Origin of the sequence: Rhizobium pisi, assembly GCF_003938655.1 — a bacterium.
Lineage (GTDB): Bacteria > Pseudomonadota > Alphaproteobacteria > Rhizobiales > Rhizobiaceae > Rhizobium > Rhizobium pisi.
In genome coordinates this window covers 111,994-168,533 of record NZ_RJJT01000014.1, presented here as the reverse complement: position 1 = coordinate 168,533, position 56,540 = coordinate 111,994, and the positions used below count along the sequence as shown (strand labels likewise).

Sequence of the window (56,540 nt, the reverse complement as noted above, 5' to 3'; positions counted from 1 at the left end):
CGATCGAGGCGACATATCCCCGTGTCGCCCAGCCGCAGCGGATGACGCTGCGCCTGATCGGCTCGGCCTTCGTCGCTTTCGGCGTCTTTCTTTCCGGCTTCGTCATCGACGAACCGGCACCCTATGAACTCTGGATGGCAGGGCTGGTCGGCCTGTGGTTCATCCTCGGCCTCAAGATTTCGCGCGGCGTGGCGCCGCTGCTTGCCCTGCTCCTCACCTTCAATATCGGCGGTATGCTGTCGCTGACGCAAATGAAGGATCTGGCGACCGGACCGATGTATATCGCGGTGTCGACCTTCCTGGCGCTGACGGCGGTCTTTTATGCGGCAATCATCGAGGACAGCCACAAGCGGCTGCCGCTGATCTTCAACGCCTGGACCTTCGCAGCCGTCGTCACGTCGGCGCTCGGCGTACTCGGTTATTTCCACGCCTTTCCGGGCTCCGAAGTCTTCACGCTCTACGACCGCGCCAAGGGCGCCTTCCAGGATCCGAACGTCTTCGGCCCGTTCCTGGTGCCGCCCTCGCTCTATCTTATCCACGGCATTCTGGTCGGCGACCTGAAGAAAGCGCCCCTGAAGGCTGCCGCCCTGCTCGTGCTTGCACTCGGCATCTTCCTCTCCTTTTCGCGCGCCGCCTGGGGGCTCTTCGCCCTTGGCGGAGTGCTATTGATCTTCCTCATGCTGCTGAAAGAGCGCAGCGGCGCCTTTCGCTTGCGGGTCCTGATCCTGTCGCTGGCCGCGATCATCATGCTGGTCGCCTCGCTGCTGGTGGCGCTGCAGATCCCGAAGGTCGCCGGACTGTTTTCGGCGCGCGCCCAGCTGGTACAGCAGTATGACGGCGAGCATCTCGGCCGCTTCGAGCGCCACCGGATCGGCTTCACCATGATGATGGAGCGCCCGCTCGGCATCGGGCCGCTGGTGTTCGGCACGATGTTTCCCGAAGACGAGCACAATATCTGGCTGAAATCGCTCACCACCTATGGCTGGCTCGGCTTCGTCAGCTATGTCGGCATGCTGCTCTGGACGCTCACCATCGGCTTCCGCAACCTGCTGCTGGACCGGCCCTGGCAACGTTTCCTGATGATCGCCTGGATCTCCGTTTTCGGCCATGCGGCGATCGGCAATGTCATCGACATCGACCATTGGCGCCATGTCTACCTGCTGCTCGGCACGGTCTGGGGCTGTGCGGCGCTGGAAGCGCGCCACCAGCGAAGCCCCAAAGGAGCGGCGTGAGGTCTTGCCGCCTAGCCTATCGGCCCGAAAATCGGAATCGATTTTCGGGGCTGACTATTTCGTCGCTCCCGCCGTCAAGCCGGCAATAAACCGCCGCTGGAAAACGAGATACGTCAGGATCAGCGGAGCAATGACAATCACCGCGCCGGCAGTCAGAACCGGCGTATTGACGGTGTAGCGTCCCTGGAAAAACAGCATGCCGAGGGGCAGCGTCCGATAGGCGTCGTCGTTGACCAGAATGAAGGGAATGAGAAACTCGTTCCAGGTCCATATGAACAGGAACAGCGCCAGCGTCGACATTGCCGGCACCATGAGCGGGATGACGATCTTGCGCAGAATATAGAAGCGCCCGGCGCCGTCCAGGACCGCCGCTTCGAGAATTTCTTCGGGCAATTGCTGCATCGCACTGGCGAGGAAGATCGTCGAGAATGGTATCGACATCGCGATCTGCGGCACGATCACAGCCGCATAGGTATTGATCAAGCCGAGATACCGCATCTCATAATAAAGCGGGATGATGAAGGCTTCGGCCGGCACCATCATGCCGATTGTCAGGATGCCAAACAGCGTGCGGCGGAGCGGGAATGACAGATAGGCGAAGGCAAAGCCCGTCAGCAGGCCCAGAAAGACGCTTGCCGCAACGACGGGTATGACAACGATGATCGAATTCCAGAAGTAGATATTGAAATGCCCGGCGTTCCAGGCATCGACGTAATTTTCGAAATGTGGATATGCGGGTAAGGCGAACGCCCCCTTCAGAACGTCGGCCTTGCTCTTTATCGACGTCAGAAGCAGAAGCAGGAACGGTGTGATCGTTACGAAAGCGAGAAGCCAGAGGATAATGCGAAACGATAGCGCTGCGGCGGGGATGTTAGACGAACGGCTCATCAAGCCTATCCTTTATTCTGCGAGCCCACCAACCGGTGAATTGCATAGTTGATTGCGAATGTGAGGAGCGCGCCGACAATGGCGATGGCCGCCGCGGCGCCGAACCGATTGAGTTCGAAGCCGAGCTGATACATGTAGATATTCGGCACGAGCGTCGCATTGGCAGGCCCGCCCCGGGTCATCGTGAATATCAGGTCGAAGCTTTTGATCGACGCGATGACCGTCAAGAGCAGAACCACCCTTATCTCAGGCATCAGAAGCGGCAGGGTTATCCAGAAAAAGGTCTTTCGCGCCGAAGCGCCGTCGACCTTGGCAGCATCGAAAAGCGATGGGTCGATGCGCTGAATTCCGGTCAGGAAAATGACCATGCAAAAACCGAAGAAGTACCAGGTCGCAACGATCCCGACCGCGGGAAGAACGAAGTCGAAATCTCCCAGCCATGGGAGTGCGAACGCGCCCAAGCCTATCGCTCTCAGAAACTGATTGAATGGGCCAAATGCGGGATTGTAGAGCCACGCCCAGATGATGCCCAACACGGCAGTCGGCATGATATAAGGCAGGAACAGGAACGTACGCAGGGCAAGCTGTTCGCGCTGCTTCAGATTCCAGACGCACGCAGCAAGGGCTATGCCGAGCACGAGCGGCAGGACACAATAGAAAATCATCAGCTCGGCATTGTTGCGCAAGGCAATATAAAAACGATCATCGGAAAAGAGATCGACATAATTGCCGAGGCCAACCCACTTGGGCACGGTGAGGCCGTCCCAGCTGGTCAGGCTCAAGCCCAAAGCCGCGACAATCGGCCCGAAGACAAAAGCCGCGTAAAGCAGCAATCCAGGCAATAAATAGATCCAACTGGTATGTTCGGAGCCATCAAGTGGGGAGCGCTTCATCCGGTACTCCATGAAGCCAAAGCTATCGTCGTTGCGCCGCAAGCCTGAGATCGCGGCGCTGATTTTTAACTGAGGTCGACGAGACGCAGGCCACGGGCGCGGACGACCGTGGCCTGCGTCCGCGCCATTTATTTCTGACCCTTCAGGTAGGCCTGATAATCCTTGTCCATCGCGTCGACAAAGGCTTCTGGCGTGATCTTGCCGGACAAGAGAAGCGGCGTGTTATCGTCGATCGTCTTCAGCATCGTCGGGCTCGACCAATCGGGGTAATGGCCGAGAGCGTCGTTGGCGTTGAGCGTCTTCCACATTTCGATGCCGGAGCTGAGCAGCGGCGTGAGCTTTGGCTTTGCGTCCGCAGCCAGCGATGTTGCCGGAAGATAGCCCGCAGCCGCCCAGGTTTCAGCAGCCTTTTCCGAAACCATATAGTCGACGTATTCGCCGGCAAGGTCCTGGGTTGCCTTGCTTTTGGCAAGGCTCGTTATCGCCCAGGCGAGATCGACGCCGCCGACACTCAAGGGCTTGGAAATGCCTTTCGGTGCAGGAATGGCCATGAAGCCGATATCCGGATTGTGTTGCATGTCGCCGAAATACCAGGTCCCTGAGATCAGGAACGCGCCCTGCCCTGAGATGAAGAGCTGCACGGCGTCGTCACCCGAGATGCCCTCGAAACCGGGGAAGAAATAGCCGCCCTTTGCCCATTGCTGAACGAGCTTGGCGGATTCGATATTTCCCTTGGTATTCCAGGAGCCGCCCCTGCCGTAGATCAGATCGTCAAGTTCGGCGCGATTGCCCGCGTCGATATGCGCCTGATCGATCGCGCCGATCATGTGCAGAGCCAGATGCTGCTTTGCCGAGCCCATCATGAAGGGCGCAACGCCTTTTTCCTTCAGCTTATCAAGATCGGCCAAAAGCTCCTCGAAGGTCTTCGGCAGCGCTACCCCAGCGTCGTCGAGGATCTTCTTGTTGTAGTAGAGACCGACGATCTCGCCGAGGCCTGATATGCCGTAGGTCTTGCCGACCCCGAATTTCGCACCCTCCCAGCGATCTCGAGCAAGCACGGAATCCGACTGCCGCTTATCCCATGCGAATTTCTTGATGTACTCGTCAACCGGCAGGAGCAGTCCTTCCTTGACCATCGCGCCCATGTCGCCGGCGCCCTGGTTGACTTTCGTGATCACTGGGCCGTCGCCTGCCGAAACCGCAAGCTTCAGCGTCAGCTTCATGTCATCAAAGGTTCGGGCGGTGCGTTTGATCGTGACGCCAGAATGCGCCGCTTCGAACTCCTTATTCAGCTGCTCAATGACCGCGCTCTGACCTTCATAGGTCTGGTCATCCCAAACGGCCAGATCGTCAGCGCGCGCAGCCGCTGAAAGGCTGAAGCTGACGAGCGCCGCGCCAGCAAGCGCGACAGCTGCTTTCAATTGCCGGGTTGACAGTATGTTGATCGATTTCAAACTTCTGTTCATTTGTTCCACCTCACTTGATTTATTCTCCACTCCCCGTTCAGTCCTTGCGCGAAACAGCGGCTGAACGTTTTCTTTCCTCAGAGCTTTGCCGGGCCGGCGAATCTGAGGTAATCGTCAATGCATGAGCCTCCCTCGCAACCTGAAATGACAAAACGCCACACAGGAGGTGGCAAAGTGATGGATAGCAACTGCTTCATCCGCCCGGCGACTGACGCGGACAGCGAGGCCCTTTTCGAAATCTGCCTCAAAACCGCGAATGGCGGCAAGGATGCCAGCGCGTTTTACAGCGACCCGCACCTGCCCGGTTACATCTGGTCGGTGCCCTATCTCAAATTTGCCCGAGACTTTGCCTTTGTTCTCGTTCAGGACGGCCGCACGGTCGGCTATGTCGTCGGCGCGCCGGATACCAACCAGTTCGACAGAGACCTGGCTGCAAACTGGTGGCCGTTCGTCCGCCAGCAGATCGCCGGCCTGGCGCCCGCCCGTGCGCGCGATGCTGACGTGATCGAGCGGATCCATAGCCCGCGCAGCGGTACGCGGTGGCTTCAAGACGACTACCCCGCGCATCTTCATATCAACATCCTTCCCGGCCTTCAGGCAAGCGGTTGGGGACGCAGGATGATCAACACTGAGCTTCAGGCGCTTCGAAACCACGGCGTCGGAGCCGTGCATCTCGGCGTCGATCCAAACAACGAAGGCGCGAGGGGCTTCTACCGTCACCTCGGCTTTTCGGAACTCGAACGGGATGGCGCCGTGGCCTTTGCAATGCGGATCGATGGGGGATCTGCCTAGAACCGACGGCGCCGTGATGCTCATGACGCCGGCTCCGCATTTGCCGCGTTCAGCCCATATTTTAAGACGACCGCCGCCGGCATTGCGCTCCACCCCTGAAGCAGGGAGCCGCGCCCATAAGGCGGCGAGAAATATTCCACCGCGCCGATCCAGCCGTTTTCGAGGCAGGTTTCCCACCAGCGCGTCAATGCGTAGCGCGCGCCTCCAAGTCCGTGGCGAAGGCGTTCTTCAGCATAGGCGCCATCCCAATAGGGCCAGTCCGAGCCATTATGGTAGCGGAAGGGAAAAGCGGTCTTGGATCGTAAATCGCTTTGCCGCTTGAAGGGCGGATAAGCGCACATGACACCCCAACTGCCATAGGGCTGCTGTTGATTGTTACGTGTTTCCAGTTTGGTTTCACAAGCTCTCAGCAGGCCGATGGCCCTCTGCTTCGAAATCGCGCCGAATCGCGACAAGGTCAGGCTGTCGAGAACCAGATGATCCTCGACAAAGGCGCCAGGCGTTCCGTAGTCGATATATCCTCCCGTTGCCGGCACAAGGAGCTTGGCCTCGATTTCCCGGCGGGCCAGATCTGCGGTCTTGAGCGCGCGTTCGGCAAGAACAGGATCATGATCCTTGCCGAGCTTCGCCACCGCGTTCATGGCGCCGACGAAAAGACCCAGATCATAGGAGACGAGACCGTCACGGTAGACATTGTCGGCCCAATCCCGGTCGTTGCGCGGTTTAACCGGCAGAACGCTGTCGGGGCCAGCGAGGCTGAAATAGCGATCCGTGATCGCCTTCACGACCGGCCAGTGTCGCTCCACCTCCGCAAAGTCTTTGGTTGCGCCGAAATATTCGTCCAAGAAAAGAATGAGGAAAAGCGGGCTGTCAAAGTGGTCGCTCCACCAGTCCTGCGGACGGTTGTGGTACTCCGGAACTGCCCGTTTGTGATTTTTGGGATTGGCCTTGCTGTCTGCGACAAAGTACTGCCAGGCTTGCGACTGCGCCCGCCCCGTCAAGATCACGCCGCTGGGGGCTTCCCCGTCAGGCTGCACTCCCTTGGCGAGAATCCGGATCTCGTCGCGCACCGCCTCCGGTGCGAGCGTCAACAGAGGCTGCATCGTCCAGTAACCGTCGCGGTAATAGGTCCGCGCGGGAGCACTGTAGGCCTGTCCTGCGGCAAGGCCTGCGAAAGCGCCGCTTTCGTCGCGCCTTATGCTGGAAAGGGCGGCATGTATCCCCTGGCTGACCATGCTGCGCATCAACGGATCGGCCTCGGGCGTCATGTCGCAACGCGCCACATATTCAGCGGCTTCCGCGATAATGGCTTCGCTGCTCAGGCTGAGAGCCTTCTCGGCTTCATCTCTTGAGGCGCCGACGGCAATCCGCACATCCGAACCCGACGCCTCCACAATGAGGACGCCCCAGGCCATTTCGAAAGTCCGCAGATGATGGTTCCGAGTGACCTTCGCCCTCGCGCCCTCCCCATCCGGCTCATGCCACCATGCGCAACGGCGGGCGGGATAGATGCCCTGGAGGGCCACTCCGCGGATCAACATGATGGGCAGCGACTGCGCGACGAATACCCCGCCATGCTTTGAGACGACCCGGTTCGGGGCATAGGTGTAAGGGCCGCTGATCGCAGAAAATCTCACACGCCCCAGGCTGCCTGCGCCCCACAGGGCAAGATCGGCGTAGCCATCCGGATGAACGTCGGCCTGAAGGCGTGGCGCCATGACAGGCAGTAAAACGGGCTCTTGGGCTGAAAGCTGTCCATCGGCGGCGGGCTTTATCATGCGTAAATCCCCAGCAGCCAAGTCAAAGAGACGGCAGGACGCGAAAGAGGAAATAACCGGATAAGCCCAGGCCAGTTCCTCTTCGAGCGCTCTTCACGGATGCACAGTCAACCAGACGATATGGATGGCGCATACTTCTCCTCGACCCTCTTCATTTCATCGCGCATTGCATCGCACGTTCATCCCAGCCTACAGGCGACTTCTCATTTGTCAATGACGTAGACAAATTGTTGGCTTCAATGTATTGAATTCTCATTTGTCGCGATAATTGTGGTTGCATATCGCCCCAATTAAGTATGCGATCCGAACTAATTGGAACGAGCTAGCCGGATGGCAATGACATCTCCCGTCGCACAGACTCCCATCGCACGTAAAATTTCAACCAATGCCGTGATCCGAACCGTCTTGGCGAATGGATCGATCTCTCGTGCCGACATTGCCAAGCTAACCGGCTTGTCGAAACAGACGATTTCCGATGTCGTGCGCGACCTTGAGGATGACGGATGGCTGAAGCCTGTCGGGCAGACCGACGGTCGCCCCGGCCGGAATGCAATCACTTATGAAATCAATGCAAGAGCGGGACTGGCTGTCTCCATCGATCTGGGGGGCACCAAGATCGCTGCGGCTATCTGCGATCTGCTAGGGAACGTGATTGCCGAAACCAAAGTATCCACCGACCGCCGCGGCGGGACGCATCTCGTCAATCAGTTCAGCGATACGATCGTCGAACTCGCGTTGGCCGCCGGTACGACCGCTGACAAGCTTCGTCTCGTCGTTCTAGGCACTCCCGGCGTGCTCGATCCGACGACCGGACATATCAATGTCGCGCCGAACATCCCCGGCATCGACGCAATGGATCTGCGGCAAATCTTCAGCGACAGAATGGGCATACCCGTGATCGTTGAAAATGACGTCAACCTGGCCGCGCAAGGGGAGAAATGGCGGGGACACGGTGTCGACACCGACAATTTTGCGTTCATTGCTCTCGGAACCGGTGTCGGCATGGGCATCATCGCCAACGGAGGCTTGTTGCGTGGCGCGCGTGGCGCGGCCGGGGAAATCGCCTATCTTCCGATCGGCGGGGATGCTTTTGACCCTGGCGGATTTACGATTGGAACTTTCGAGTACGCGGTCGGCAGCGTCGCGATGCTGCGCCGGTACACTGGTTTTGGCGGGCAGAACGCATCCACCGTGGCCGATCTCTTTGCCGCGTTCAATGCAGGAGACACAAGTGCGGCGGCGGCGATCGAAGAGACCGCGCGGCTGGTGGCGGTCGCCATTGCTGCCATCGGAGCAACTCTCGATCCTGAAATGGTGATCATCGGCGGCAGCATCGGCGCAAGATCAGAGCTCGTAGACGCCATCCGGCGTTTCCTGCCACGGTGCACGCCTTATCCGCCGCGTATCGAGATCAGCCGTTTTGGAAGCCGGGCCGCTCTCATGGGAGGAGTGGGGATCGCGGTCGAGCGCATGCATGACGATCTCTTCGGCGTGAAATTGCGGGAAGTTTGAAGAAAGCATGCAGCAGCGGTCAGTTCGCCAATCAGCCGCTGAGCCACTTGAGAAGCGCTGAAAATGCGCTAGATTTTCCACCATGATAACGGCAACGCAAATACGCGGCGCGCGCGCCATGATCGGAATGAGTATCGAAGAGCTCGCCGCCGCAAGCGGCCTGCCTGTGGAGACCGTGACGGCGCTGGAAAGCGGGGAGTTTACGGGCGAGCCGCACGCGCTGTTTGATGTGCGGAGCACGCTCGAAGCGCACGGCATCATCTTCCTGTCCAGCGGCAATCAGGACGAAGGCGGTCCCGGCATCCGGCTACGCGCACGCACCTCCAGCGACGACGGCATCCGGCCGGAAAACCTCAACGCCGCCAACGACGACTGACGGAACCAATTCGTCGGTCGGACGTTTTCGCTGTCCCATGACAAATCGGGGGCAGTCTCTTGAGCCGCAGCAATGGTCTCTACGTCATTATCGGCATTCTTGTCGTCGCCGTCATCGGCCTCGGCGCCTACATCTTCCACGAGGAAAGCAAGCCGCAAGGGGTCGAGATGAGCATCGACAAGAACGGTGTCTCGATCAAGCAGAACTGAGGGTCAGAGATAGGTCTTTGCAAGGTCGGCAAGTTTGCCGCCGTCCTTTACGCCTTGCCTGTAGAGCTGGATGATAACAGCGCCGATCCGCTCGGCTTCCGGCGTCGTCTTGCTCAGACCGCGTTCATCGCAGACCTTATCGAGCACCTGCGAAAGCAAGTCGAGATCTTCCGAAAACAGCGGTAAATCATGGGGATGAATTGACGATCGCAACATCACGCCGCAGCTCCCTCCGAGGGCAGACGCATTCACCGCCTGCATCGTCGGACGCCCTCCACAACCGACGATAAAATCATTATGCGCGAGCGCCCTAATTTTAGCAACGGCGCAAATTCCTGTGGAACAATTTTTTGTCCCGTGCGTTGCGGCCGCGTTTCGAAGCAGGAATCAAACGCGTGCGGACGTGAGTGAAAAGCGCTTTCCCTCCCCTGTCCGGGTCCTTCACCAGACCGCAGTCCGATCGTTTCCACCGCCTCGGATGCCGTCGAATATTTGAGGAGATGGAGCTGCTTTCGGACAATATCCCGTTCTAAGCTCGGGCACGATCATCGCCTCGCTCTCCAGCATTGCTAGGCGCGCTCGATGGTCTGGGCGGATCGCTGGAATAGATCGGCTAGCCGTTGCGGCCGCCGCCGGCGGCGATGCGCTGGGGATGAATGAAGCCTTCCGCGATCACCTTGGCGGTGATTTCGATCACCCGTTCCTCGGCGAGCTCAGCGAGCGCCAGGGCGACATCGCCCTCCGACCAGCCGGCTTTAACAGCCTCATCCGACAGAGCCTTGAACGCGCTGGCGAGGCTCTGCCTGCAAGTTACATTCTGCTTGATATCGGCCATGCGCTCGCACTAGGCTATCTGTGACAGGGATATTATTAATTCTACACCTATTCGCGAGAATGCGAAGAGGTTTTGGATTATTTTCAATCCAAACCTGGGATATTCAACCACCAACTGGGTATAACCTTAACAAAAAGCAACAAGTATTGCCTCCTCTCACTAAGGGAGTCCCAAAAAGAACTAAGAGATTTTCTTACGACTACACTCTGGGGGAGTATTTCATCGCATTATTTATTTTAAATGGTCGGGGCGACTGGACTCGAACCAGCGACCCCTTGACCCCCAGTCAAGTGCGCTACCGGGCTGCGCTACGCCCCGACCTGCCGAAACGGCTTGCTTCGTTTAGTTTTTCAGCGCGTGCAATGCAAGCGGAAAAAGCCTGTCTCCCAGAAAAAGGAGAGACTTGTCATTGAGGGTCAAACGCTTGCCAGCGTCAAGCGCCCTTCGGCAGTCTGGCGGGGTTGCCATGCCTGGTAGTTGGCGATCGAAAAATGGGGCGTTTCGAAGGGCGTGGTGTGGGTTTCGGTGATGACGGCGACGTCGGCGCCGGCAGCTTCTCCGGCGAGAATGCCGGCGACGGCATCTTCGAAAACCAGGCATCTTGACGGATCGACGCCGAGGCGGCTTGCGCCGAGCAGGTATCCTTCGGGGCTCGGCTTGCCTGATTTGACCTCCCCGCCGCTGACGATGACCTTCGGCATCGGGATGCCGGCAGCGGCCATGCGGCGCCTGGCGAGCTCGATCGGGGCCGAGGTGACGATCGCCCATCGGCCATCGGCGATGGCGTCGAGGAAGCGGACGGCGCCGGGGATTTCAACGATGCCGGAGACATCCTCCATCTCCTCGGCGAGCAACAGGTCTGCCTCATGGGCCGGATCGACGCCGGGCAGGCCGAGGCCGCGGATGACGTCGGAAGCGCGAATGCCGTGAATCGTCTTCAGGAAAACCTCCGGCTCGAAGCCGTGGCGTCTTGCCCATACGCTCCAGACACGTTCGACGACGGCGATGGAATTCAGCAGCGTTCCGTCCATGTCAAAAAGGAAGGCATCATAAGACCTGTCGAGGATGTCATGGAGAGCGGACACGGGTTTCTCCTTGCGGGCATGAGGCCGGGGCGGCCTCCGCGCTGGCGAGTAGCGGAGAGCAGCGGCGGCGTCAACGTCAGTCGTTGACGTCGGGATGGGTGACGTTACGCAGGTCCGCGAGACCGCGGGCAGCATCGCGGCTGCCGGTCGCGGCAGCGGCTTCGAAGATGCGGCTCGCATCGCCGTACATTTTGAGATTGAGATAGCTGTAGCCACGCAGCACCATCAAGTCGATGCGTTCCTGCTGCAGCTGGGCGCGCTGATCGAGATAGATGAGGGTTTCGCGGTAACGCCCGGCGTCGAAGGCCGAAAGCGCGCGGTCAGCGAGAATCGCCACCTGCAGCTCGGCGGCGCGCTGGCGGTTCTGAGGCGCCTTGGTGGCTGCGACAGCGGCGTTGCTGGAAAGGCCGGCGCGCAGATAGGCGAGGCTCTGACCATAGGCTGCATCCTCACGATCCTTGCGGACCGGACTCTGCAGTGCCGCCTCGAAGGCCGCGATTGCCTCCATCGGCCGATTGATATCCATCAGGCACCAGCCGCGTGACAGCGCATCGGCCGGGCTAAGCTGCCCGGCATCGATCGTCGTCGAGCAGCCGCGCGTCTGGCGCGGGCCACGCTCGACGGTGACCGTCTGCATGACGGGCCTCGGTGGGCGAACGGCTGCTTCCGCCCCCGGCTGCACGTCGGGACGCCGCTCGACCTGAGACGGCTCAGCCGCGGCGGGACGCTGTTGCGGCTGCATCGATGGCTGGGGAGCCGCTTGCTGCGGAGCAAGCGCGCCCTTATCCGGCGGCGTGACGGCATTCAGCATCAGCGACGAGGTGTCTTCGAGATTGGTGATGCGGGCCGACCTGCCAGCCCAGGCCTGCTGGATCTCGCGCACGCCCTTGCGGTCGCCCAACTGCTCTCGGGTGATGACAAGGCCATAGGCGGACGGTTCGTCGTCGGGTTTCCAGGCAAGCGCCGTCTCGAACCAGCGGGTGGCGGTCTGGAACTGGTTGAGGGAGCGAGCATACCAACCGAACTGCTGGGCCGTCGGCACATATTTCCGGGCGATGACTTCGGCAGCGATACGGTGCAGCACGTCTTCGGCCAGATCGGCCGGCGGCTGCAACGCCATCAGGTTGGCGGTGGCGGCAAGATAAGTAGCGGTCGCATCGTCTGAATCGGCCCGCCAGCGGAACATCACGTCCTCGGCTTCCTGAGGCGCCTTGCGGGCAATCAGCGCCAGGGCCAGCCCCTGAGAAGCGGCCGCCGAATCCTCCTTGGCGCGGGCGGCGCGGAACCACTTTTCGGCATCGGCATCATTGTTGCGGCGAAGCTGATACCAGCCGAGCAGCAGCGCATCGGAGGCAAGCCCTTCAGTCCCCGAAAGTTTTTCGACGCGGGCGATATAATCGGGCGCGATAGCGAGATTCGGGTTTTCATTGCCTTCGGCCATGAAGCGCCGCGCAAGGTTGTCGCGGATCGCGTCGAATTCCTTGCTTCCGTCGGCGGCGGGCCTTTCCAACGCGAGCAGCGCCCGCATCGGCTGGTAGCCAAGCAGTGTCGAGGCCTTTTCGACCGTCGCCTGCCGCTCGGCGGGATTGGTGCAGTTCTTCAGGATATAAGTGTAAGCATCCTGGCCGCGCTGCGTCCTCTCCGTCTGGATGAAGGCTTCGGCGACACGCCAGAGAACATCGACCTCGCTGCAGGTGAGCAGGCTCGGCGTAGCGGCTGCGATATCGACCACGGTCGCATATTGCTTGAGGTCCGAAGCGTTGACGAGACGCGCGCGAGCCTCGGCGACGTCAAGCCGGTCGAGCAGATCGGCCGGCGGCTGCCATCCGGCATCCGTTGCCTGGCGGTCGGCGATCGCCTTACGCAGCTCCGCATAACGGCTATCGGAATAAAGCCGCCACATGGCTTCGAGCTGCTTGTCGCCGTTCTGCGGCACGGCGAGCGGATCGGCCGGCGGAACCCAGTTCGGGTAGAGCGCCTGAAGGCGGGAGATTTCGACCTGCAGGCGCACCTTGTCGCCGCGGCTCGCGAAATAACGAAGCGCACTTTCATCGACGGCAGGCTGCGGCTGTGCTGCGGCCTGCTGCGGCGCCGGCGGCTCGGTAACGATGGGCGGGGTGACCGGCGCTGGCTGGGCGACCGTCTGCGGCGCGACCGGTTGCGGGGCCTCGGGCTGCGGCGCGGCGGCCTTCGGTTCCGCGGTAACCTGCCCCGACGGCGGCGATGAGGTGATCGCCTCGATCCTGTCGGCGACAGTCTGCACATTGAACTCGGGATTGGCGGCAGGAGTGTCCGTCGGCTTGATGCGGCCCATCATCATCAGTTCCGGCGCCGGCTTGGCGCCGGACCCAAGACCGAACCGCTCTTGCAAGGCGGCGCGGTCCTTCAGCCCGGTGACGAGGGTCGCCACCACGACTGCCGCTGAAATCGCCACGAGAGAAGACTTCACAGGCACTCCGGATGCTTCTCCCCGATATAGGCCAGCCCCAGCAGCTGAAGCGTGGACGGATAATAGAGCGTGGGCGCAAATTGCAGGGCAGAGACCGGTAGCTTGGTCCCGTCGACTACACAGGCCACAACATCGTTAACAATTCTATAACCAGGATCCGACAGCAAAGTCTTCGGCCGGCCGGTGGTCAGATCGATGGTAGCGAGGACGCCGTCCTGCGACATCCCCTGCAGCAAGCGGTTGAGCATCGCCTTGTCGGCGATGCCGCCGCGGACGAGATAGAGCGGGATGCGGATGGCGTTATAGGCGAATTCGGCGTCGAAGCCCTTCGCCGGCTGCGGCTTGCCGTGCAGGCTCACCCATTCGGCGGGAAGTCTGCGCGGGCCGAACTGCATGGTGCTCAACAGCGCCACGCCGTCTTCCGCCAATGTCTTCCACTCATCCGAGGGCGCGAGTGCGGCCATCACGGGGATAGCCTCGTAAACCCAGTAGGACGGGTTGACGACGGGGCCGTCGTCGCGGTCGGCAGCGGCAAAGCCGTCGGTCCCCGGCATCAGCAGGGTTCGGCCCTCCGAACGGACCACCGTTTTGGCAAGCAGCGCCTGTGCCATGCGGGAGGCGGCGAAAATATAGTCCTCGCGTTTCCACGCCGTACCGGCAAGCGCCAGCGCATAGGCGATCAGCATGTCGCCATCGGAGGCATTGTTGGTGTCGGTGACGTGCGGCTTGACGTTCGGATCCCATTTCCACACGGCCAGACCATCGTCGCGCAGCAGCAGCTCGGTGCGGGTGAAATACCAGATCTGCTCGAAATCGGCAGGGCTCGCTGCGAGATAAGCGAGAAGCAAGCCATAGCCCTGCCCTTCGCTGTGGCTGATATTGCCATTGCCGTTATCGATGATGCGGCCGGTTGCATCGAGAAATTTCGCCTTATAGGCGGACCATGCGCCAGCATTGATCATCGCCTGCTGCGCGATGGCAGGCGTGCCCACGGGGGCAAGCGCGACTGTTGCCGCAAGCAGAAGCGCGCGCCACCTCCTCACTTCGACCGGCCCAGTCTTTTCAGCATGCGCGACGTGGTGAGGCCGATCAGCAGTAGGAAGACGACGAGCAGGAAAGCGTAGGAAAGGATATTCGACGACAGCCAGTTGGCGGCGATCAGGCGGTAATTGCCGATCGACCACGGGACGGAAGGCACGAAATCGAAGCGGGTGACGGGCACTGTCTCGATCTTGTCTGTCTTGCTCGAATAGGTGGTAATGTGGCCCGCGATCTGCTGCCAGTTCAATTGCCCGGTCACGACCTCGAGCCCTTCGCGCAAATCCTTCGCCGACGGCGCCGTCACGAGGGTCCATGAGCCGCCTCCCGCAGGGCTGGAGCCTTGCGCGACCAGAAGCGTGGCCGCATTGGACGGCGTGAAAATCTCTTCAGCGCCGGGGATGAATTGCAAAGAACTGCGGGAAATGTCGAAATTGCGCCAAAGCCATTCCCGGAAGGCGGTGATCCGGCTTCGCAATATGCCGCCGCTGACCTTGGAATTCCAGTGTTCGAAGGCCGTGCCGGTATCGACGACCCCGGTTTGCGTGTCGACGACGGGACGCCACGATGCCTGGCTGGCCGTGGAGATATTGGCCTGCGTCAGCGCGGTTGCCGGCATCTGCGAGATCGAGCCGATGAAGATTGCGTCACGATCGCCGATCGTATTCGGCGAGGCGACGGTCTCGATGGGGATGGGATGGCCGGCCATGATCGCCATCTGACCGAGCAGGGTGGCGGCGGCCGAAAGCGTGTCGGCATCGACGCGGTCGATGAAAAGCGGCGTCGGCTCCGTGTCCCGGCCATAGGGATAGGCTGTGCCGGCCATCGCAGCCAGATTCGGCCGCTGGCCGACGCGGGCAAAATCGGGAATGTGCAGCTCGGAGGTATCGAACAGGGCAAAGCGCGGATTGGCCCCGCCGGTCGCGCCTGGCGCGCAAGCCGCATCGTCCTTGGTCATCAGAATCGCCTCGATCGCCACCGAATTGAGACCGGGCTTGAAGTGCCGCATCGTCACGCGGATCGGCAGATGGCGGAGAATGCCGCCCGTGGTCGTGGTGATCGGCACGGTGGAGGCAATGTTGTCGTTGACGTAGATATCGATGTGGCTGCCGGGCAGCACGTTATCGGTATAGGCGGCGTCGAGCAGCACCTTCGCTTCGCCATAGGCATTGGCATAGAAATCGGCCGGAACGGCGACGTTGAAACCGGTGCGGAACCGCCGACCCGAAAATTCAGTGGTCTTCACGCCGAGCTGCGACAGGGTGATGTTCGTATCGGAAAAGACGAGCGGCGCATTCGGCGCGCTCCAACGCTCGGTGGTCAGCGCGTCGCGGCGGATGTCCGAGGACCTGTCCGTCGGCGAGACGAGGGTATCGATCGCCGAGGAGACCGCCTGCCAGGAGGGACCGCTGATCAGAAGCACCGGCGAACCGCTGCGCGGATCGGTGACGAAAGCGGCCAGAGCCGCGCTTTCGGCGCCGGGCGGCAGGCCGGGGAAAAGCGGCCGCAATTCCGCAGCGGTACCGACGAGCACGCTGAGCTTGCCCGGCCCGGCGGCCGGAAGCGAATCGGTGCCGAAGGCGAAAATCTGGTTCGGCATGCTGCTCAGCACCGACAGGCCCTGCGCAAGCCGCAGCAGCGGCTTGGTGGTTCCGGGCTGTTCCAGCGCCGGAACAACGATGTCAAACTCGGTCTTGCCGGCGCCATCGACACCGATGGCGCGGATGGCATCCGCACTTGACTGCTGGGCGGCATCGATACCGGCGAAACGCAGATAGGTTCCGGCCGGATCGATGTTCGACCACAGTTCGTAGGTGGATTGAATGCTGCAATCGGTGCGGTGGCGCTGATCGGCTTCAAAGGTGACAAGGTTGGCGCCCGGCTGTAGCAGGCCGGAGGGAACTTCGAACGTGATGGCGGATGGGCCATCCGGCGAACCGACGCGCTGCTGGCCGATCGGGCGATTGTTGAGATAGACGGTCAGCGCCGATGCCTCAGGCGCAACGACGATCGAATTCTGGTAAGCGAAGGTAAAGCTCGCCTTGGCCGCCGCCTGCTCCGGCGTCAGATAAACGGACCACGAACGCCGGTCGTATTCGCCGCTGAGACTGAGTTTCGAAAAGGGCAACACATAACGACGGACATCGCCGCTGCTCGGGCGCGCAGCAACATTCGCCGCCGCGGCAGGCTGGGGCGCCGGCACTGCCGTCTGTGGTTGCGCGGCGATCGGCGGAGGCGTGGGAATGGCGGCGGGAGCGGGAGCAGCCGGAGCTGCAGGCGCGGGTGTCACCGAAACGGGAGGCGTGACGGGAGCCGGCGCGGTGGCGGCAGGCGGGGCGGCCGGCGTCAATCTCGGGGTAACGGGCGCGCCGGGCGGCCGCTCGCCGGACATGTCGAAGGGCGCCGTCTGCGCCTGGACGAAGACGGAAGTATTCAGCAGGAGAAGCGAAGCAGCGACGATCGTTCTCATCCGGCGTTGACCTTTGCCGCCTGCTGCTGCGCTTCCCGCTCCGGCCGCATACTACGGAAGAAGTAAACGAGGCCGCGGCTGGTCTGATAGAACGACAGGCCGAGGAACCATATGGTGCCGCGGATGAGCCCGGGATTGCGGCGGCGCGACGTCTGGAACTGGGTCCACTGGTCGGAATTGGCGAACATCAGGTCGGCGATCAGGCGATGGTCGAGCGCGCTTTTCGGCACGTATTGACAGCCGAGATTGGTGATGTCGCCTGATGGCTCGATGTTGCGGACAATGAGCGGCAGGGTTTCCATATCCGCACCGCTATAGGGCTGGAATCGGATCTCGCCTGGTGCGCCGATCATCAGCTCGTCGAGGTTCTTGTTGAAGACGTGAAGCCTTGCGCCGTGGACGGAGACATCCTCGATCGAGGCCGCGTACCACTTGCCGTTGGCACCGAATTCGCAGCGCCGGTTGACGCGGACGCGGCGGGACAAGGCGCGCTCGCCGCGCTCCGACACGACGCCGAGCGCGCAGCCGGCCATGATCAGGTTGATGAGGTTCCATCCGCCGACGACGAGCGTGACGTCGGCCTTATAGGGCTCGGCATAGATCCTGTAGATGGTGATGATGAGCGCGACGATCTGCACCGCGAAGATGACGAAGAACGGACGGCTGATTTCCGACAGGCGGCTGACGGCAATCGATTCGTCCTTGGCCGTGACCTTGAAGGTCGGCTTTCTCGGATTGAGCATGACGGAGACGACGGCCGGCAGCAGATGCACAGTCTGGACATATTCGTAGAGCTCGGAAATCCACGGCCACCGGAACGACCCGTAGAGGTAGTTCTGCATCATCAGGTTCACGAGCATGTAGGCAAGCGTATAGGCAAGGAATTCGCCGCCGGAGGCGGTGAAGATTTCCAGATCGAAGAACAAGTAGAAGAGCGGCGCGAAAAGAAAGATCGTTCGCGGGAACGGGAAGAGCCAGAAAAGCGTGGAGGACATGTAGCAGAAGCGCTGCGGGATCGTCAGCCCGCGCTTCAGAAGCGGGAAGCGGAAGCGCAGAATCTGCATCATACCCTGCGCCCAGCGGCTGCGCTGGCCGATGAAGCTCGCGAAGGTCGCCGGCTGCAAACCAGCGATCAGCGGCTTGTCGACATAGATGCTGTTCCAGCCGCTGCCATGGAGCGCCAGCGCCGTCTCGCAATCCTCGGTGATGCTTATGCCGGAAAAGCCATTCTGGGATTCGAGCGCCCTGCGGCTCAGAACCGCGGCCGAACCGCAGAAAAAAGCGGCGTTCCATTTATCGAGGCCACGCTGGATGATGCCGTAGAACATCTCGTTCTCGCTCGGCATTTTGTCGAAGGTCCGCAGGTTGCGCTCCAGCGGATCGGGATTGATGAAGAAATGCGGGGTCTGGACGAGGAAGAGCTTCGGATCGTCGTCGAAGTAACCGACTGTCTCCAGCAGGAAATCGCGGGCCGGCGCGTGGTCCGCATCGAAGACGGCGATGAGTTCACCGGTCGAATGTTTCATGCCGTTGTTGAGATTACCGGCCTTGGCGTGCTCGTTGCGGTCGCGCGTGAGATAGGTGACGTCGAGATCCTCGCAGAGCTGTTTCAGCTCGATATGGCGGGCGGCAGCGGCCTGGGCCTCGAGCAGCTTGCCGGAATTGCGCTTCTGCAAAGTGCCGCCGTCATCGAGCAGCCAGACATGCAGCTTGTCGGCCGGATAATCCATCGCCTTCGCGGCGGCCAGCGTGTTTCCAAGAAGACCGGCATCCTCGTTGTAGGATGGCACGAAGACGTCGACATGCGGGAAGCGCTCATTCTTGGCCGCCCGCGAGGGCCGCGACGGCAGCGGTGTGGCAACGATGAAGAGGCTGAGTGCCAGCATCGCAACGCTATACATTTCAGCGAGATAAAGCAGCAGGCCCGGGATGAAGTTTTCCGGCTGGTTCAGCGGCGGCAGCGTATTGGTGGTGCGCCAGTAGACATAGCGCAGCACGATCGACGTACCGAAAGCGAGCGCCACCAGGCGCCACGTCCCCTCGCCTTTCATAATCTTGATAAGCGCCATCACCGTCACGACCGTGATGCTGGTGATGAGCTGGGTCTGGAGGTTGACCGGCAAGGTGATCAACACGATCATGCAGAGCGAAACCACGGCCCATATGATGACACTGCGGGCTTTGCGCATCGACGTTCCTTCGAAATTGCTCAACCGGGACACCATCCGGCGCTCCGGGCATGCTCATCATTTCCGGCAGGCGGCCGTCATGGCCGCGTCGCCTATGCAGTCCGGCGACGGCACGGCGGCGCCGATCGCCCTTACCGATTGATCGCCCGGCACGGCTGCCGCATCCGGCTTTGCGTTGGTCTGCGGCGTCTCGCCGGGCAGCGGCACGCGCGGGCCGACGGGTGCCGGCAGCGGCGCGACGCCCTGAGCCGGCTGCACGGCCGAGCTACTGCGAACGGGAGCGGCTCGCGGCCGGCTGACAAGGGCGGGCGCCGGTTCATAGCCGATCGGCATCGGGCTGGCGCGATAACCGTCCTCGTCGGGATAGATCGGCTGACCGGTGCGTCCGAGCGCTGCGTCGGCAGGCGGCGCATGGCCGTACGGATTCCAGATCTCGCCATCGAAAGTGCCGGTGACGGTGTAGCCGTAGACGATGCCGAGCAGCTGGCGCTCGCTTGCCCTGGCGTCGCAGAGACGCAGGCGCAGCTGGATCATGCCGAAATTGCGCGCCTGGGTATTGGCGGCGACGCTCGAACGGATCTGCTGCCAGGCATAGATGCAGGTGTCGCCGGCCTGGCTGCGGCCGGAGGCATAACCGAAGGGGCCGTAGCTGTTCTGCAGGAAGGTTGCGGATGTCGCCATCGGGACGCCCGGGGCCGAACGGGCCACTTCGCGGGCAATACCGCTCTCGTTGATCATGCTGAAGCCTGCATTGCCGACGCCGGGATTGGCCCCGGATGCGCCGAAGAACTGAACCTTCAGGAAATTCTGGCCGGGTACGGAGGATGAGGTAAACAGCGAGATATTCTGCTCGACGCCGTTTCCGCTCTTGCGCTCGACGACGCTGACGATCGACGGGCCTCCTGGCGGCGGCAGGACCAGCGCCTTTTCGGGCGCAACGGTCTCCGGCCCGGAAGGCTGGCGCACACCGCCTGTCGACGTGCAGCCGGCCATCATGCCCGCCACGGCCACCAGCGATATCGTCTTACGCAAGTGCATGTTTCGAGCCGCCGCAATCGTCTTTCCAGATATCCATTCGCAAGCCGAAACGCGAGGGATCTTCGAATCAACGACCAGCAGGCCGTTCATCTGACATAAACCGCCAACATGGTTAACCAAACGTAAAGAGCCGAGCCATGGCATCGCCGGACGAACCCGTACTGGACATTGTTCGCACTACTCAACCGTATGATGCGTATATCGATTCGCCAACAACTTAATCGTTCTCTCCCCGCGTTTGTCCACCCGGCAATGGCCCAAGCGCGCGCGTCTTTCGAGCGAGAATCTCGACCGCCATTCGTCGCCACGCCGATCCACGCTGCGAGAATCCGGCACGGGAACTATGCCGGATTGTCCGCGTTGCCTTCATGTCTGGGGTAAAAAGGAGAACTTCCATGCACAAGATCATGATGGCTGCGGCGGCCGTGCTGACCATCAGCTCCGCCGCCTTCGCGCAGAGCACCGTCATCGTCACCGACCCTGCAGCGACGGGCTCCGTCGTATTGCCTGGCGAGGTGCGCACATATGTGATGGAGCAAAACACGCCGTCCGTCGTCTATGACGGCGATATCGTGGTCGGTACGACGCTCCCGGATACCGTCGAAGTGCATACGGTGCCAAATGTTGACGGTTACGCCTATACCGTCGTCAATAACCGGCGCGTGATCGTCGAGCCGCAGACGCACCGCGTGATCCAGGTCCTGGAATAACGCGATCAGAGATTTCGAGCGTGCGGCCGCGTTGCGGCCTCACGTCCTTTCGTCTTCCGTTCTCACCGGCACATTCAGAAGCTCGCGGATCTTGTGAGCCAACTGCTCGAGGCTGAAGGGCTTGGCGAGCAGGAAGACGCCGTGATCGAGCACGCCGTTATGGACGATGGCATTCCGGGTATAACCCGTCGTGTAGAGAACCCGGATTTTCGGCCATTTTTCCTGAACGATGTCGGCAAGCTGACGTCCGCTCATCTGCGGCATGACGATGTCGGTGAAGATCAGGTCGACGGCGGCATTCTGCTCGAGAAGGACAAGCGCCTCCATCCCGCTCGCGGCCTCCAATACAGTATAACCCAGTTCATGCAGGCTTTCGGCGGTCATACTGCGGACGTGCTCGTCATCCTCAACCACCAGAATCGTGTCCTTGACGCTCCCCTGGGGGATCGGCAGGGCGCCCATAGCGCCGAACCGGGCGCCCGTTGCGCCGACATGGCGGGGAAGATAGATCTTCACCGTCGTCCCCCTGTCGATTTCCGAATAGATCTTGATGTGGCCGCCGCTCTGCTTGATGTAGCCGTAGACTTGGCTGAGGCCGAGACCGGTGCCCTTGCCGGGTCCCTTGGTCGTGTAGAACGGGTCGAAGGCGCGGTCGATCACTTCGGGCGACATGCCGGTGCCCGTGTCGGTGATGCTGATCATAACATACTGACCGGCCTCGACCTCGGAATGCATGCGCGCATATCGCTCGTCGAGTTCGGTATTGGCGGTCTCGATGGTCAGATGACCGCCGCCGGGCATGGCGTCGCGGGCATTGACGGCAAGGTTCAGAATGGCGTTCTCGAGTTGGCTGAGATCGGCAAAGCTCGGCCAGAGGCCGCCGGCAAGAACAGTCTCGATCCGGATCTGCTCGCCGAGCGTGCGCCGCAGCAGCTCCGACATGCCGCCGACCAGCTTGTTGGCATCGATGATCTCCGGGGCAAGCGGCTGCTGGCGCGAGAAGGCGAGAAGACGTGCGGTCAACACGGCCGCCCTCTGCGCGCCGTCCCTGGCATTCTGGATCGAATTCAGCAGGCGGGGATCCTCGTTTCCGGTCATGCGCCGCTGGGCGAGATCGAGACTGCCAATGATGATCGCGAGCATATTGTTGAAATCATGGGCGACGCCGCCGGTCAGTTGGCCGATCGTCTCCATCTTCTGCAACTGGCGGACCTGCGCCTGGGCGGCGGCATTCTCGTCCATCTCATGCTTGAGCGCGGCGGTACGCTCGGCCACCGTCTGTTCCAGGCGCGTATTAAAGCTGTTGAGTTCGCTGCGAAGGCGGCTCTGCCGGTCATGAGCGACGATGATCATCTCCATCAGGCCGACGATGATCGCGGCATTGACGAGATAGGTCGACAGGCCGACCCATTGCCCGGCGCTGACCGGCCAAAAGACATTGTGCGGCTCGACGAAAAACTGCTGGACGATGAAGCCGGCGACCACGGCCGCGACAAGGCCCGGCCCCGCGCCGCCGATGAAACTGGCGAGCAAAATCGCCGGAAGGAAGCTGAGGAAGGGAAAGCCGGAAAGATAATCGCTGGCCGCGATTCTCAGAAGAAACGTCAATCCAACCGCGGCAAGCGCCAGCGGATATGTGTAACCGGGCCTGTGACGCAACCAGTCTGTGGCACTCAGCAAATCCATCCCAGGCCTCTTTCCCTCCGCTTCTGAAACGGTATCCCAGCTTTTGCACATCGAATTTCACCCGGCAATATGCTCTTTCTCACACTGCGGGGCAGCACGTCTTGACGAGCGCCGGAAGCGGTCCACATAACTTTCATGCCCGGCAAGGGGAAATGGGTGAAAGGGATCATGAAAGACATCTTCATCGTCGAGGACGATACGCTGATTGCCATGTTGCTCGAGGACATGCTCGGCGATCTCGGCTACCGGGTCTGTGCAAGCGCGCCCGATCTGGAACGGGCGCTGGCAACTGCCAAGGACACGGAGTTCGACGCCGCTATCCTCGACGTCTCTCTTGCCGGCCGCAGTTCGCTGCCGGTCGCAAAGCTGCTCGACGAACGCGGCAAGCCCTATCTCTATGCAACGGGATATGGCAGCGCCCCGGAAGGCAGCGCCGGCACACTGCCGGTATTGCGGAAACCCTTTCAGCTCAGCGAGCTCGAACAGGCGATGAAGCGCCTTGCCGAAGCCTGACCTGCCTGTCGGCTCAGCGAACCTGGTCGAGCAGGCGCTTGCACTCCAGGAGATCGTAGAGCGCCTCCTGCAGCAACGCCCTGTCTTCCTTGCCGACGCTCGACTTGCCGATCGAGACCTCCGGCTGGTCGTCGTCTCCGGCGACGAAATTGAAGAATCGGCGGGTGATCGGCGGTTTGGCGCGGCCGACGATCTGGTCTTCTTCGGCCATGCCGACGCGCGGTTCGCCCGCGTCCTGTACGCCCGCCGCGAGAGCCTCGACGCTGGCGAGATCGCCGTGGCCGACCGATATGACGAATTTGTTGCCGTTGGTTTTCAGGAGCTTCTGCACGCCCTTGATCGTATAGCCGTGATCATAGAGCAAATGCCGGATGCCCTTGAGGAGATCCACATCCTCCGGCCGATAATAACGACGACCACCGCCTCGCTTCATCGGCTTTATCTGTGGAAAGCGCGTCTCCCAAAAGCGCAGCACATGCTGCGGCAGATCAAGATCGTCTGCGACTTCGCTGATGGTGCGAAAGGCATCGGGGCTCTTGTCCAACGTCATACTGCTACGCGACCTCGCGGCTCGATCCAACGGCGACTCATCATATTTCAACGGTTTGGCGCCGACAATTCAAGTCATGTCTCGACGTTGCGCACAACGATGGACAGTACGAGAGGAAAAAACTGCCGTTCCGAAAGGGAAAGCCGGGATCAAGAAGCCGGATTCTGCGGCTTCAGCTTGATCTTGCGCGAGACGTGCGCCTTGAGGATGCGCGTCTTCAGCACATTCGACGCCTTGAAGGTCATGACCCGGCGGGGAGAAATCGGAACTTCCTCGCCGGTCTTCGGGTTGCGGCCGATTCGCTCGTTCTTGTCGCGCACCTGGAAGGTCGCGAAGGAAGAAAGCTTGACGGTTTCGCCCCGCACGATGGCGTTACAGATTTCATCAATGACGGTTTCGACCAACTCGGCGGATTCGGTCCGGGAAAGCCCGACCTTTCGGAAAACGGATTCCGCCAGGTCTGCTCGCGTCACTGTTTTTCCGGTCATGGTTTCCCCGCCCATTACAAATATTTTGTGAAAGCGGACGAAGAGTATTTGTCTTGCGCCTCACGGTCAAGCTCTTGTTCGCCGCCAGTTTTTTAGGATTCGTGCTTACCAGCGCAGCAGAACGGCGCCCCAGGTGAAGCCACCACCCATCGCCTCGAGCATCACCAGGTCGCCCTTCTTGATGCGGCCGTCGCCGGCAGCGGTCGCAAGTGCGAGCGGGATCGAGGCAGCCGACGTATTGCCGTGTAGGTCGACTGTTATGACGATCTTCTCCGCATCGATGTTCAGCTTCTTCGCCGAACCGTCGATGATGCGCCGGTTGGCCTGGTGCGGCACCAACCAGTCAAGGTCTTCGGCCGTGGTGCCGGTCGAATCAAAAGCAGCCTGGATAACATCGGTGATCATGCCGACGGCATATTTGAAGACCTCGCGGCCTTCCATGCGCAGTTTACCAACAGTGCCGGTCGAAGAGGGCCCGCCATCGACATAAAGCTTGTCCTTGTGGGAACCGTCAGAACGCAGGTGCGCGGTCAGGACGCCGCGATCGGCTGACGTGCCCTCGCCTTCGGCCGCTTCTAGCACGATCGCGCCGGCGCCATCGCCAAAAAGAACGCAGGTGGTGCGGTCGTTCCAGTCGAGGATGCGCGAAAAGGTTTCGGCGCCGATGACGAGAACGCGCTTTGCAAGCCCGCCGCGAATATAGGCATCCGCCGTCGTGACCGCATAGACGAAACCGGTACAGACGGCCTGAACGTCGAAGGCGAAGCCGTGGCTCATGCCGAGGCGGTTCTGGATATTGACCGAGGTCGCCGGAAACGTGTTGTCGGGCGTCGAGGTGGCACAGATGACGAGGTCGATATCGGCGGGCGTCAGGCCGCCATTGGCAAGGGCTGCGCGCGCCGCCGCCTCGCCGAGCGAGGCCGTCGTCTCGTCATCGCCGGCGATGTAACGCTGGCGAATGCCGGTGCGCTGGACGATCCAATCGTCCGACGTATCGACGATGGCCTCCATGTCGCGATTGGTCATCACGCGCTTCGGAAGTGCGGCTCCGAACCCGCGAACCACTGAACGGATCATATTGCTTGAACCCTGTCGCTCATGCAGCTTCCGGACCCATGGGGGGCAGCCGCTTGGCATGATATTTCTTAAGATCGTTTTCTATTTTCTGATTGAGGCCGTTCTTGGCCATGTCATAGCCGACTTCAATGGCCGCAGCGATGCCTTCGGCATTGGCCCCGCCATGGCTCTTGATGACGATGCCGTTCAGGCCGAGAAACACGCCGCCATTGACCTTGCTCGGATCGAGCTTCTCGCGAAGCATGTCGAACGCGCTCTTGGCAAAGAGGTAGCCGATGCGGGCGAGCAGCGTGCGCGACATGGCGGCACGCAGATATTCGGCGATCTGCTTGGCGGTGCCTTCGGCGGTCTTGAGCGCGATATTGCCGGAGAATCCTTCGGTGACAACAACGTCGACGGTGCCCTTGCCAAGGTCGTTGCCCTCGACGAAGCCGGAATATTCGAGCGAATCGATGTTCGCCTCGCGCAGCAGCCGGCCTGCCTCCTTGACCTCCTCCTGGCCCTTCACCTCTTCGACGCCGACGTTCAGAAGACCAATCGTCGGCCGTTCAATCTCGAAAAGCGCGCGCGCCATGGCGCCGCCCATCAGGGCGAAATCCATAAGCTGCTGCGCATCGGCTCCGATCGTCGCGCCGACGTCGAGTACGATGCTCTCACCTTTCAGCGTCGGCCAGATCGCGGCGATCGCCGGACGCTCGATATTGGCCATGGTGCGCAGACAGAACTTCGCCATCGCCATCAGGGCACCGGTATTGCCGGCCGACACCGCGACGTCGGCATCACCTGTCTTCACCGCCTCGATCGAACGCCACATGGTGGAGATATAGCGGCCACGGCGCAGTGCCTGGCTCGGCTTCTCATCCATACTCACGGCGAGCTCGCAATCGTGGAAAACCGACTTTTCCCTCAATTTCGGAAAGCGAGCGAGAACCGGGTCGCATTGCTCTTTGATGCCGTAGAAAACGAAGGAAATATCCGGATGCCGATCCAACGCCTTGGCGGCACCGGGGATGACAACCTGGGGACCAAAGTCGCCACCCATGAGGTCGATAGATATTCTGATCACGCGTCCCTGATCCTTCTTTTCGCCGAGGGCGAAATTTCGGCCAAAATACCGGTTTTGGCGTCGCTTACAACTGAATAGTATCAAATGCCAGCGAAGCTTAATCCTTTTTCCAGTCCTTGAGGGCAGCGAAAGCGGAGGGCTTTTTATCGTTCTCGCCGCTATCCTCGATATGGCCGGCGAATGCGATGCCTTCCTTGCGCGGATAGGGGTCGATCGCAAGGGCGGCGAATTCCGCAACCACCTCTCCGGCGTCGATCGTGTCACCCACGAAGGTCTCGGGCAGATCGGGACCGTCGGGATCAAGCAGCATCTCGCCGGCGTCGTTGCCCGGCTGGCGGGCGAGCTTGGAACCCTCGGGCACGAAAATCTGTTCGAAACTCTCGTCGATCGCGGCTTCGACCGGCTCCAGCGTCACGACGCAGGACTGGACGATCTTCGCCTGCACGCGACCCTTGACGCGAACGCCGTCGCGCTTCCAGCGGCCGATCTGTAGGTCGGCGCGCAGACCGTCGACGGAGACGACGCTCCAGGCCTCGGCAAGCGCCTTCAATTCGCTGTCGTCGGCCTCGATATGGACCTCGACAGGATTGGCCGAGATATGGCCGACCTTGACTTGATAGGAGAAGGGAACATCGTCCCGATCGTGCTTCATTGCATCCTCCTTCAGGCAACAGGCGGGAGCGTTGCCGAACCGGTGGCAATCACCTCTTCCGGAACAGCCGAGAGATGGGATTCCGCAGCCACCATCCAACCGGCGAGGCCGGACATATCGGCCGGCGTCGCGGTTTCGGGGTAAATATTGCGCTCAAGGGCAAGAGCAAGCGCCTCGGCGTCGCCCGCGTCCATCGCCTTCGAATAGGCTTCGAGCCGGCCGTAAAACATGCCGGCGAGCTTTTTCATGCGCTTCGGCACACTGTTGTCGCCGATGCCGAGCTCGCGAATCGAATAGTCAATATCCTGGAAGAAGGCGTCGACGATCTCCTGGGCGATCTCCTGGCCGCTTACGGCGGAGGCGCGTGTGCGGCGAAAAAACAGAATCATGGCGATCGACAGCATCTCGAAACGACCCATGACCGTGTCCGGCACATTCAACCGCTCATAGAGATCAGGCACGCGCGCGGCGGCCGTCAGCGCGGCATATTGCCTGTCGACGATCGCCTGATTGTTGTTTTTCTTGCGAAACAGCCCGAAGATCATGTTTTTTCCGGAAATGCCTCATTCTTCGCGCCGGCTGGCGTCCGGCCTTGTTGCATGATTTCGAAAGCTGGTTTACCGAAGCAGGCGCGAATTGCAATGCTGATCGTGACCAGTTTCGGGACGGCGCTCTCAAGACGCCGGCGAAGCGAATTCGGTACACCCGACTCGGAATGGCCACAATGGTTTTGCAGGAGGAAAGCGTGTAAGGCCCCAAACGGCTGCTATCGACACTCAAGGGAGTAGATGTCGTTGAAGAAACGGTATTTCAAGTCTGACATGAAATTCTTCAGCAGCGCGGCCATTGCCTTCATAATCGCCTCCACATCAGTTCTTTCGGGCTGCCAGACGAGCACGGTGCTCAACGGTGGCTATATCGTCGACCAGCAGTCGCTGAACTTGGTTCCGGAAGGGTCCAGCCGCGAGCAGGTGCTGCTGTCGCTCGGCACGCCGTCGACGACGGCGACTTTCGACGGCGAAGTCTTCTATTATATCTCACAGCGGCGCACACGCGCCGTCGCCTTCCAGAAACTGAAGGTCGTCGACCAGAGCATTCTGGCCGTCTATTTCGACAAGGACGGCGTCGTCAACCGCCGTGCCAACTATACGCTGCAGGACGGCAAGGTGTTCGACACGATCTCGCGCGTCACGCCGACCGGCGGCAAAGAACTCACCTTCTTGCAGCAGATGCTCTCCGGCGGCAGCGCCGCGAGCGCTGCCCGCAGCCTGTTCGGCGGTGGCGCCGGCGGCACGCCGCAGAATCCGAGCAGCCTGCGCTGATCGGAAATGTCTTCAACGAAAAACCCGCCGGATCGCGCCGGCGGGTTTTTTAATGGTCGCGGTACCGCAGCGCCTGGGTGGAACGGATCAACCAGCGAGAACGGCGAGCAACAGCAGCGCCACGATATTGGTGATCTTGATCGCCGGATTGACGGCGGGGCCGGCGGTATCCTTGTAGGGATCGCCGACCGTATCGCCGGTGACGGAGGCCTTGTGCGCATCCGAGCCCTTCATGTGACGCACGCCGTCCTTGTCGACGAAACCGTCCTCGAAGCTCTTCTTGGCATTATCCCAGGCGCCGCCACCCGATGTCATCGAAATGGCGACGAAGAGGCCGTTGATGATGACGCCGAGCAGTGATGCGCCGAGGGCGGCGAAGGCCGAGGCCTTGGAACCGGAGATCAGCAGCACGCCGAAATAGACAACGATCGGCGCCAGTACCGGTAGCAGCGACGGGATGATCATCTCGCGGATGGCGGCCCTGGTCAGAAGGTCGACGGCCTTGCCGTAGTCCGGCTTCTCCGTGCCCAGCATGATGCCCGGCTTCGCCTTGAACTGACGGCGGACTTCCTCGACGATCGCGCCAGCCGCACGGCCGACGGCGGTCATTGCAATGCCGCCGAATAGGTAGGGGATGAGACCTCCGAAGATCAATCCCGCCACCACGTAGGGGTTGGAAAGATCGAAGGAAATTTCGCCGATGCCGGCAAAATAAGGGAACTTGTCGCCATTCGCCGCAAAATACTTGAGGTCGTAGGAGTAGGCGGCAAAGAGAACCAGTGCGCCGAGACCAGCGGAACCGATGGCGTAGCCCTTGGTGACGGCCTTGGTCGTATTGCCGACTGCGTCGAGCGCATCGGTGGATTTGCGTACCTCCGGCGGCAGATGCGACATTTCGGCGATACCGCCCGCATTGTCCGTCACCGGTCCGAAAGCGTCGAGCGCGACGATCATCCCGGCTATGCCCAACATCGCCGTGACCGCAATGCCGGTGCCAAACAAGCCGCCGAGCTGGTAGGTGGCGAGAATGCCGCCAACGATGACGATCGCCGGCAATGCCGTCGATTCCAGCGACACGGCGAGGCCCTGGATGACATTGGTGCCGTGACCGGTGACCGAAGCCTGGGCGATCGAGACGACCGGGCGCTTGCCCGTGCCGGTATAATATTCGGTGATCACCACGATCAGCGCAGTGACGACGAGGCCGATGACGCCGCAGAAGAAGAGGTGCGCGCCCGAGATATCGACGCCACCGACGGAGCCGATCGATCCCCAGCCGATCGTGAGCGAGGTGGCAGCACCGAGGCCGACGATCGACAACAGGCCGGTGACGATGAGGCCCTTGTAGAGGGCACCCATGATCGAGCCGTTCGAGCCGAGTTTGACGAAGAAGGTCCCGATGATCGAGGTGATGATGCAGGCGCCGCAGATTGCCAGCGGATAAACCATGGCAGACTGGAGGATCGGCGCCCCGGCGAAGAAGATCGCGGCGAGAACCATGGTGGCGACGACCGAGACCGCATAGGTCTCGAAAAGATCCGCTGCCATACCGGCGCAGTCGCCGACATTGTCGCCGACGTTGTCGGCAATCGTTGCCGGATTGCGCGGATCGTCTTCGGGAATGCCGGCTTCCACCTTGCCGACGAGATCGCCGCCGACATCGGCGCCCTTGGTGAAGATGCCGCCGCCGAGACGGGCGAAGATCGAGATCAGCGAAGCGCCGAAGCCGAGCGCCACCAGCGCATCAATGACTTCGCGCGAGCCGGTCTCATGCCCGAGCCCGACGGTCAAAACTGTGTAGTAGATGGAGACGCCGAGCAGCGCGAGGCCAGCCACCAGCATGCCGGTGATGGCGCCTGACTTGAAGGCGATGTCGAGGCCGGCTGAAAGGCTAGCGGAAGCCGCCTGGGCGGTGCGCACGTTGGCACGGACGGAGACGTGCATGCCGATGAAACCGGCAGCGCCTGATAGTACGGCGCCGATCAGGAAACCGACGGCGGCCGTGGCGGAAAGAAGCAGCCAGGCCGCGATGAAAACAACGACGCCAACAATGGCAATGGTTTTGTACTGGCGGGTCAGATAGGCCTGAGCGCCTTCGCGGATATAACCCGCGATCTCCTGCATGCGGCTGTTGCCCTGATCGGCTGCAAGCACCGACCGGGTCGCCCAGGCGGCATAGACCACCGAGAGCAGACCGCATGCGATTACGCATAAAAGGATCGTCATTTCGCTCTTTCCTCCCATAGGCCGGAGCTCACTCCTTCTCCGGCAGAAACGCCGCCGAATCGCCTTCCTCTCCACAGAAACGCCACACTCAGCGGTGCGGAGATTGCGTGGTCGATCACGTGGCGTCAAGACCGCAACGGGCGAAAACCGTTGCAGTGCGAAGAAAGAGACAGGAGGTTGTTTGGCGGCTAAAGAGCTACTTCTTCGTCTCGCCGCGGACCTGCTTTGCGATGCGGTCGAGCACGGCGTTGACGAGTTTCGGCTCGTCGTCGTCGAAGAAGGCCTGGGCGATCTCGACATATTCGGTGACGATGACCGCCACCGGAACGTCCTTGCGGTCGGTAAGTTCGAAGACGCCGGCGCGCAGGATGGCGCGTACGGTGCTGTCGAGGCGCGACAACGCCCAATCGTCCTGCAGCGCTGAGGCGATCAGCGGATCGAGGCGGACCTGATCGCGCACGACACCGGCGACGATGGACCGGAACCAGGCGGCATCGGCCTTCAGATAGGTCGCGCCGTCGAGTTCCTGCCCGAGGCGGTGAGCCTCGTATTCGGCCACGATTTCCAGAACGCCGGTGCCGCCGATATCCATCTGATAAAGCGCCTGGACCGCAGCAAGGCGGGCAGCGCCCCGCTGGTTCGCAGTCTTGACCGGCCGATCCGTCTTGTCGTCGTTCATTCGTTATGCACCCAGTTTCTGCTTCAGCCCGATCATCGTCAGAGCTGCGCGAGCGGCAAATCCGCCCTTGTCCTTGTCCGAGCGGCGTGCGCGCGCCCAGGCCTGTTCGTCGTTTTCCACGGTCAGGATGCCGTTGCCGATGGCAAGGGACTCGCTGACCGCGAGATCCATCAAAGCGCGCGAGGATTCGTTCGATACGATATCGAAGTGATAGGTCTCGCCGCGGATGACCATGCCGAGGGCGACATAGCCGTCATAATGCGTGCCGCCATTGTCGTCTCCATCGAGCGACATGGCAATCGCAGCCGGAATTTCCAGCGCACCGGGAACGGTAATGACTTCGTAGGTGGCGCCGGCTTGATCAAGCGCAAAGGTCGCGCCTTCGAGCAGGGCGTCGGCCATGTCGTCGTAGAAGCGGGCCTCAACGATCAAAATATGGGGAGCGGTCTCTCTTGGCATGGTTCACCTTCGGTTGGTGGGGCATTTTCCACTCGGCAGGCCGCGGTCAAAACACGCCTTCGTGCGAATGGCAAGCAATTTCGCCGGATGCCGCAACACGGAAAGAGGAAATATCCGCAAAGGGATAGCGGAGCGCGCCATGCACTGCCGGGCAAGCGCTCAGAACCGGCTTTGCCCGATGCCTTGAAAACGGCAATTCAAAGGCAGTTTTCATGAACAATTTTTAATTGATTTTCAGTGGCTTAAGCCATTGAATCGCGAAGGGCGTAGCGCCAATTCGATATGGTGACGCAGACGATCCCCTGCAACGACAGCTGACCGTCATAGCAGATGAAAGGATACAATCATGAACCGCGTTGTCACAATCACCGTCGCCGCAGCCCTCTCCTCCCTCGCATTCACAGGCGTCAGCCGGGCCGAAAGCCTGGGGATGAATACCGACCAGGGCATCGAGCAGACGCTCCGGACCTTCCAAGGCAATGATTTCAATGTCGAGCAGGTCTACAACTGGCGCAATCTCGACGACGAGACGACCGGCCCGCGCTCGGCGCCGCAGCGTTCCGGCCAGGCCATTCGCGGCATCCAGGCCTCGATCGACGCCAACAAGTCGCTTGCCCACCGGCTCAACAACGAAGGCGTCGATGTCCGCAATATCGTCAATGCCGAACAGGCGGCGGACGGAAGCCTGACTTTCTACGTCCGCTGACGGCTTCACCGAAAGTCACGGCGCGACGCTCCAAGCATGGGCGGCGGTCTCCTCTCCGCCCATGCGAGGTATCTTCCGGAAAGCCATTGATTTTTTCCCCGTGATGATAGTTTCTCCTCCTGCAACAGGAGAGCATCATGGCGACGGAAGCAAAAGCGGCGATCAATATCGCCGATCTCAAGCTCGACCACTGGAAACAGGGCGAGTTCTATGAAAGCGCCGACATCTCGTTCGGCGCGCTTTTGGGCCTCGCCGGCCTCGGCATCAGCTACAACGAGGTGCCGCCGGGCAAATCGAGCTGCCCCTTCCACAACCACCATGTCGAGGACGAGCTTTTTTACGTGATCTCGGGCGCCGGCGAATATCGCTTCGGAGACGAACGCCATGCGATCAAGCCGGGCGACGTGCTCGGCGCACCGGCCGGCGGACCGGAAACGGCGCATCAGATCATCAACACCGGCACAGCGACGCTTATCTATCTCGGCATTTCGACGATGGCGAAGACGGAGATCGTCGAATATCCCGACTCCGGAAAGTTTCTTGCCAAAACGAACAGGGACGGTGTGAAGCCCAGGCGCTTCCGCCATATTGGACGGCCGGAAAGCGATCTCGACTATTGGGACGGCGAGCCCGGCGTTTAATGGCTCGGTCTCCGAAGGTATCCGATATGACCGACATTCCAACACTTGAAACGGAGCGGCTGACGCTTCGCCCTCACCGCCTCGATGATTTTTCGGCGCATGCGGCGCTGTGGGCGGATGAGGACGTCGTTCGCTTCATCACCGGTGCGCCGTCGACACGCGAGCAGAGCTGGAGCCGCATGCTGCGCATTGCCGGCATGTGGCACCATATGGGCTTCGGCTTTCTCGCGATCGTGGAAAAGGACAGCGGCCAATTCATCGGCGAAGCGGGCTTCCTGGAAGCCCGACGCGAGATGGAGCCGTCGATCGAGGGGACGATGGAACTCGGCTGGGCGCTGATGCCCTCGGCGCATGGCCGCGGTTATGCCACCGAGGCGCTGACCGCCCTGATCGGCTGGGCGGAAGCGCATTTTCCGGGGAGGCCGATGACCTGCATCATCAGCCCTGAGAACCACCCCTCGCTCAGGGTCGCAGCCAAACTCGGCTTCCGCGAAACGGCGCGTACGGAATATAACGGCGCGATCATTCAGTTTTTGCGGTAGGAAATTCGGCGAGCCGGGCGGCATAACGCGCCATGGTATCGACTTCGAAATTGACGAAATCGCCGGCCTTGCGGTCGCCCCACGTGGTGACTTCGAGCGTATGGCGGATGAGCAGAACGTCGAAATCGGTGCCGTCGACGGCGTTGACGGTCAGCGAGGTGCCGTCGAGTGCTATCGAACCCTTGGGCGCTACAAACTTCGCCAGATGTTCCGGCGCACGCAGGCGATAGCGCGTAGCGTCGCCCTCCGATGTCACCGAGAGAATTTCTGCCTTGCCGTCGACATGGCCGGAAACGATGTGGCCGCCGAGCTCGTCGCCGACCTTCAGCGACCGTTCGAGATTGACGCGGCTGCCTTCCCGCCAGGTGCCGATCGTCGTCAGCCGCAGCGCCTCTTCCCAAGCCTCGACTTCGAACCAGCGGCCGTTGCTGCCGTCCTGCGGCAGGCCGGTTACTGTGAGGCAGATGCCGGAATGGGAAATGGACGCGCCCATATCGATGGTCACCGGGTCGTAATTCGTCGCAACGCGGAGCTTGATGCCCTCCTTGAGCTGCGAAACAGATTCGATCGTACCGATGTCAGTGACAATTCCGGTGAACATCAATTCTCTCTTTCATATTCGTCCAGGCGATCAGCGCCGAATACATACGTGCCCCGATGGGCAAAACCGGATGGTATGTCGGTTGTATCAAGCGGGGATTCAATACCTCCCTCGCCGATGACAATGGGCGATTGATAGAGCTGGATGCGATCCACGAGGCCGGCTTCGAGAAAGAGCCGCGCCGTCTTTGCGCCGCCCTCGACGAGAAGCGAGGAAATACCGCGTGTGGCGAGCGCCGGTAGCAGGACTTCAGGGTGATAGGGATTGCAGTAGACGATCTCGACGCCGGCGGCTTCGAGTGCAGTCCTACGAGATTCCATGTCGGCGGGTGAGGTACCCCCCTCTGCCCTGCCGGGCATCTCCCCCACAAGGGGGGAGATTGGCTGGGGGACAGCTCCCTGCTCTACATCTTCCGTTGCTGGTGATGACGAGTGAGCTTGGGAATTCGGAGCACGCCACTTGCCGATCTCCCCCCTTGTGGGGGAGATGTCCGGCAGGACAGAGGGGGGTAACCCCTCCGCATCCGCTGCCAAAGGCGATACTTCCTCGCAGGCGACAACAATGACCGGCACTTCCCGTGCCGTTTCGACCAACTTGCTCGTCAGCGGCAATGCAAGGAAGGGGTCAAGCACGATGCGGATCGGCGATTGGGCTTCGAGACCCGGCGTGCGTACCGTCAGCAACGGATCGTCCGCGATTGCGGTGCCGATGCCGACCAGGATGGCGTCCGTTTCGGCGCGTAGCGCTTGGACCTGGGCGCGGGCCTGCGGGCCTGTGATCGCCACCTGCCCTGCGCCCTCGCGGCCGATCATGCCGTCAGCCGAAACAGCAAGCTTGAGAGTCACATAAGGGCGGTTCTTCGTCTGGCGGGTGAGGTAGCCGGCGAGCGAGCGCCTGCCCTCTTCTTCCAGCACACCCGTCGTTACCTCGATGCCAGCGTCGCGCAGCATGGAAATGCCTCGGCCGGAAACCCTGATATCGGGATCGGTCACACTGATAACGACGCGGGAGACGCCGTAGGCAATCAAGGCCTCGGCGCAGGGCGGCGTCTTGCCGTGATGCGAACAGGGTTCGAGCGTGACATAGGCCGCGGCACCACGGGCGAGTTCACCGGCTTCGGCAAGCGCCTGGGGCTCGGCATGAGGGCGTCCGCCGAGTGCGGTCACGGCCCTGCCGACGATGACGCCATCGCGAACGATAACACAGCCAACGGATGGATTGGTGGCAGTCCGGCCCGTGTGCCATCGCGACAGACGGATCGCGGCGGCCATGAAGCGCTGGTCCTCAGGCTGAGCGATCCCCTCGCCCATGGTCATACGTCCAGCGGATCGCGGGCGATCTTGGCGTTGATTTCCGAAATGACTTTCTCGAAATCCTCGGCAAGGGAGAAATCCCGATAGACCGAGGCGTAGCGCACGAAGCCGACATCGTCGAGGCTCTTCATGGCTTCGAGCACCTGTAGGCCGATCTGCTCGGAGGAAATCTCGGTCTCGCCGGAGCTTTCAAGCCGGCGGACGATGCCGGAAACGGCACGCTCGATGCGGTCGCGCTCGACGGGGCGCTTGCGCAGCGCCACTTCGAACGAGCGCACCAGCTTGTCGCGATCGAAGGGCACCTTGCGGCCAGTCTTCTTGATGACCATCAGCTCGCGCAGTTGCACGCGCTCGAAGGTGGTGAAACGGCCGCCGCAATCCGGACAGATGCGCCGCCGGCGGATGGACGTATTGTCCTCCGCCGGACGCGAATCCTTAACCTGGGTGTCTTCCGAACCGCAATAGGGGCAGCGCATCCCTACTCCTTACCCCATGTAGCCATACATAGGGAAGCGGTCGGTCAGATTGACCACCTTGCCGCGCACGGCGGCTTCGACGGCGGCGTTGCCTTCATCGGAGTTGGCGACCTTCAGGCCGTCGAGAACCTCGACGATGAGATTGCCGATTTCGCGGAATTCCGCTTCCTTGAAGCCACGGGTCGTGCCTGCCGGTGCGCCCAAGCGCACGCCCGAGGTGACAAAGGGCTTTTCCGGGTCGAAGGGAATGCCGTTCTTGTTGCAGGTGACGTAGGCGCGGCCGAGAGCTGCCTCGGCGCGCTTGCCGGTGGCGTTCTTCTTGCGCAGGTCGACGAGCATCAGGTGGTTGTCGGTGCCGCCGGAGACAACGTCGAGGCCGCCAGCGATCAGCGTTTCGGCAAGCGCCCGGGCGTTCTTGACGACCTGAGCGGCGTAATCCTTGAACTCCGGCTGCAGCGCTTCGCCGAAGGCGACGGCCTTGGCGGCGATGATGTGCATCAGCGGACCGCCCTGCAGACCAGGGAAGACGGCCGAATTGAACTTCTTGGCCAGATCCTCGTCATTGGTGAGGATGACGCCGCCGCGCGGACCGCGCAGCGACTTGTGGGTCGTGGTCGTCGCGACATGGCAATGCGGGAACGGAGACGGATGCTGACCGCCAGCAACCAGGCCGGCGATATGAGCCATGTCGACCATCAGGTAAGCACCTACCGAGTCGGCGATCTCGCGGAAACGCTTCCAGTCCCAGATGCGGGAATAGGCGGTGCCGCCGGCGATGATCAGCTTCGGCTTGGTTTCCTTAGCCTTGCGCTCGACTTCGTCCATGTCGAGCAGGTTGTCGCCTTCGCGAACACCGTAGGAAACGACGTTGAACCACTTGCCGGACATGTTGACCGGCGAACCATGCGTGAGGTGGCCACCCGAATTGAGATCGAGACCCATGAAGGTGTCGCCGGGCTGCAGCAGCGCCAGGAACACGGCCTGGTTCATCTGCGAGCCGGAATTCGGCTGGACGTTGGCGAAATTGACGCCGAACAGCTTCTTGGCGCGCTCGATCGCCAGTTCCTCGGCGATATCGACGAACTGGCAGCCGCCGTAATAACGCTTGCCGGGGTAACCCTCGGCATATTTGTTGGTCATGATGGAGCCCTGGGCTTCCAACACGGCGCGGGAGACGATGTTCTCGGATGCGATCAGTTCGATCTCGTGCCGTTGGCGACCGAGTTCCTTTCCGATCGCGCCAAAGATTTCCGGATCGACGTCCGCAAGCGAGCGATTGAAGAAGGATTCGGTGGAAGCATTGGTCATGGGCGGGCTCCTCAACTGGAATGCGCTGACGTATTAGCCTTCCGCCGAAGCGAGAGCAATACGAAGAACGACATTTGCTGGGCAAAGCGCGCGCTCCGCTCTTTTTGCGGCCACGCTACGTCGATGCTTGGGGAACCCTGTTATGGAGCACACTCCCCGGCATAAAAAAACCGCGCCCGAGAGGCGCGGTTCAAAAATCACGGTACAGAGTCGTCCGCTTACTGGACCGGCTGCTCCATGCCAGCCGTGGTATCGAGCGCGAGTTCGGCATTGCCGTCCATCTGATAGATGTCGTCTCGGAACTGGACGACGCCGTCGGGCATGCCCCAGGCCGAGATATAGACGAAATAAACGGGAACTTCGGTCGCCAGCTTGATCGGCGTGTTGGTGCCGCTTGCGATCACCTGCTCCATCTGCTGGCGATTCCAGCCGGGTGTTTCGCGCAGCAGCCAGGTCGACAAGTCGCGGACGTTCTGGACGCGCACGCAGCCCGACGATTCAAAGCGCATGAGCTTGTTGAACAGGCCCTGCTGCGGCGTGTCGTGCATGTACTCGCCGTTCTTGTTGTAGAAATTGATCTTCGTCGACGCCATGGCGTTGATCTTGCCCGGGTCCTGACGGAACATCAGGTTCGGTGCCTCGCCGTTCCAGTCAACCGTCTCCGGGGCGACTTCGTTGCCCTTGCCGTCGATCAGGCGGATGGCGTTCTTTTCGAGATAGGTCGGATCCTTGCGCATCAGCGGCATGATGTCCTTTTCGACGATCGAGCGCGGCGCAGTCCAGTACGGGTTCAGAATGACTTCGTAGATCTTCGAGTTGACCAGATGTGTCGGGCGGCTCAGACGGCCGACAACGGCGGTGTGGCGCGTCGCAACGCTGCCGTCTTCAACGGCTTCCACATAGGCGGCCGGAATGTTGACCATCAGGTGGCGGCGGCCCAAATCTTCCGGGAAAGTCTGCAGGCGGATCAGATTGGTGTTCAACTGCTGCAGGCGCACATCGGCCGGGATGTTCATCGCCTTCAGCGTGAATTCGCCGAGAACGCCATCGGCCGGCAGGCCGTGACGCGCCTGGAAGCGCTTGACGGCGCCATCGACATAGGAATCGAAGGCGCTCGACATGCCGGCCTCGCGCGGCAGGTCGCCGGTGATCGCAAGGCGCTGGCGCAGCGCCTGGACGGAAGGATCGGAGGCGCCGAGCTGCAGGCGTTGGTCACCGGGATTGACCTGCGGCCAACCGCCAGCAGCCGCGATCTGTTGATACTGCATGATCGCCTGCTGTGCGCTTGCGACCGACTGGGGGCCGAGGATCGGCGTGTTGGAAAGGACGGCGGTTGCCGTGCGCGAAGCCGCCTTGGCGTCGAACTGGTCGTCCCAGTTGCCGCGGCGCGGCGCGTTGATCAGCGTATCGAGCGCCGATTGCGCAAAGGCCGGCGCGGCAATCGCGCTGGCCCCGACCGTTGCCGCGGACGCAAGGAAAGCGCGGCGCGAGAGAGCTTCAATTCCGTTTTTCTTCGACATTCGTCCCAACCACTCAATGCCGCTATCAAGGAGGCGCGGCCCTTTGCGATATCACTGCGCTTTCAACGCAGATCCCATCTATTCCTGTACCGGCGCATCAGGAGATTCCGTCGTCCCTTCACAAGATTGCGATAGGAAAACCTGGACGTTCCTGGTCCATTGAAAGGGCCGGTTGTTAAGCCTTCCGCTGCCACACCAATATGGCCAATTCGTGTTGCCGGGTCGGAAGACGGACTGCCGGTGCCGGGAACGCGATGCAACGAACCATACGACGGGTAAACCGTGCCGGTTAATAACGGCTAAAAAACGGCTTGAATACAGGCCTTTGCGCTTGCCTGCCATGCGTTGCAAAGATGCCACGCAAGGGCAAACGGCAAAACCGGACGCGCGGGGAACGCATCCGGTTTTCGTCAACCCTGGAAGGAGGCCTCGGGTCTTAGAGGCGATACAGGATCTGGTCGTTCCAGAAACGGTCCAGACGCTGGAGCAGCTTGTTCATCTGCGTGAACTCGTCGGTGCCGATGCCGCCGACCTTGTCGATCGAGGCGATGTGGCGTTCGTAGAGCTTAGCGACCGTTTCGGCGATGTCCTGGCCGGTTTCGGTCAAGCTGATGCGGACCGAGCGGCGGTCGATGCGTGAGCGCTGGTGGTTGATGAAGCCGAGATCGACCAGCTTCTTCACGTTGTAGGACACGTTGGAGCCGAGATAGTAGCCACGCGAGCGCAGCTCGCCGGCAGTCAGCTCGGAATTGCCGATGTTGAAAAGGAGCAGCGCCTGGATGGCGTTGACATCGCTGCGACCCTGACGGTCGAACTCGTCCTTGATGACGTCGAGAAGACGGCGATGAAGACGTTCAACGAGATGAAGGGACTCCATGTAAAGATCACGGATGCCCTGATCCTGCTGGTCACGGAAGTTCGATACCGCCTGCGGCTTGATTTTCGTATTCATGATGACTGCCTCACTGTTTGGTTGGCGGTGTGTTTTCTTCCCGCCTTGAGTGAGACCCTATCGAATACATATAAAATTCGACTTAAACCGCAGGCTTAATGGAGCCTTACCGGAAACCCCACGTTGTCTCAGGGTAAATCAACACTTACCTGGCGGCGATGCCGGCGCTTTTCCAGCCAGAGCAAGAGGCGGAAAATCCAGTAGACGGCTGCGACCACGACATGCAGCAGGATGATCAGCTTGTTGGGGCCGAAAATATCAGGCAGCAGGCCATACATGAGGATCTGACCGCCGGCGGCCAGCACCCAGATGACAGGGCCCCAGGAGACGGTGAGCCAGAGACCGAGGGAGGCGACGGGAAAAAGCACCGCGAGACTGGTGCTCGCCACCTTCCATGGCAGACTCAAAAGATCGAAGCGGCCGGCGCCGACCAGCGAATAGCCGACGAGCATCGCCCAATATTGCAGGCCGAACCAAAAGCAGGATACGGCCACCAACCTCAGGAAGAGGATGAACAGGAGATCCGCCAGTGTGCGTTTCGGTATCGTCGGGGAATCGGTTTCCATAGCGCAAACATCGGTCCGGGTTACATCTTCACAAGAACGCCCGCGCGTCCGACACGACGCGCTAGGGACGCTCTATCACTTGTTTGCGCATAATCCTTGCCGAAAATCGATTCCGACTTCGGGGTTATGCACGAGGGGTTTTTCCGCCGCGGCCAATCGTCCGGTTTGGATTTTCCAGGCGCCATGATAATGAGCGCTCCGATAAATGGAATGGGCCAAGGATAGATATCATGCAGGACAGGACGCATCTCGTCGACGACATCACCGGTCATCGCCGCATGCGGCGCAACCGCAAGGCGGATTGGACACGCCGGCTGGTACAGGAGAACCGGCTGACGGTCGACGACCTGATCTGGCCGATCTTCATCGTGCCGGGTTCCGGCATCGTCGATCCGATCGCGGCCATGCCCGGCGTCAATCGCATGAGCATCGACAAAGCAGTCGAAGCCGCGCGGGAAGCGGCCGGCCTCGGCATTCCCGCACTCGCCACCTTTCCGAATATCGAGATGGAGCTGCGCGACGAGACCGGCTCCAACAGCCTCGAAGCCAATAACCTGATCAACCAGGCAACAGCGGCGATCAAGAAGGCGGTGCCCAATATCGGCGTCATCACCGACGTCGCACTCGATCCTTTCACCAGCCACGGCCATGACGGCATTCTCAGGGGCGGCGAGATCGTCAACGACGAGACGGTGGATCAGGTGGCGCGCGCCGCCGTGATGCAGGCGGATGCCGGCGCCGACATCATCGCGCCGTCGGAGATGATGGACGGGCGCATCGGCGCGATCCGCCTGGCGCTCGACGCAGCCGGCCACCAGAACGTCGGCATCATGAGCTATGCGACGAAATTCGCCTCCGCCTTCTACGGTCCCTACCGCGAGGCGATCTCGACTGGCGGACTGCTGAAGGGCGACAAGAAGACTTACTATATCGACCCCGCCAACGGCACCGAGGCGATCCGCGACGCGGCGCTCGATGTCGAGGAAGGCGCCGACATGCTGATGGTCAAGCCCGGCCTGCCCTATCTCGACATCTGCTGGCGCATGAAGGAGGCCTTCGGCCTGCCGACCTTCGCCTATCAGGTCTCCGGCGAATACACGCAGATCAAGGCAGCAGCGATGAACGGCTGGATCGACGGCGAGCGGGCAATGCTCGAAACGCTGCTGTCGTTCAAGCGGGCGGGATGCGACGGCATCCTCACCTATTTCGCGATCGAGGTGGCGAAAATTCTCGCGAAGCGCTGATCGGAGCATGATGCCGAAAAGTGTCCGCGGTTTTCAGACGACATCATGCTCTATTTCTTTGATTTAGATGCGGATGGTTTTAGGCCGATCAGGCCTAAAACCATCCGCATCTGGGGCAGATTATTGCATTTTGCCCTGCCGATACCATATCAGCGGCATCGCTTTTCCGCAGGAGATTGAGATGAGCTACAACCCCAATCCGCTTTATGCCGCACCGGAGGACTGGCGCGCCTATAGCGGCGTGTTGAGCCGCCGCGTCTTCGCTTTCATTCTCGACTATGTCATCGTGGCGCTGCTCTGCATTCCCGCGGCGATCGTGCTGTTCTTCCTGTCGATCGTCACGCTTGGGCTCGGCTTCTTTCTCTACCCTGCCCTCTTCGTCATCGTCGCCGGCATTTACTTCGGCCTGACTGTGGGCGGACCGAGCCAGGCCTCGCTCGGCATGCGCGCAATGGGGATCGCGATCGTGCGCGTCGACGGGCGGCCGATGGATTTCCTGACGGCAATCGTGCATCTGGCGCTGTTCTGGATCCTCAACTCGGTTCTGACGCCGCTCATCCTGCTCGCCGGCCTGTTTATCGAACGCAGCCGTCTCATCCACGACCTGCTGGTCGGCACGGCGACGATACGCACTGCCTGAAACTTCGGTCGAGACTTCGCGGCGGAGACAAAAAAGTCTCCGCCTTCCCTTTGCCGGGTGCCCGCGACGCTCCATATCTAAAATTAGAGGACTGAAATGAAGGGCGAAAACCGTCCCGCTGTTGACGTTTTTTATTCTTAGGTCATGCTGTCAGAAAACGGCACTGTCTCGATAAGGAAACTTCCGCGACAAATGAATACGCAGACAACGCCATCCCCGCAGTTTTATCTGACGGCTCCGGCTACGTGTCCGTATCTGCCGCACGAGATGGAGCGTAAGGTTTTCACCCATCTGGTCGGCCCGCGCGCCGCCGAGATGAATGATATCCTGACGCAGGGCGGCTTCCGCCGTTCACAGAACATCGCCTATCGCCCGGCCTGCGAATCCTGTCGCGCCTGCGTTTCCGTACGAATTCTCGCCCAGGAATTCGAGCCGACGAAATCGATGAAGCGGGTGCTCGCCGCCAATTCGGATGTCATCGCCACCGAATTCGCAGCCCAGCCTTCCAGCGAGCAATATTCGCTCTTCCGACGCTATCTCGATTTTCGCCACCAGCAGGGCGGCATGTCCGATATGACCGTGCTCGACTATGCGATCATGGTCGAAGACACGCATGTGAACACGAGAATCATCGAATATCGCCGACGCGAGGAAGGCTCCGGGCTGGAGCAGCGGCCGAAGGGCGAGCTGCTTGCCGCGGCGTTGACCGATACGATGAGCGACGGGCTGTCGATGGTCTATTCCTATTTCAACCCGGCGCTCGAGCGGCGCTCGCTCGGCACCTTCATGATTCTCGACCATGTCAGGCGCACGAAAGCGCTCGGCCTGCCGCATGTCTATCTCGGATACTGGGTGCAAGGATCGCGGAAGATGGATTACAAGACGCGCTTCCAGCCGCAGGAACATCTGACCCCGCGCGGCTGGGAACGTTTCGATCCCGCATCCATGCCCGAGAGTACCCACGACTGAATGTTCCCCACCAACCATCGGAAGGGCCTGCTGCTGACGGCGATCGGCGGGCTGGCACTTTCCGTGGATATCCCGCTCACGAGGCTTGCCGATGGCGAGCTGTGGTCGATCCTTGCAGCGAGAAGCATCGCGACCCTTGTCGTGACGTTGGTGGTTGCCGCAGTGCTGCGGATCGCCAACGGGCGCTGGCCGCTGCTCGTACCAGGCTGGCCGGGGCTCATCACCGGTGTGCTCTACGGCCTGACAACGGTGATCTTTCTTCTAGCGGTCTTCAACACCTCGACCGCCAATGTGGTTTTCATCGTCGCCTTCAATCCGATGTTCGCCGCCCTGCTTTCCTGGATCTTCCTCAAGGAACGGCCGGCGGCAGCAACGCTGATCGCCATGGCGGCGATGATCTTCGGCGTCGGCCTGATCGTGCGCGATGGGCTTTCGGGCGGACATCTCTTCGGCGACGCCATGGCGTTGCTGACCGCCTTTATCATCGCAGCCGCCATCACCATCAGCCGCGCCTCCGGCAGTGAAATGGGCTTCGTCTCGCTGCTTTCGACGGTGCTGCCGGCGACGGTCGGTTTGATCGCCCTCATGCCGGCGGGCGGTTTTTCGATCGCACATCCCGCCTGGATCGTCCTCAACGGCGCGGTCATGATGCCGCTCGCCTTCTGGTGCCTGGCGACCGGCCCGCGTTACCTCTCCGGCCCTGAAGTCGGCATGTTCTACCTGCTCGAAACGGTGCTTGCACCGATCTGGGTCTGGCTGATTCTTGCAGAAACGCCGGCGACGATGACACTCCTCGGCGGCGGCATCCTGGTGGCGGCGATCGCAGCGCATTCTGCATGGATGGTGCGGAGAAAAAGCATCAGGCAAATGGCGGGATAGATATTGTCGCCTGCTCGTCCCTCTGTTATAACTCCGTTACCACGCGAAGGATGAAGCGATGAACGTCACGATCCGCAAGATCGGCAATTCCGACGGTATTATTATCCCCAAGGAGGTTCTCGACCGTCTTGGATTGAAGACGGGCGATTCACTGGAACTGCAGATGGAAAACGGCGGCATCAATATGAAGCCGGTCGATGAGGATTTGTCTCGCCAGCTCGAGGCAGCACGTTATTTCATGGACAAGTATAAGGTCGCCTTGAAAAAGCTGGCCGAATAATGGCCTTCAGGTTCCTAACGAGACCATTGGTGGAGAGTCTGCAGAAGATACAGATCGAGCGCTTCGGTGGACTCGCCGGACTGCGTGATGAAGGTGCGCTGGAGTCCGCCCTTGGCCGGCCAATGTATAAGGCAAATTACGGCTGCGACGACGTCATCGAACTCGCCGCCGCATATCTTTTCGGCCTTGCCCGCAACCACGCGTTTGTCGACGGCAACAAGCGGATAGCGATCGTCACCGCGGGCGTATTCCTTCTCGAAAACGGCTACGAGATCGAAACGACCGATGCCAATCTCTACACTTTCGTTCTTGCCGTCGCATCAGGCGAGATCGACGAGGACGGTGCGACCCGCTTCCTTCGGGATTTCAGCGTGCCACTCAACCCGTAGCCTTCAACTGCTGCTGCTGTTCCAGCTCCCTGGCGAGCCCTTCAACCACATGAGCCCAGCCTTGCCGGGTCTTTTCCTCGTGTTCGGCCCATTCGGCGCACATTTCGTGAGTCAGTGTCAGACGACTGCCGCCGCCGAGAGGTTCGATGTCGATTTCGACACGGTCGCAATTGTGGTCGTGGTCCTCGACGGAAAAGCTGAAGGCCATGTGCCGAGGACGCTTCAGTTCCAGGAAAACCCCCTGATGGAAGGCATCGCCGGTCGGGCGGCGGTCGACGACGAGGAAGCGGCCGCCGACATGCGGATCGATTTCGGCGCGGATGACATGGCCGTCATCGGTCGCAAACAGGAAACGCCGGGCGATTTCGGGGTTGAGCCAGGCATCGTAGACGACGGCGGGCGGGGCTCTGTAGGTGTGGCTGACATGCAATTTGATGGTGCTGGCTGACATCGATTTTCCTCCGGTAAAGGCGCGCGCCGTTCCCTGAGCGCACATGCACTTCGGCCATTCCGCCAGCCTCGGAAGCGGCCTTCTCTTATTTTTGGTAACAGGAATGAGATAGAGGAGTTCCCGCACACGCCAAGAGCCGAGCGCGGAATTTACTGCATTGCAGCTTCCTCCGCGCCCCTGAGAAGACGCGCGGCGCTATAAAAGCTTACCCGGTGAATTTGCCGCTGCGCGGAAAACCCTTCGGCACGGTGCGGCCGGCGGTGGCGCGATCGGCCAGCCACTCGGCGAGCTCGTCCTTGTTTTTCGTGAAGGTGCGGCCCGCGCTGTCTTCCCAGACGAGGCCGTCTGATATCGCGAAGCAGCGGACGTCGGAAATGCCACCGTCCTTGTAGCGCTGCAGGCGCACGCCCTTGCCGCGCGACATTTCCGGCACCTGCACCAGCGGGAAAACCAGCAGCTTGCGGTTTTCGCCGACGACGGCGACATGGTCGCCGTTGACGGGCACGAGCAGCTGGGTTTCCTCGGGCAGCGCGACGTTCATGATCTGCTTGCCCTTGCGCGTATTGGCGACCAGCTCGGCCTCGGGAACGACGAAGCCGTTGCCGGCAGTCGAGACGATCAGCTGCTTGCGCGAGGGGTCATGGACGAAAGCGGTCAGCACCGCCTGGTCGTTATCCATGTCGACCATGATGCGCAGCGGCTCGCCGTGGCCGCGGCCACCCGGCAGCTTGTCGCCACCGAGCGTGAAGGCCTTGCCGCCTGTCGTGACAATCAGGATCTTGTCCGTCGTCTGCGCCGGGAAGGCCAACCTCAAGCCATCGCCTTCCTTGAAGGTCAGCGTCGCCGTATCGGCAATATGGCCCTTCAATGCGCGGATCCAGCCCTTTTCGGAAATGACGACGGTGATCGGTTCCTTCTCGATCATCGCCTGCTGGATCGCTTCCTCGTCGGCTTCGGGCGCGTCGGCGAACTGGGTGCGGCGGCGGCCGACCTCGGTCGCCTTGGCAAATTTCTTCTTCACCTCGCCGATTTCCCAGGCGACCGTCTGCCACTGCTTGTCGTCGGAGGCAAGCAGCGCCTCGATCTCGCCCTTTTCCTTGGTGAGTTCGTCGAACTCCTTGCGGATCTCGAATTCTTCGAGCTTGCGCAAGGCGCGCAGCCGCATGTTCAGGATCGCCTCGACCTGATTGTCGGTCAGATCCCATCGCGCCATCATGACGGGCTTGGGCTCGTCCTCCTCGCGAATGATCCGGATCACTTCATCGATGTTGAGATAGGCGATCAGAAGACCGCCGAGAATTTCGAGGCGTCTGTCGATCGCCGCCAGGCGGAAACGCGAACGACGCTGCAGAACCTCGCGGCGGTGATCCAACCACTCCTTCAGCACTTCGTTCAGCGCCATGACCCTGGGAATGCGACCCATGGAGAGAACGTTCATGTTCAGCGGGAAGCGGCTTTCGAGCTCCGTCAGCTTGAACATCGATTCCATCAGGATCGTCGGATCGACGCTGCGGCTCTTCGGCACCAGCACAACGCGGATATCCTCGGCCGATTCGTCGCGGATGTCTTCGAGCAGCGGCAGCTTGCGGGCGATCAGCAGCTCGGCGATCTTCTCGATCAGCCGCGATTTCTGAACCTGGAAGGGAATTTCGGTAATGACGATCTGATAGCCGCCGCGGCCGAGATCCTCCGTCTGCCACCTCGCCCGCACTCGGAAACCGCCGCGGCCGGTGCGGTAGCTCTCGATGATGCTGTCGCGGTTGTCGATGATGATGCCGCCGGTCGGGAAATCCGGGCCGGGAATGAATTCGACGAGCTTTTCGACGGTCGCATCGGGATGCTTGATCAGGTGCAGGGCCGCGTCGCAAAGCTCATGGGCATTGTGCGACGGGATCGAGGTCGCCATGCCGACGGCGATGCCGGAGGAGCCGTTGGCAAGCAGGTTCGGGAAGGCGCCGGGAAGAACGACCGGCTCGGAATTGGATTCGTCGTAGGTATCGCGGAAATCGACGGCATCCTGATCGATGCCTTCGAGCAGCAGTTCGGAGACCGCCGTCATCTTCGATTCGGTGTAACGCATGGCGGCGGGGCTGTCGCCGTCGATATTGCCGAAATTGCCCTGACCGTTGACCAGAGTGTAGCGCTGCGAAAAATCCTGGGCGAGACGGGCAAGCGCGTCGTAGATCGACTGGTCGCCGTGCGGATGGTAGTTACCCATCACCTCGCCAACGATCTTGGCGCATTTCCGGAAGGCCGAAGTCGGCCTCAATCCCATTTCGTTCATCGCATAGACGATGCGGCGATGGACGGGCTTCAGTCCGTCGCGCACGTCAGGCAGGGCGCGATGCATGATGGTCGACAGCGCATAGGCGAGATAACGCTGCTCGAGCGCCGCCTTGAGGTCGACCGGTTGGATGTGATCGTCGTCTCCGCCCGAAGGCGGCAAAATCTCTTGTCCCATGGGTCTTGACTAGCCCAGAAGAGGCCGGGGGGCAAGGAATCCGGGCCATTGCAGCTGTGGATGAAGTCTTGGGAGTGACATCAAAGGATGAGACAAACGTTCCGCCGCAATTTGGACTTCGTTTGCCGTTCCTTTCAACAGAAATTTAGAAGTCCGCAAATATAAAGCGAGCCCAATCCGTAGTAGCGTAACTGCAGATTTCCAACCGCCACACGCCACCAGAGGAATCACCCCATGAACATTTCCCGGACAACGCGGCTGATGCTGTCGGGCGCAGCCTTTTTCTCGCTCGCCGGCTCGGCTTTCGCTCTCGACGGTACCGATCTGCTGAAGAAGCTCAATGCCGCCTATGCCGCTCAGGGCGGGACGATTGCGGCTGAGAACATCGATATCGACGGCACGACCGTGACCTTGAAGAATGTCACCGTCAAGCCGACCGGCGGCGAAACCCTGCCCATCGGCGAAGTCACCCTCTCCGGCGTCGAAGAAGACGAGGATGGCGGCTATTATATCGAAGAAGCCGCCTTCCCCGACATCAACAAGACGCAAGACGGCGTCACGGTGACCGCGGAGGGACTGACCCTCGGCGGCATCTCGGTCCCGGCAACGGCTGGCGGTGATACGCTCGATACCATGATGCTCTATGAAACCGCCCATACCGGCCCGCTGAAGGTGGTCAAGGACGGCGCGGAAGTATTCTCCGTGCTCGAAAGCGACATGAACCTGACGCTGCGCGAGGACGAATCCGGCTTCGATTTCGACGGCGCCTTCAAGAGCATAAAGGCCGACCTCAGCAAGGCCGAGGATGCGCAGAGCAAGGACGCGATCGAAAAGCTCGCGCTGCAGCACGTCCAGGGCGACATCACCATGAAGGGCGCATGGGAACTTGCACCCGGCACGATCGATATTTCGGAATTCGCCTTCGACTTCACCAACATCGGCAAGCTCAATCTCGGCTTCAAGATCTCGGGCTACACGATGGCCTTCATGAAATCGATGCAGGATGCGATGAAGGAATCCGAAGCCGGTGCGAACAAGGAACAGTCGCAGCAGGCGCTCGGCCTTGCCATGCTCGGCCTGATGCAGCAATTGTCCTTCGAAGGGGCGAAGGTGCGCTTCGAAGACGCTTCGATCACCAAGCGCGCGCTCGACTATGCCGGTTCGCAGCAGAACATGTCCGGCAAGCAGATGGCGGATTCGCTGAAGGCGATGACGCCGATCATGCTGGCGCAGTTAAATATCCCGGAGCTGCAGAATGCCGTGTCGGCCGCCGTCAACACGTTCCTGGACGACCCGAAGAGCCTGACGGTGAGCGCCGCCCCTGAGAAGCCGGTGCCGTTCCCGACGATCGTCGGCGCCGCCATGGGCGCTCCGAACACGCTGCCGCAGGTGCTCGGCGTCAAGGTTTCGGCCAACGACTGATCGCTTCGATCTCGCGATGAAAGGCCCGGCAGCCTATGCCGGGCCTTTTCGATTTCAGGCGCGGTGGCGGGCGACTTCGGCGATGGCGAGATCCGCCACATCGAGCAATTCCTCAAGGGATGCCCCGTCCCTCGCCTGCACCGACATCCCCTGCACGATAGCGCCGAGGAAGCGCGCCAGCGCGCGCGCGTTGGTCCCGGCCTGCATGTCACCTTCTCGGATGCCGCGCTCGATTCTTGCCGTAAAGGCATCCAGCGACTGGCTGCGCAGCGTCGCAACGTGATCGGCAATATCGTCGTTCTCGCTGGCGCAGTTCAGCACCGCCGTCGAGATCATGCAGCCTTTCGGATGTTCCGGCGCCGAAAAGATCGCGGCCGAGCCGCGCAATATACGCTCGAACGCGGAGACGGTGTCGATCGGCTCGCCGAGGGCGGAAAAAGTGTCAGTGCCCAGTCTTCTGTATTGCTGCAACGCCGCCCGATAGAGATCGGCCTTCGAGCTGAAGGCGGCATAGAGGCTCTGCGGCGTGATACCCATGGCAGCGGTGAGATCGGCGATCGAGGCACCTTCATATCCATGCGCCCAGAAGGTCTCGCGGGCAGCCGCCAGAACCGTCTCGCGGTCGAACGCGGGCGGGCGGCCACGGCGGCGGGCGGCAGGATTTTTCACGTCAACGCTATTTTTCACAATGGTCACTCTAGAAATTCTGAACGATTTGCTATATTCAGGAACGGTCATTGTGATTATAGAAGGTTTGATCTGATGAGTCTTCCCCTCGAAAAGGCAGAGGCCAACAGGAATTCGTCCCTTGCCGCGGCGGTCGACGCGACAATCACAAGTGCACTTGACGATAAGCGGCTTGTGGGAACGGTGGTGCTCGTCGCCCGCGACGGAGAAATCGCCCATCGCCGTGCCGCCGGCCTTGCCGATCGCGAAAACGGTTTGGCGATGCGCGAGGACACCATTTTCAGGCTCGCCTCCATCACCAAGCCGATCGTCACCATCGCCGCCATGCGGCTCCTGGAGCAAGCAAGAATCGGGCTCGACGACGCGGTGACGAGATGGCTGCCGGACTTCCGGCCAAGGCTGCCTGACGGCGGCGAAGCAACCATCCGCATCCGCCACCTGCTGACCCACACATCAGGCCTCGGCTACAGTTTCTCCGAAGAGGACGGCGGCCCTTATATCCGTGCCGGTATTTCCGACGGCCTCGATGAGCCGGGATTGCCGCTGGCCGAGAACCTGCGGCGGATCGCCAGCGTGCCACTGCGCTTCACGCCGGGTAGCGACTGGCAATATTCCGTTGCGATGGATGTTCTCGGCGGCGTAATCGAGGCGGAAACCGGCCTGCCGCTGGGTGAAGCCGTCGCCGAACTGGTGACGCGACCGCTTGGGCTTGCCGACACCGCATTTTCGGTTCGCGACCGCGGCCGGCTGGCGGCCGCCTACATGGATGCTTCACCGGAACCGGCACTGATGGGCGAGAATGCGGTGGTGATGTCTCTGATGGGGCCTATCCGCTTCGCGCCGAACCGCATCTTCGATTCCGCCTCCTATCATTCCGGCGGCGCTGGCATGGCGGGAACAGCGGGTGACGTCCTGGCCATACTCGAAACTATCCGCAAAGGCGGCGCACCGCTGCTCTCGAGCGAAACCGTGAGGATGATGACGACGGACCAAGCCGGCGGCCACCGCCAGCAGTATGAACCCGGCTCCGGCTTCGGCTTCGGGTGGTCTGTTATCACCGATCCGGCCGAGGCGGGCGTCCCCTTCCCTAAAGGCACGCTGAAATGGGGCGGCGTCTACGGCCACAGCTGGTTCATCGACCCGGTCAACGAGCTGACCGTCGTCGCGCTGACGAACACGACGCTGGAGGGCATGTGGGGCAAGTTTACGGTCGATCTTCGCGAGGCAATCTACGCGGCGTTGTGAGCGAGTTAATTTAGACAAACAAAAAGCCCGGCGACAACGGTCGCCGGGCTTTTTTTGCATTTGGGATCAGAGGATCTCAGTCTTTCTTCACCGGCGGGATCGGCCGGATCGCGAGTTCGCGCAGCTGCGTCGGCGTTGCCGGGCTCGGCGCGCCCATCAGCAGATCCTGGGCCTGCTGGTTCATCGGGAAGAGCGAGATTTCGCGTAGGTTCTTCGCGCCGACGAGCAGCATGATGATGCGGTCGATGCCGAAGGCGGCACCACCATGCGGCGGGGCGCCGTACTGGAAGGCGCGATAGAGGCCGCCGAAACGATCTTCGACGTCCTGCTGGCTGAGGCCCACCTTCTCGAAGGCGGCGACCATGGTTTCCGGCGACTGGTTACGGATCGAGCCCGAGGCGATTTCGAAGCCGTTGCAGACGGCGTCGTATTGGAAAGCCTTTATGCCAAGCGGATCCTGATTTTGCAACGCATCGAGGCCGCCCTGCGGCATCGAGAACGGGTTATGAGCGAAGTCGACCTTCTTTTCTTCCTCGTTCCATTCGAAGAACGGGAAGTCGACGATCCAGCACAGTTCGAAGCGGTCGCGGTCGACAAGGTTCAGTTCCTCACCCGCCCTGGTGCGGGCTTCACCGGCGAACTTGTAGAACTTGGCGGGATCGCCGGCAACGAAGAAGCAGGCGTCGCCGTCATCGAGACCGAGCTGCGTGCGGATCGCTTCGGTGCGCTCTTCGCCAATGTTCTTGGCAAGCGGACCTGCGCCCTCGAGCTTTTCGCCCTCCTTGCGCCAGAAGATGTAGCCGAGGCCTGGCTGGCCGGTCGACTGCGCCCAGGCGTTCATACGGTCGCAGAAGGCTCTGGAGCCGCCTGTTTTGGCTGGGATCGCCCAGACCTGAACCTTCGGGTTGGAGGCGATCATGTTGGCGAAGACCTTGAAGCCGGAGCCGGCGAAATGGTCTGTCACGGCTTCCATGACGATGGGGTTGCGCAGGTCCGGCTTGTCGGAGCCATACTTGCGGATCGCTTCGTCATAGGGGATGCGCGGCCATTCCTTGGTGACCGGCTTGCCTTCGGCAAACTCTTCGAAAATGCCTGACATCAGCGGGCCCATCGTGTTCCAGACGTCTTCCTGGGTCACGAAGCTCATTTCGAGGTCGAGCTGATAGAATTCGCCCGGCAGGCGGTCGGCACGCGGGTCTTCGTCGCGGAAGCACGGCGCGATCTGGAAGTAGCGGTCAAAGCCCGCAACCATCAGCAGCTGCTTGTACTGCTGCGGCGCCTGCGGCAGCGCGTAGAAGGTGCCGGGATGAATGCGGCTAGGCACGAGGAAGTCGCGCGCGCCTTCCGGCGACGAGGCCGTCAGAATCGGCGTCGTATATTCGGTGAAGCCGGCGCTGCCCATTTCGCGGCGCATGGCCGAGATGACCTGAGTGCGCTTGACGATGTTCCGGTGCAGCGTTTCGCGGCGAAGATCGAGGAAGCGATACTTCAGGCGAACGTCTTCGGGATAATCAGGCTCGCCGAAGACCGGCAGCGGCAATTCCTTGGCGGCAGAGAGGACTTCGATCTCCTGTGCGTAGAGCTCGATCTCGCCTGTTGCCATGGCCTTATTGACGGTGTCTTCGGTGCGGGCCTTGACGAGGCCATCGATGCGGATGACCCATTCGCCGCGTACCGTTTCCGCCATCTTGAAGGCCGGGCTGTCGGGATCGGCGACGACCTGGGTGATGCCGTAATGGTCGCGAAGGTCGATGAAAAGAACGCCGCCATGGTCGCGAACGCGATGGACCCAGCCGGAGATGCGGACGGTCGAGCCGACATCCGTCTTGCGGAGGGCGGCGCATGTGTGGCTGCGATAGCGATGCATGATCTCAAATCCTGGATGTGGCTTAAGACGGCAGCAAGGGCTCCAAGACCCTCAAGCGCCGACAAGAAAATCGGGCGGAAAAGCGCATGGACGCTCCGATTTGTCAAGGCTTGGCACGCGTGGCGGGGCGTTTGACACGCCTTTATGGCGAGGTTGCGATCTCTGCGCTGCGGCAGTTTGGCCGCGCCTTACGTATTGATGAAACTACCGGTCAACTTTAAAAGGACGGCATTCTCATCGCGGAGCACCCCATGCCTCTCCTTACCCGCCGCAACCTGTTGAAGGCATCCGCCGTCGCGGGCGCCTATGGTGCCGGCATCGGTATTGCCGGCAAATTCGGATTTGCCGAGGCAGCTCCCGAGCCGCAGCTGCTGAAAGCGCTGAAGACCGAGGCTATGCTGACCGAGGCGGGACCGACCAAGGATATCATGAGCTGGGGCCAAGACGGCATGCCGCCGATTCTCAGGATGACCAAGGGGCGGCCCTATGCGGCGCGGCTGACCAACGGGCTCGACGAGCCGACGACGATCCACTGGCACGGGCTTCGCATCGACAACCGCATGGATGGCGTGCCCTTCATGACGCAGCCCTACGTCTATACCGGCGACAGCTTCGACTATGCCTTCACGCCGCCCGACGCCGGCACCTTCTGGTATCATCCACATTGCAACACGCTGACACAGATGGGCCACGGCATGACCGGCGTCATCGTCGTCGAGGATCCGGCCGATCCAGAGTTCGACGCGGAGGTGGTGCTGAACCTGCGCGACTGGCGGCTCGGCGGCGACGGGCAGTTCATTGCTCCCTTCCGGCCGCGCGACGCCGCCAAGAGCGGCACCTACGGCACGGCGCGCACGGCCAACTGGCAACGGGAGCCGCAATATGACGCGCCGGCCGGCGGGCTCGTTCGGCTGCGCATTGCGGTCACCGACGTCACGCGCATCTTCTCGCTGAAGATGGAAGGCGCCGAAGCGACCGTGATTGCGATCGACGGCAATCCGGTGCCGAAGCGTTTTTCGCTCGACCTGCTGCAGATCGGGCCGGGCCAACGGCTCGATCTTGCGGTGCGCATGCCGGATGGCGAAGGCGCCGTCGCAACGCTCGAGGATATCCGCGGCACGGCGCCGAAAACCATTGCGAGCTTGCGCGCGACCGGGCAATCGCTGAAGCGCGATGTCGGCGATCTGGGGCCGCTTGCCGAAAATCCGGTCCCGAAGGCCGATCTTTCCACCGCCGAGCCGATCCCGCTGGTGCTAAGCGCCACCGCGGAGAATACCGCCGTCGAAAGCATCTGCGGCACGCTCGGCTACAGTTTCTGGGCAATCAACAAGGTGCCGTGGCCGGGCGACACGCCCGATCCGACGGCGCCGCTGGCGGAATTGAAGCTCGGCAAGAGCTATGTCTTCAACCTGGAAAATACGACGCCGCACGCGCATCCGATTCACCTGCATGGGATGAGCTTCACGGTGATCTCCTCCTCGACGCGGGAGGTGATGCCGCTTGTGTCCGATACCTATCTCATCCAACCGGACGAGAAGGTGCAGCTTGCCTTCGTCGCCGACAATCCCGGCGACTGGCTACTGCATTGCCATATCATCGAGCACCAGAAGACGGGGATGACGAGTTACCTCAGGGTGGGTTGACGGCGGCGGCACCCGATACGCCGATATTCGCCTTGCCTCAGTTTAGACGTGATTCTTAGCCAGCAATGCTCGAAGGCGTATGCTGTTGTATTGACATATCGAACCGAAAGGAGAAGGAAGGTTTAACCGACCTTTTCCTTGCGAATGAAATGATATGATCGAAACCACCGCCGATTTGGCGGCCGCCTGCAAAGAGCTGGCCAAGTCCGACTTCATTACCATCGACACCGAATTCTTGCGCGAGACGACATTCTGGCCCGAGCTCTGCCTGATCCAGATGGCAAGCCCGACGCTGGAAGTTCTTGTCGATCCGCTGGCGAAGGGCATCGATCTTGCCCCCTTCTTCGAGCTGATGGCCGATACGAAGGTGCTAAAGGTCTTTCATGCGGCGCGCCAGGACATTGAAATCATCTTCAATCGCGGCAACCTCATTCCGCATCCGATCTTCGACACGCAGGTCGCCGCTATGGTCTGCGGCTTCGGCGACAGCGTCTCTTACGACCAGCTGGTCAGCCGCATCAAGAACGTCCACATCGACAAGTCGTCACGTTTCACCGACTGGAGCCGCCGGCCGCTTTCCGACAAGCAGCTGGAATATGCGCTTGCCGACGTGACCCACCTGCGCGACGTCTACCTGTCGCTGAAGGCCGAACTCGATCGCGAAGGCCGCACCTCCTGGCTCTCCGAGGAAATGGATATTCTCGAAGCGCGCGAAACCTACGACATGCATCCTGACGATGCCTGGCAGCGGCTGAAGATGCGCTTGCGCAAACCGCAGGAACTGGCGGTCCTGAAATATGTAGCGGCCTGGCGCGAACGCGAGGCGCGGGCCCGCAACGTGCCGCGTTCCCGCGTATTGAAGGACGATGCGATCTACGAGATCGCCCAGCAGCAGCCCAAGGATACCGAGGGGCTCGGCCGCCTGCGCACCATTCCGAAAGGCTGGGAGCGTTCGACCTCCGGCGGTGCGGTCGTCGAGGCCGTCAATGCGGCGCTCGCTCTTCCGAAAACCGACATGCCGCACGCGCCGCGCCAGGCGCAGGCGCCTGAGGGAGCTGCTGCTGCCGTCGAGCTCTTGAAGGTGCTCCTGAAGCTCATCTCGGAAAAACACGGCGTGGCGCCGAAGGTGATCGCCAATAGCGAGGATCTCGACAAGATCGCCGCCGATGGCGAGAAGGCCGATGTCGCTGCCCTGCATGGCTGGCGGCGCGATCTTTTCGGCGAGCCGGCGCTGCAGCTGATCCAGGGGCAGATCGGACTGCGCTTCGTCGGCAGGAAGGTCGAAACCGTCAGTCTGTGAGACGGAATCAAATTCGCTTGACGCTTTTTTCCCGGCTGAAACAATGGCGGGAGCGAACATCACGGCGAAGAGGCGGCATGCGGGAAATATCTCCGACCCAGAACTGGATCCTGATCACGATCGTGCTGGCTGCCAGCGGCGTCCTCTATGATCTGATGTTCTACTCAAACCAGACGCCCTTTGTCGGAGCGATCTTCGCGCTCTTCATCGGCATGCCGATCATCGCCTTCGAGCGCAAGGCCCTATTTCGCGGCCTTTACAGACGCATCCAGAAGCTACCGACCTTTGCCTTCATCATGACCGAGCTGGTGATCTACGAGATCCTGATGAGCATCGGTTTTGCCTGCGCCGCCCTGCTGCTCTCGTCGCTCGGCATGATAAAGCCATCGTCCTTCCTCGATCTCGTCATCATGCCGTATGAGGTCTTCCTCTATGCGCTTGCGGTCTGCTCGGCGATGATCTTCATTCTGCGCGTGCGGGAACTGCTCGGTCGCGACGTTTTCCTCAGCATGCTCGTCAGTCGTTACCGCAATCCGGTGAGGGAAGAGCGTGTCTTCCTGTTCATCGACCTCGTCGATTCGACGGCTTTTGCCGAAAAGCATGGCGACCTCCGCGCGCAACAGCTGCTGAGCTCGCTGTTCGCGACCTTCGCCGAGCCCGTCAGACGCCATAAGGGCATGATCAACGACTATGTCGGCGATGCCGCGATCATTACCTGGCCGCTGGCCCGCGGCATCAAGGACGCCCGCTGCGTGCGCTG

At 61.1% G+C, this 56,540-nt stretch carries 54 protein-coding genes, 1 tRNA gene and 1 pseudogene (2 of these 56 only partly in view); 22 read left to right on the top strand and 34 right to left on the bottom strand.

Annotated features, from left to right (window positions below):
* Positions 1-1,232 carry the 3' portion of an O-antigen ligase family protein gene (locus EFD55_RS20840; protein ID WP_125846928.1) on the top strand. Its footprint begins 7 nt before the window's first position, so only the last 1,232 of its 1,239 coding nucleotides appear in the window; the start codon falls outside the window, past its left edge; the stop codon is at positions 1,230-1,232.
* 54 nt (positions 1,233-1,286) lie between these two features.
* Here EFD55_RS20840 and EFD55_RS20835 read toward each other — a convergent pair whose 3' ends face one another.
* The 3 genes from EFD55_RS20835 to EFD55_RS20825 all read right to left on the bottom strand — a co-directional run bounded on the left by EFD55_RS20835 (position 1,287) and on the right by EFD55_RS20825 (position 4,479).
* Complete coding sequence (locus EFD55_RS20835; protein WP_125846927.1) at positions 1,287-2,120, bottom strand: carbohydrate ABC transporter permease; 834 nt, start codon at positions 2,118-2,120, stop codon at positions 1,287-1,289.
* Between the two features lie 5 nt (positions 2,121-2,125).
* Positions 2,126-3,013, bottom strand: coding sequence for a carbohydrate ABC transporter permease (locus tag EFD55_RS20830; RefSeq protein ID WP_125846942.1), 888 nt, complete (start codon positions 3,011-3,013; stop codon positions 2,126-2,128).
* 128 nt (positions 3,014-3,141) lie between these two features.
* Positions 3,142-4,479: an extracellular solute-binding protein gene (locus EFD55_RS20825; RefSeq protein WP_125846926.1), complete on the bottom strand. Its 1,338-nt coding sequence runs from the start codon at positions 4,477-4,479 to the stop codon at positions 3,142-3,144.
* Positions 4,480-4,656: 177 nt separating this feature from the next.
* Between EFD55_RS20825 and EFD55_RS20820 the strand changes: the two genes are divergently transcribed.
* A complete protein-coding gene (locus EFD55_RS20820; protein ID WP_125846941.1) occupies positions 4,657-5,271 on the top strand; it encodes a GNAT family N-acetyltransferase in 615 nt (204 codons plus the stop codon).
* A 20-nt stretch (positions 5,272-5,291) separates the two neighbouring features.
* On the opposite strand, the gene EFD55_RS20815 is transcribed toward EFD55_RS20820, so the two are convergent.
* Positions 5,292-7,049: a glucosidase family protein gene (locus EFD55_RS20815; RefSeq protein ID WP_125846925.1), complete on the bottom strand. Its 1,758-nt coding sequence runs from the start codon at positions 7,047-7,049 to the stop codon at positions 5,292-5,294.
* Positions 7,050-7,379: 330 nt separating this feature from the next.
* On the opposite strand from EFD55_RS20815, the gene EFD55_RS20810 reads away from it, so the two are divergent.
* The 3 genes from EFD55_RS20810 (at position 7,380) to EFD55_RS33250 (ending at position 9,146) form a co-directional block, all read left to right on the top strand.
* Positions 7,380-8,561 carry an ROK family transcriptional regulator gene (locus EFD55_RS20810; RefSeq protein ID WP_125846924.1) on the top strand — a complete coding sequence of 394 codons (1,182 nt, stop codon included), beginning with the start codon at positions 7,380-7,382 and terminating at the stop codon, positions 8,559-8,561.
* Positions 8,562-8,643: 82 nt separating this feature from the next.
* Complete coding sequence (locus EFD55_RS20805) at positions 8,644-8,937, top strand: helix-turn-helix domain-containing protein (RefSeq protein ID WP_125846923.1); 294 nt, start codon at positions 8,644-8,646, stop codon at positions 8,935-8,937.
* A gap of 59 nt (positions 8,938-8,996) precedes the next feature.
* Positions 8,997-9,146 carry a hypothetical protein gene (locus EFD55_RS33250; protein ID WP_165504854.1) on the top strand — a complete coding sequence of 50 codons (150 nt, stop codon included), beginning with the start codon at positions 8,997-8,999 and terminating at the stop codon, positions 9,144-9,146.
* Between the two features lie 3 nt (positions 9,147-9,149).
* Here EFD55_RS33250 and EFD55_RS20800 read toward each other — a convergent pair whose 3' ends face one another.
* The 9 genes from EFD55_RS20800 to bcsN form a co-directional block, all read right to left on the bottom strand.
* A complete protein-coding gene (locus EFD55_RS20800; RefSeq protein WP_125846922.1) occupies positions 9,150-9,362 on the bottom strand; it encodes a hypothetical protein in 213 nt (70 codons plus the stop codon).
* Between the two features lie 397 nt (positions 9,363-9,759).
* Positions 9,760-9,981 (bottom strand): hypothetical protein, encoded by a 222-nt coding sequence (locus EFD55_RS20795; protein WP_125846921.1) that lies wholly within the window; start codon positions 9,979-9,981, stop codon positions 9,760-9,762.
* Between the two features lie 241 nt (positions 9,982-10,222).
* Positions 10,223-10,299 (bottom strand) — tRNA-Pro (locus EFD55_RS20790).
* 98 nt (positions 10,300-10,397) lie between these two features.
* Positions 10,398-11,066, bottom strand: a complete 669-nt coding sequence (locus tag EFD55_RS20785) for an HAD family hydrolase (protein WP_125846920.1) — start codon at positions 11,064-11,066, stop codon at positions 10,398-10,400.
* A 76-nt stretch (positions 11,067-11,142) separates the two neighbouring features.
* Positions 11,143-13,515 (bottom strand): cellulose synthase, encoded by a 2,373-nt coding sequence (locus tag EFD55_RS20780; protein ID WP_125846919.1) that lies wholly within the window; start codon positions 13,513-13,515, stop codon positions 11,143-11,145.
* Positions 13,512-14,558 carry a family 8 glycosyl hydrolase gene (locus EFD55_RS20775; RefSeq protein ID WP_125846918.1) on the bottom strand — a complete coding sequence of 349 codons (1,047 nt, stop codon included), beginning with the start codon at positions 14,556-14,558 and terminating at the stop codon, positions 13,512-13,514. Before EFD55_RS20775 ends, EFD55_RS20780 begins: the two co-directional genes overlap by 4 nt.
* A complete protein-coding gene (locus tag EFD55_RS20770; protein ID WP_125846917.1) occupies positions 14,555-17,023 on the bottom strand; it encodes a cellulose biosynthesis cyclic di-GMP-binding regulatory protein BcsB in 2,469 nt (822 codons plus the stop codon). Before EFD55_RS20770 ends, EFD55_RS20775 begins: the two co-directional genes overlap by 4 nt.
* Complete coding sequence (bcsA, locus tag EFD55_RS20765) at positions 17,020-19,212, bottom strand: UDP-forming cellulose synthase catalytic subunit (RefSeq protein ID WP_125846916.1); 2,193 nt, start codon at positions 19,210-19,212, stop codon at positions 17,020-17,022. The genes EFD55_RS20770 and bcsA overlap by 4 nt, the downstream gene beginning before the upstream one ends.
* Before the next feature lie 57 nt (positions 19,213-19,269).
* Complete coding sequence (gene bcsN, locus EFD55_RS20760) at positions 19,270-20,250, bottom strand: cellulose biosynthesis protein BcsN (protein WP_125846915.1); 981 nt, start codon at positions 20,248-20,250, stop codon at positions 19,270-19,272.
* Between the two features lie 395 nt (positions 20,251-20,645).
* Here bcsN and EFD55_RS20755 point away from each other — a divergent pair, with 395 nt between their 5' ends.
* On the top strand, positions 20,646-20,960 hold the full coding sequence (locus EFD55_RS20755) for a DUF1236 domain-containing protein (protein WP_125846914.1): 315 nt from the start codon (positions 20,646-20,648) through the stop codon (positions 20,958-20,960).
* 39 nt (positions 20,961-20,999) lie between these two features.
* Here the strand turns inward: EFD55_RS20755 and EFD55_RS20750 are convergent, their stop codons facing one another.
* Positions 21,000-22,646: an ATP-binding protein gene (locus tag EFD55_RS20750; RefSeq protein ID WP_125846913.1), complete on the bottom strand. Its 1,647-nt coding sequence runs from the start codon at positions 22,644-22,646 to the stop codon at positions 21,000-21,002.
* Between the two features lie 168 nt (positions 22,647-22,814).
* Between EFD55_RS20750 and EFD55_RS20745 the strand changes: the two genes are divergently transcribed.
* A complete protein-coding gene (locus tag EFD55_RS20745) occupies positions 22,815-23,159 on the top strand; it encodes a response regulator (protein ID WP_125846912.1) in 345 nt (114 codons plus the stop codon).
* A gap of 13 nt (positions 23,160-23,172) precedes the next feature.
* Here EFD55_RS20745 and EFD55_RS20740 read toward each other — a convergent pair whose 3' ends face one another.
* The 6 genes and pseudogenes from EFD55_RS20740 to EFD55_RS20715 all read right to left on the bottom strand — a co-directional run bounded on the left by EFD55_RS20740 (position 23,173) and on the right by EFD55_RS20715 (position 27,593).
* The gene (locus tag EFD55_RS20740) at positions 23,173-23,709 is read right to left on the bottom strand and encodes a MerR family transcriptional regulator (protein ID WP_125846911.1); all 537 of its coding nucleotides are present in this window, start codon (positions 23,707-23,709) and stop codon (positions 23,173-23,175) included.
* A 149-nt stretch (positions 23,710-23,858) separates the two neighbouring features.
* Entirely contained in the window at positions 23,859-24,197 is a 339-nt protein-coding gene (locus EFD55_RS20735) for an integration host factor subunit alpha (protein WP_125846910.1), read from the bottom strand.
* Between the two features lie 105 nt (positions 24,198-24,302).
* Positions 24,303-25,274 (bottom strand): beta-ketoacyl-ACP synthase III, encoded by a 972-nt coding sequence (locus EFD55_RS20730; protein ID WP_125846909.1) that lies wholly within the window; start codon positions 25,272-25,274, stop codon positions 24,303-24,305.
* 19 nt (positions 25,275-25,293) lie between these two features.
* Positions 25,294-26,340, bottom strand: a complete 1,047-nt coding sequence (gene plsX, locus EFD55_RS20725) for a phosphate acyltransferase PlsX (protein WP_125846908.1) — start codon at positions 26,338-26,340, stop codon at positions 25,294-25,296.
* A gap of 97 nt (positions 26,341-26,437) precedes the next feature.
* Positions 26,438-26,992: a YceD family protein gene (locus EFD55_RS20720; RefSeq protein ID WP_125846907.1), complete on the bottom strand. Its 555-nt coding sequence runs from the start codon at positions 26,990-26,992 to the stop codon at positions 26,438-26,440.
* Positions 26,993-27,003: 11 nt separating this feature from the next.
* Positions 27,004-27,593, bottom strand: a pseudogene (locus EFD55_RS20715) (ubiquinol-cytochrome C chaperone family protein).
* Positions 27,594-27,780: 187 nt separating this feature from the next.
* Here EFD55_RS20715 and EFD55_RS20710 point away from each other — a divergent pair.
* On the top strand, positions 27,781-28,314 hold the full coding sequence (locus EFD55_RS20710; RefSeq protein WP_125846905.1) for an outer membrane protein assembly factor BamE: 534 nt from the start codon (positions 27,781-27,783) through the stop codon (positions 28,312-28,314).
* An 87-nt stretch (positions 28,315-28,401) separates the two neighbouring features.
* Here the strand turns inward: EFD55_RS20710 and EFD55_RS20705 are convergent, their stop codons facing one another.
* The 3 genes from EFD55_RS20705 to ribH all read right to left on the bottom strand — a co-directional run bounded on the left by EFD55_RS20705 (position 28,402) and on the right by ribH (position 31,678).
* A complete protein-coding gene (locus EFD55_RS20705; protein ID WP_125846904.1) occupies positions 28,402-30,540 on the bottom strand; it encodes a sodium-translocating pyrophosphatase in 2,139 nt (712 codons plus the stop codon).
* A gap of 196 nt (positions 30,541-30,736) precedes the next feature.
* Positions 30,737-31,219 (bottom strand): transcription antitermination factor NusB, encoded by a 483-nt coding sequence (gene nusB, locus EFD55_RS20700; protein WP_125846903.1) that lies wholly within the window; start codon positions 31,217-31,219, stop codon positions 30,737-30,739.
* Positions 31,220-31,222: 3 nt separating this feature from the next.
* Positions 31,223-31,678, bottom strand: coding sequence for a 6,7-dimethyl-8-ribityllumazine synthase (ribH, locus tag EFD55_RS20695; RefSeq protein ID WP_125846902.1), 456 nt, complete (start codon positions 31,676-31,678; stop codon positions 31,223-31,225).
* A gap of 346 nt (positions 31,679-32,024) precedes the next feature.
* On the opposite strand from ribH, the gene EFD55_RS20690 reads away from it, so the two are divergent.
* The 3 genes from EFD55_RS20690 (at position 32,025) to EFD55_RS20680 (ending at position 33,567) form a co-directional block, all read left to right on the top strand.
* Positions 32,025-32,384 (top strand): hypothetical protein, encoded by a 360-nt coding sequence (locus tag EFD55_RS20690; RefSeq protein WP_125846901.1) that lies wholly within the window; start codon positions 32,025-32,027, stop codon positions 32,382-32,384.
* A 137-nt stretch (positions 32,385-32,521) separates the two neighbouring features.
* Complete coding sequence (locus tag EFD55_RS20685; protein ID WP_125846900.1) at positions 32,522-33,025, top strand: cupin domain-containing protein; 504 nt, start codon at positions 32,522-32,524, stop codon at positions 33,023-33,025.
* 26 nt (positions 33,026-33,051) lie between these two features.
* Positions 33,052-33,567 carry a GNAT family N-acetyltransferase gene (locus EFD55_RS20680; protein WP_125846899.1) on the top strand — a complete coding sequence of 172 codons (516 nt, stop codon included), beginning with the start codon at positions 33,052-33,054 and terminating at the stop codon, positions 33,565-33,567.
* Here EFD55_RS20680 and EFD55_RS20675 read toward each other — a convergent pair.
* The 7 genes from EFD55_RS20675 to EFD55_RS20645 form a co-directional block, all read right to left on the bottom strand.
* Positions 33,548-34,168 carry a riboflavin synthase gene (locus EFD55_RS20675; protein WP_125846898.1) on the bottom strand — a complete coding sequence of 207 codons (621 nt, stop codon included), beginning with the start codon at positions 34,166-34,168 and terminating at the stop codon, positions 33,548-33,550. The two genes, EFD55_RS20680 and EFD55_RS20675, sit on opposite strands and share 20 nt — an antisense overlap.
* Positions 34,168-35,478 (bottom strand): bifunctional diaminohydroxyphosphoribosylaminopyrimidine deaminase/5-amino-6-(5-phosphoribosylamino)uracil reductase RibD, encoded by a 1,311-nt coding sequence (gene ribD, locus EFD55_RS20670; RefSeq protein WP_125846897.1) that lies wholly within the window; start codon positions 35,476-35,478, stop codon positions 34,168-34,170. Before ribD ends, EFD55_RS20675 begins: the two co-directional genes overlap by 1 nt.
* A gap of 2 nt (positions 35,479-35,480) precedes the next feature.
* Positions 35,481-35,957 (bottom strand): transcriptional regulator NrdR, encoded by a 477-nt coding sequence (gene nrdR / locus EFD55_RS20665; protein ID WP_125846896.1) that lies wholly within the window; start codon positions 35,955-35,957, stop codon positions 35,481-35,483.
* A gap of 9 nt (positions 35,958-35,966) precedes the next feature.
* The gene (glyA, locus tag EFD55_RS20660; protein WP_125846895.1) at positions 35,967-37,265 is read right to left on the bottom strand and encodes a serine hydroxymethyltransferase; all 1,299 of its coding nucleotides are present in this window, start codon (positions 37,263-37,265) and stop codon (positions 35,967-35,969) included.
* 218 nt (positions 37,266-37,483) lie between these two features.
* Complete coding sequence (locus tag EFD55_RS20655; RefSeq protein ID WP_125846894.1) at positions 37,484-38,785, bottom strand: L,D-transpeptidase family protein; 1,302 nt, start codon at positions 38,783-38,785, stop codon at positions 37,484-37,486.
* Positions 38,786-39,221: 436 nt separating this feature from the next.
* A complete protein-coding gene (ldtR, locus tag EFD55_RS20650) occupies positions 39,222-39,737 on the bottom strand; it encodes a transcriptional regulator LdtR (RefSeq protein WP_008522155.1) in 516 nt (171 codons plus the stop codon).
* 128 nt (positions 39,738-39,865) lie between these two features.
* A complete protein-coding gene (locus EFD55_RS20645; RefSeq protein ID WP_125846893.1) occupies positions 39,866-40,303 on the bottom strand; it encodes a DUF6163 family protein in 438 nt (145 codons plus the stop codon).
* 230 nt (positions 40,304-40,533) lie between these two features.
* Here EFD55_RS20645 and hemB point away from each other — a divergent pair, with 230 nt between their 5' ends.
* The 6 genes from hemB (at position 40,534) to EFD55_RS20615 (ending at position 44,704) form a co-directional block, all read left to right on the top strand.
* Entirely contained in the window at positions 40,534-41,547 is a 1,014-nt protein-coding gene (hemB, locus tag EFD55_RS20640; RefSeq protein WP_125846892.1) for a porphobilinogen synthase, read from the top strand.
* A 181-nt stretch (positions 41,548-41,728) separates the two neighbouring features.
* Positions 41,729-42,187: an RDD family protein gene (locus EFD55_RS20635; protein ID WP_125846891.1), complete on the top strand. Its 459-nt coding sequence runs from the start codon at positions 41,729-41,731 to the stop codon at positions 42,185-42,187.
* A gap of 192 nt (positions 42,188-42,379) precedes the next feature.
* The gene (locus tag EFD55_RS20630; RefSeq protein WP_125846890.1) at positions 42,380-43,156 is read left to right on the top strand and encodes an arginyltransferase; all 777 of its coding nucleotides are present in this window, start codon (positions 42,380-42,382) and stop codon (positions 43,154-43,156) included.
* Positions 43,157-44,035, top strand: a complete 879-nt coding sequence (locus EFD55_RS20625; RefSeq protein ID WP_125846889.1) for a DMT family transporter — start codon at positions 43,157-43,159, stop codon at positions 44,033-44,035.
* A gap of 58 nt (positions 44,036-44,093) precedes the next feature.
* Positions 44,094-44,315 (top strand): AbrB/MazE/SpoVT family DNA-binding domain-containing protein, encoded by a 222-nt coding sequence (locus tag EFD55_RS20620; protein WP_125846888.1) that lies wholly within the window; start codon positions 44,094-44,096, stop codon positions 44,313-44,315.
* Positions 44,315-44,704, top strand: coding sequence for a type II toxin-antitoxin system death-on-curing family toxin (locus EFD55_RS20615; RefSeq protein WP_125846887.1), 390 nt, complete (start codon positions 44,315-44,317; stop codon positions 44,702-44,704). Before EFD55_RS20620 ends, EFD55_RS20615 begins: the two co-directional genes overlap by 1 nt.
* Here EFD55_RS20615 and EFD55_RS20610 read toward each other — a convergent pair.
* Positions 44,694-45,155, bottom strand: coding sequence for an SRPBCC family protein (locus tag EFD55_RS20610; RefSeq protein WP_125846886.1), 462 nt, complete (start codon positions 45,153-45,155; stop codon positions 44,694-44,696). The genes EFD55_RS20615 and EFD55_RS20610 overlap by 11 nt on opposite strands.
* A gap of 205 nt (positions 45,156-45,360) precedes the next feature.
* On the bottom strand, positions 45,361-47,616 hold the full coding sequence (gene parC / locus EFD55_RS20605; RefSeq protein WP_125846885.1) for a DNA topoisomerase IV subunit A: 2,256 nt from the start codon (positions 47,614-47,616) through the stop codon (positions 45,361-45,363).
* A 234-nt stretch (positions 47,617-47,850) separates the two neighbouring features.
* Here parC and EFD55_RS20600 point away from each other — a divergent pair, with 234 nt between their 5' ends.
* Positions 47,851-49,038, top strand: a complete 1,188-nt coding sequence (locus tag EFD55_RS20600; RefSeq protein WP_125846884.1) for an aq_1923 C-terminal domain — start codon at positions 47,851-47,853, stop codon at positions 49,036-49,038.
* A gap of 54 nt (positions 49,039-49,092) precedes the next feature.
* Here the strand turns inward: EFD55_RS20600 and EFD55_RS20595 are convergent, their stop codons facing one another.
* On the bottom strand, positions 49,093-49,734 hold the full coding sequence (locus EFD55_RS20595) for a TetR/AcrR family transcriptional regulator (RefSeq protein WP_125846883.1): 642 nt from the start codon (positions 49,732-49,734) through the stop codon (positions 49,093-49,095).
* Between the two features lie 66 nt (positions 49,735-49,800).
* Here EFD55_RS20595 and EFD55_RS20590 point away from each other — a divergent pair, with 66 nt between their 5' ends.
* Complete coding sequence (locus tag EFD55_RS20590; RefSeq protein ID WP_125846882.1) at positions 49,801-50,970, top strand: serine hydrolase domain-containing protein; 1,170 nt, start codon at positions 49,801-49,803, stop codon at positions 50,968-50,970.
* Positions 50,971-51,046: 76 nt separating this feature from the next.
* Here EFD55_RS20590 and aspS read toward each other — a convergent pair whose 3' ends face one another.
* Complete coding sequence (aspS, locus tag EFD55_RS20585) at positions 51,047-52,837, bottom strand: aspartate--tRNA ligase (protein WP_125846881.1); 1,791 nt, start codon at positions 52,835-52,837, stop codon at positions 51,047-51,049.
* Between the two features lie 251 nt (positions 52,838-53,088).
* On the opposite strand from aspS, the gene EFD55_RS20575 reads away from it, so the two are divergent.
* From EFD55_RS20575 to EFD55_RS20565, 3 genes are all read left to right on the top strand, one after another.
* Positions 53,089-54,480 (top strand): multicopper oxidase family protein, encoded by a 1,392-nt coding sequence (locus EFD55_RS20575; protein ID WP_125846880.1) that lies wholly within the window; start codon positions 53,089-53,091, stop codon positions 54,478-54,480.
* 154 nt (positions 54,481-54,634) lie between these two features.
* Entirely contained in the window at positions 54,635-55,780 is a 1,146-nt protein-coding gene (gene rnd, locus EFD55_RS20570) for a ribonuclease D (protein WP_125846879.1), read from the top strand.
* 77 nt (positions 55,781-55,857) lie between these two features.
* Positions 55,858-56,540: the 5' portion of an adenylate/guanylate cyclase domain-containing protein gene (locus EFD55_RS20565; RefSeq protein ID WP_125846878.1), read on the top strand. The gene runs 379 nt beyond the window's last position; only the first 683 of its 1,062 coding nucleotides appear in the window; the start codon lies at positions 55,858-55,860; the stop codon falls past the right edge of the window.

Coding starts and splice junctions, on each gene's coding strand:
- EFD55_RS20730 (WP_125846909.1), bottom strand. CDS start 25,274: ATGATCCGTTCAGTGGTTCGCGGGTTCGGAGCCGCACTTCCGAAGCGC.
- glyA (WP_125846895.1), bottom strand. CDS start 37,265: ATGACCAATGCTTCCACCGAATCCTTCTTCAATCGCTCGCTTGCGGAC.
- EFD55_RS20630 (WP_125846890.1), top strand. CDS start 42,380: ATGAATACGCAGACAACGCCATCCCCGCAGTTTTATCTGACGGCTCCG.
- EFD55_RS20690 (WP_125846901.1), top strand. CDS start 32,025: ATGAACCGCGTTGTCACAATCACCGTCGCCGCAGCCCTCTCCTCCCTC.
- bcsA (WP_125846916.1), bottom strand. CDS start 19,212: ATGCGCAAAGCCCGCAGTGTCATCATATGGGCCGTGGTTTCGCTCTGC.
- ldtR (WP_008522155.1), bottom strand. CDS start 39,737: ATGAATACGAAAATCAAGCCGCAGGCGGTATCGAACTTCCGTGACCAG.
- EFD55_RS20645 (WP_125846893.1), bottom strand. CDS start 40,303: ATGGAAACCGATTCCCCGACGATACCGAAACGCACACTGGCGGATCTC.
- EFD55_RS20680 (WP_125846899.1), top strand. CDS start 33,052: ATGACCGACATTCCAACACTTGAAACGGAGCGGCTGACGCTTCGCCCT.
- nusB (WP_125846903.1), bottom strand. CDS start 31,219: ATGAACGACGACAAGACGGATCGGCCGGTCAAGACTGCGAACCAGCGG.
- EFD55_RS20600 (WP_125846884.1), top strand. CDS start 47,851: ATGAACATTTCCCGGACAACGCGGCTGATGCTGTCGGGCGCAGCCTTT.
- rnd (WP_125846879.1), top strand. CDS start 54,635: ATGATCGAAACCACCGCCGATTTGGCGGCCGCCTGCAAAGAGCTGGCC.
- EFD55_RS20745 (WP_125846912.1), top strand. CDS start 22,815: ATGAAAGACATCTTCATCGTCGAGGACGATACGCTGATTGCCATGTTG.
- EFD55_RS20705 (WP_125846904.1), bottom strand. CDS start 30,540: ATGACGATCCTTTTATGCGTAATCGCATGCGGTCTGCTCTCGGTGGTC.
- hemB (WP_125846892.1), top strand. CDS start 40,534: ATGCAGGACAGGACGCATCTCGTCGACGACATCACCGGTCATCGCCGC.
- EFD55_RS20755 (WP_125846914.1), top strand. CDS start 20,646: ATGCACAAGATCATGATGGCTGCGGCGGCCGTGCTGACCATCAGCTCC.
- ribH (WP_125846902.1), bottom strand. CDS start 31,678: ATGCCAAGAGAGACCGCTCCCCATATTTTGATCGTTGAGGCCCGCTTC.
- bcsN (WP_125846915.1), bottom strand. CDS start 20,250: ATGCACTTGCGTAAGACGATATCGCTGGTGGCCGTGGCGGGCATGATG.
- nrdR (WP_125846896.1), bottom strand. CDS start 35,957: ATGCGCTGCCCCTATTGCGGTTCGGAAGACACCCAGGTTAAGGATTCG.
- aspS (WP_125846881.1), bottom strand. CDS start 52,837: ATGCATCGCTATCGCAGCCACACATGCGCCGCCCTCCGCAAGACGGAT.
- EFD55_RS20800 (WP_125846922.1), bottom strand. CDS start 9,362: ATGTTGCGATCGTCAATTCATCCCCATGATTTACCGCTGTTTTCGGAA.
- parC (WP_125846885.1), bottom strand. CDS start 47,616: ATGGGACAAGAGATTTTGCCGCCTTCGGGCGGAGACGACGATCACATC.
- EFD55_RS20675 (WP_125846898.1), bottom strand. CDS start 34,168: ATGTTCACCGGAATTGTCACTGACATCGGTACGATCGAATCTGTTTCG.
- EFD55_RS20590 (WP_125846882.1), top strand. CDS start 49,801: ATGAGTCTTCCCCTCGAAAAGGCAGAGGCCAACAGGAATTCGTCCCTT.
- EFD55_RS20740 (WP_125846911.1), bottom strand. CDS start 23,709: ATGACGTTGGACAAGAGCCCCGATGCCTTTCGCACCATCAGCGAAGTC.
- EFD55_RS20830 (WP_125846942.1), bottom strand. CDS start 3,013: ATGAAGCGCTCCCCACTTGATGGCTCCGAACATACCAGTTGGATCTAT.
- EFD55_RS20575 (WP_125846880.1), top strand. CDS start 53,089: ATGCCTCTCCTTACCCGCCGCAACCTGTTGAAGGCATCCGCCGTCGCG.
- EFD55_RS20825 (WP_125846926.1), bottom strand. CDS start 4,479: ATGAACAGAAGTTTGAAATCGATCAACATACTGTCAACCCGGCAATTG.
- EFD55_RS20815 (WP_125846925.1), bottom strand. CDS start 7,049: ATGATAAAGCCCGCCGCCGATGGACAGCTTTCAGCCCAAGAGCCCGTT.
- EFD55_RS20720 (WP_125846907.1), bottom strand. CDS start 26,992: ATGAAGCACGATCGGGACGATGTTCCCTTCTCCTATCAAGTCAAGGTC.
- EFD55_RS20835 (WP_125846927.1), bottom strand. CDS start 2,120: ATGAGCCGTTCGTCTAACATCCCCGCCGCAGCGCTATCGTTTCGCATT.
- EFD55_RS20750 (WP_125846913.1), bottom strand. CDS start 22,646: ATGGATTTGCTGAGTGCCACAGACTGGTTGCGTCACAGGCCCGGTTAC.
- EFD55_RS20635 (WP_125846891.1), top strand. CDS start 41,729: ATGAGCTACAACCCCAATCCGCTTTATGCCGCACCGGAGGACTGGCGC.
- EFD55_RS20710 (WP_125846905.1), top strand. CDS start 27,781: ATGTCGTTGAAGAAACGGTATTTCAAGTCTGACATGAAATTCTTCAGC.
- EFD55_RS20810 (WP_125846924.1), top strand. CDS start 7,380: ATGGCAATGACATCTCCCGTCGCACAGACTCCCATCGCACGTAAAATT.
- EFD55_RS20610 (WP_125846886.1), bottom strand. CDS start 45,155: ATGTCAGCCAGCACCATCAAATTGCATGTCAGCCACACCTACAGAGCC.
- EFD55_RS20820 (WP_125846941.1), top strand. CDS start 4,657: ATGGATAGCAACTGCTTCATCCGCCCGGCGACTGACGCGGACAGCGAG.
- EFD55_RS20770 (WP_125846917.1), bottom strand. CDS start 17,023: ATGAGAACGATCGTCGCTGCTTCGCTTCTCCTGCTGAATACTTCCGTC.
- EFD55_RS20795 (WP_125846921.1), bottom strand. CDS start 9,981: ATGGCCGATATCAAGCAGAATGTAACTTGCAGGCAGAGCCTCGCCAGC.
- EFD55_RS20685 (WP_125846900.1), top strand. CDS start 32,522: ATGGCGACGGAAGCAAAAGCGGCGATCAATATCGCCGATCTCAAGCTC.
- EFD55_RS20615 (WP_125846887.1), top strand. CDS start 44,315: ATGGCCTTCAGGTTCCTAACGAGACCATTGGTGGAGAGTCTGCAGAAG.
- EFD55_RS20625 (WP_125846889.1), top strand. CDS start 43,157: ATGTTCCCCACCAACCATCGGAAGGGCCTGCTGCTGACGGCGATCGGC.
- ribD (WP_125846897.1), bottom strand. CDS start 35,478: ATGGGCGAGGGGATCGCTCAGCCTGAGGACCAGCGCTTCATGGCCGCC.
- EFD55_RS20620 (WP_125846888.1), top strand. CDS start 44,094: ATGAACGTCACGATCCGCAAGATCGGCAATTCCGACGGTATTATTATC.
- EFD55_RS20805 (WP_125846923.1), top strand. CDS start 8,644: ATGATAACGGCAACGCAAATACGCGGCGCGCGCGCCATGATCGGAATG.
- EFD55_RS20655 (WP_125846894.1), bottom strand. CDS start 38,785: ATGTCGAAGAAAAACGGAATTGAAGCTCTCTCGCGCCGCGCTTTCCTT.
- EFD55_RS20735 (WP_125846910.1), bottom strand. CDS start 24,197: ATGACCGGAAAAACAGTGACGCGAGCAGACCTGGCGGAATCCGTTTTC.